General features: G+C 45.9%; 46 protein-coding genes and 3 pseudogenes (2 of these 49 running past the window's edge). 30 read left to right on the top strand and 19 right to left on the bottom strand.

Annotation, left to right across the window (positions count from 1 at the left end):
- Positions 1–1,828 carry the 5' portion of a peptide-N-glycosidase F-related protein gene (locus PRUB_RS13295; protein WP_010386406.1) on the bottom strand. It extends 5 nt beyond the left edge of the window, so the window shows 1,828 of its 1,833 coding nt (coding positions 1–1,828); its start codon is at positions 1,826–1,828; its stop codon lies beyond the left edge, outside the window.
- A gap of 549 nt (positions 1,829–2,377) precedes the next feature.
- On the opposite strand from PRUB_RS13295, the gene PRUB_RS13290 reads away from it, so the two are divergent.
- Positions 2,378–4,873 (top strand): GH92 family glycosyl hydrolase, encoded by a 2,496-nt coding sequence (locus tag PRUB_RS13290; protein WP_010386407.1) that lies wholly within the window; start codon positions 2,378–2,380, stop codon positions 4,871–4,873.
- A gap of 161 nt (positions 4,874–5,034) precedes the next feature.
- Here PRUB_RS13290 and PRUB_RS13285 read toward each other — a convergent pair whose 3' ends face one another.
- Entirely contained in the window at positions 5,035–6,105 is a 1,071-nt protein-coding gene (locus PRUB_RS13285) for an esterase-like activity of phytase family protein (protein ID WP_010386408.1), read from the bottom strand.
- Positions 6,106–6,429: 324 nt separating this feature from the next.
- Here PRUB_RS13285 and PRUB_RS13280 point away from each other — a divergent pair, with 324 nt between their 5' ends.
- The 3 genes from PRUB_RS13280 to PRUB_RS13270 all read left to right on the top strand — a co-directional run bounded on the left by PRUB_RS13280 (position 6,430) and on the right by PRUB_RS13270 (position 9,537).
- The gene (locus PRUB_RS13280; RefSeq protein WP_010386409.1) at positions 6,430–7,224 is read left to right on the top strand and encodes an MBL fold metallo-hydrolase; all 795 of its coding nucleotides are present in this window, start codon (positions 6,430–6,432) and stop codon (positions 7,222–7,224) included.
- A gap of 93 nt (positions 7,225–7,317) precedes the next feature.
- Entirely contained in the window at positions 7,318–8,346 is a 1,029-nt protein-coding gene (locus tag PRUB_RS13275) for an AraC family transcriptional regulator (RefSeq protein ID WP_010386411.1), read from the top strand.
- A gap of 81 nt (positions 8,347–8,427) precedes the next feature.
- Positions 8,428–9,537 (top strand): nuclear transport factor 2 family protein, encoded by a 1,110-nt coding sequence (locus PRUB_RS13270; protein WP_010386413.1) that lies wholly within the window; start codon positions 8,428–8,430, stop codon positions 9,535–9,537.
- 113 nt (positions 9,538–9,650) lie between these two features.
- Here the strand turns inward: PRUB_RS13270 and PRUB_RS13265 are convergent, their stop codons facing one another.
- Entirely contained in the window at positions 9,651–10,397 is a 747-nt protein-coding gene (locus tag PRUB_RS13265; RefSeq protein ID WP_010386415.1) for a hypothetical protein, read from the bottom strand.
- 438 nt (positions 10,398–10,835) lie between these two features.
- Between PRUB_RS13265 and PRUB_RS13260 the strand changes: the two genes are divergently transcribed.
- Positions 10,836–11,183: a hypothetical protein gene (locus PRUB_RS13260; protein WP_010386417.1), complete on the top strand. Its 348-nt coding sequence runs from the start codon at positions 10,836–10,838 to the stop codon at positions 11,181–11,183.
- 69 nt (positions 11,184–11,252) lie between these two features.
- Here the strand turns inward: PRUB_RS13260 and PRUB_RS13255 are convergent, their stop codons facing one another.
- Together PRUB_RS13255 and PRUB_RS13250 are read right to left on the bottom strand one after the other, a co-directional pair.
- Positions 11,253–12,551 carry a peroxidase, FMP-type gene (locus PRUB_RS13255; protein WP_010386419.1) on the bottom strand — a complete coding sequence of 433 codons (1,299 nt, stop codon included), beginning with the start codon at positions 12,549–12,551 and terminating at the stop codon, positions 11,253–11,255.
- Between the two features lie 275 nt (positions 12,552–12,826).
- Positions 12,827–13,741, bottom strand: a complete 915-nt coding sequence (locus tag PRUB_RS13250; protein WP_010386421.1) for a LysR family transcriptional regulator — start codon at positions 13,739–13,741, stop codon at positions 12,827–12,829.
- A 126-nt stretch (positions 13,742–13,867) separates the two neighbouring features.
- On the opposite strand from PRUB_RS13250, the gene PRUB_RS13245 reads away from it, so the two are divergent.
- On the top strand, positions 13,868–14,713 hold the full coding sequence (locus tag PRUB_RS13245) for a type 1 glutamine amidotransferase domain-containing protein (RefSeq protein ID WP_010386423.1): 846 nt from the start codon (positions 13,868–13,870) through the stop codon (positions 14,711–14,713).
- An 85-nt stretch (positions 14,714–14,798) separates the two neighbouring features.
- Positions 14,799–15,677, top strand: a complete 879-nt coding sequence (locus PRUB_RS13240) for an SDR family oxidoreductase (protein WP_010386425.1) — start codon at positions 14,799–14,801, stop codon at positions 15,675–15,677.
- 140 nt (positions 15,678–15,817) lie between these two features.
- Here the strand turns inward: PRUB_RS13240 and PRUB_RS13235 are convergent, their stop codons facing one another.
- On the bottom strand, positions 15,818–17,077 hold the full coding sequence (locus PRUB_RS13235; RefSeq protein ID WP_010386427.1) for a phosphatidylserine decarboxylase: 1,260 nt from the start codon (positions 17,075–17,077) through the stop codon (positions 15,818–15,820).
- A 264-nt stretch (positions 17,078–17,341) separates the two neighbouring features.
- Here PRUB_RS13235 and PRUB_RS13230 point away from each other — a divergent pair, with 264 nt between their 5' ends.
- Together PRUB_RS13230 and PRUB_RS13225 are read left to right on the top strand one after the other, a co-directional pair.
- A complete protein-coding gene (locus PRUB_RS13230) occupies positions 17,342–17,521 on the top strand; it encodes a DUF6435 family protein (protein ID WP_010386429.1) in 180 nt (59 codons plus the stop codon).
- A gap of 83 nt (positions 17,522–17,604) precedes the next feature.
- Positions 17,605–18,042 (top strand): energy transducer TonB, encoded by a 438-nt coding sequence (locus tag PRUB_RS13225; protein ID WP_010386431.1) that lies wholly within the window; start codon positions 17,605–17,607, stop codon positions 18,040–18,042.
- 36 nt (positions 18,043–18,078) lie between these two features.
- On the opposite strand, the gene PRUB_RS13220 is transcribed toward PRUB_RS13225, so the two are convergent.
- Positions 18,079–19,428: a dicarboxylate/amino acid:cation symporter gene (locus tag PRUB_RS13220; protein ID WP_010386432.1), complete on the bottom strand. Its 1,350-nt coding sequence runs from the start codon at positions 19,426–19,428 to the stop codon at positions 18,079–18,081.
- Positions 19,429–19,727: 299 nt separating this feature from the next.
- Here PRUB_RS13220 and PRUB_RS13215 point away from each other — a divergent pair, with 299 nt between their 5' ends.
- The 5 genes from PRUB_RS13215 to PRUB_RS13195 all read left to right on the top strand — a co-directional run bounded on the left by PRUB_RS13215 (position 19,728) and on the right by PRUB_RS13195 (position 23,560).
- Entirely contained in the window at positions 19,728–20,480 is a 753-nt protein-coding gene (locus PRUB_RS13215) for an ABC transporter permease (protein WP_010386433.1), read from the top strand.
- Positions 20,480–21,178, top strand: a complete 699-nt coding sequence (locus PRUB_RS13210; RefSeq protein WP_010386434.1) for an ABC transporter ATP-binding protein — start codon at positions 20,480–20,482, stop codon at positions 21,176–21,178. The genes PRUB_RS13215 and PRUB_RS13210 overlap by 1 nt, the downstream gene beginning before the upstream one ends.
- Positions 21,150–22,187: an MlaD family protein gene (locus PRUB_RS13205; protein WP_010386435.1), complete on the top strand. Its 1,038-nt coding sequence runs from the start codon at positions 21,150–21,152 to the stop codon at positions 22,185–22,187. The genes PRUB_RS13210 and PRUB_RS13205 overlap by 29 nt, the downstream gene beginning before the upstream one ends.
- On the top strand, positions 22,180–22,986 hold the full coding sequence (locus tag PRUB_RS13200; protein ID WP_010386436.1) for an outer membrane protein assembly factor BamD: 807 nt from the start codon (positions 22,180–22,182) through the stop codon (positions 22,984–22,986). Before PRUB_RS13205 ends, PRUB_RS13200 begins: the two co-directional genes overlap by 8 nt.
- Before the next feature lie 172 nt (positions 22,987–23,158).
- Entirely contained in the window at positions 23,159–23,560 is a 402-nt protein-coding gene (locus PRUB_RS13195; RefSeq protein ID WP_010386437.1) for an ACT domain-containing protein, read from the top strand.
- 22 nt (positions 23,561–23,582) lie between these two features.
- Here PRUB_RS13195 and PRUB_RS13190 read toward each other — a convergent pair whose 3' ends face one another.
- Positions 23,583–24,341 (bottom strand): hypothetical protein, encoded by a 759-nt coding sequence (locus PRUB_RS13190; protein ID WP_010386438.1) that lies wholly within the window; start codon positions 24,339–24,341, stop codon positions 23,583–23,585.
- A 209-nt stretch (positions 24,342–24,550) separates the two neighbouring features.
- On the opposite strand from PRUB_RS13190, the gene PRUB_RS13185 reads away from it, so the two are divergent.
- Positions 24,551–25,081 carry a hypothetical protein gene (locus PRUB_RS13185; protein ID WP_010386439.1) on the top strand — a complete coding sequence of 177 codons (531 nt, stop codon included), beginning with the start codon at positions 24,551–24,553 and terminating at the stop codon, positions 25,079–25,081.
- A 6-nt stretch (positions 25,082–25,087) separates the two neighbouring features.
- On the opposite strand, the gene PRUB_RS13180 is transcribed toward PRUB_RS13185, so the two are convergent.
- On the bottom strand, positions 25,088–27,682 hold the full coding sequence (locus PRUB_RS13180; protein WP_081694332.1) for a protein kinase domain-containing protein: 2,595 nt from the start codon (positions 27,680–27,682) through the stop codon (positions 25,088–25,090).
- 301 nt (positions 27,683–27,983) lie between these two features.
- Here PRUB_RS13180 and PRUB_RS13175 point away from each other — a divergent pair, with 301 nt between their 5' ends.
- Positions 27,984–28,985: an FHA domain-containing protein gene (locus PRUB_RS13175; protein ID WP_010386442.1), complete on the top strand. Its 1,002-nt coding sequence runs from the start codon at positions 27,984–27,986 to the stop codon at positions 28,983–28,985.
- 147 nt (positions 28,986–29,132) lie between these two features.
- Here the strand turns inward: PRUB_RS13175 and PRUB_RS13170 are convergent, their stop codons facing one another.
- Complete coding sequence (locus PRUB_RS13170; protein ID WP_010386444.1) at positions 29,133–30,077, bottom strand: energy transducer TonB; 945 nt, start codon at positions 30,075–30,077, stop codon at positions 29,133–29,135.
- A gap of 346 nt (positions 30,078–30,423) precedes the next feature.
- On the opposite strand from PRUB_RS13170, the gene PRUB_RS13165 reads away from it, so the two are divergent.
- The 3 genes from PRUB_RS13165 to PRUB_RS13155 all read left to right on the top strand — a co-directional run bounded on the left by PRUB_RS13165 (position 30,424) and on the right by PRUB_RS13155 (position 33,448).
- Positions 30,424–31,131: a hypothetical protein gene (locus tag PRUB_RS13165; protein ID WP_010386445.1), complete on the top strand. Its 708-nt coding sequence runs from the start codon at positions 30,424–30,426 to the stop codon at positions 31,129–31,131.
- A gap of 258 nt (positions 31,132–31,389) precedes the next feature.
- A complete protein-coding gene (locus PRUB_RS13160) occupies positions 31,390–32,742 on the top strand; it encodes a M24 family metallopeptidase (RefSeq protein WP_010386446.1) in 1,353 nt (450 codons plus the stop codon).
- 238 nt (positions 32,743–32,980) lie between these two features.
- Positions 32,981–33,448: a hypothetical protein gene (locus PRUB_RS13155; RefSeq protein ID WP_010386447.1), complete on the top strand. Its 468-nt coding sequence runs from the start codon at positions 32,981–32,983 to the stop codon at positions 33,446–33,448.
- 38 nt (positions 33,449–33,486) lie between these two features.
- Here the strand turns inward: PRUB_RS13155 and PRUB_RS13150 are convergent, their stop codons facing one another.
- Together PRUB_RS13150 and PRUB_RS13145 are read right to left on the bottom strand one after the other, a co-directional pair.
- Positions 33,487–34,005 (bottom strand): flagellar protein FlhE, encoded by a 519-nt coding sequence (locus PRUB_RS13150; protein ID WP_010386448.1) that lies wholly within the window; start codon positions 34,003–34,005, stop codon positions 33,487–33,489.
- Positions 34,006–34,230: 225 nt separating this feature from the next.
- Positions 34,231–36,750, bottom strand: a complete 2,520-nt coding sequence (locus PRUB_RS13145) for a TonB-dependent receptor plug domain-containing protein (protein ID WP_010386449.1) — start codon at positions 36,748–36,750, stop codon at positions 34,231–34,233.
- A gap of 339 nt (positions 36,751–37,089) precedes the next feature.
- Here PRUB_RS13145 and PRUB_RS13140 point away from each other — a divergent pair, with 339 nt between their 5' ends.
- From PRUB_RS13140 to PRUB_RS13110, 7 genes are all read left to right on the top strand, one after another.
- Positions 37,090–37,536, top strand: a complete 447-nt coding sequence (locus PRUB_RS13140; RefSeq protein WP_010386450.1) for an ATP-dependent zinc protease family protein — start codon at positions 37,090–37,092, stop codon at positions 37,534–37,536.
- A 1-nt stretch (position 37,537) separates the two neighbouring features.
- Entirely contained in the window at positions 37,538–38,443 is a 906-nt protein-coding gene (gene rimK / locus PRUB_RS13135; RefSeq protein WP_010386451.1) for a 30S ribosomal protein S6--L-glutamate ligase, read from the top strand.
- Positions 38,430–39,485: a succinylglutamate desuccinylase/aspartoacylase family protein gene (locus PRUB_RS13130; protein WP_010386452.1), complete on the top strand. Its 1,056-nt coding sequence runs from the start codon at positions 38,430–38,432 to the stop codon at positions 39,483–39,485. Before rimK ends, PRUB_RS13130 begins: the two co-directional genes overlap by 14 nt.
- A gap of 355 nt (positions 39,486–39,840) precedes the next feature.
- A complete protein-coding gene (locus PRUB_RS13125) occupies positions 39,841–40,590 on the top strand; it encodes a PEP-CTERM/exosortase system-associated acyltransferase (RefSeq protein WP_010386453.1) in 750 nt (249 codons plus the stop codon).
- A gap of 9 nt (positions 40,591–40,599) precedes the next feature.
- A complete protein-coding gene (locus tag PRUB_RS13120) occupies positions 40,600–42,594 on the top strand; it encodes a ThiF family adenylyltransferase (RefSeq protein ID WP_010386455.1) in 1,995 nt (664 codons plus the stop codon).
- Positions 42,595–42,845: 251 nt separating this feature from the next.
- The gene (locus tag PRUB_RS13115) at positions 42,846–45,656 is read left to right on the top strand and encodes a bifunctional aconitate hydratase 2/2-methylisocitrate dehydratase (protein ID WP_010386457.1); all 2,811 of its coding nucleotides are present in this window, start codon (positions 42,846–42,848) and stop codon (positions 45,654–45,656) included.
- A gap of 348 nt (positions 45,657–46,004) precedes the next feature.
- Positions 46,005–47,849, top strand: coding sequence for an ATP-binding protein (locus PRUB_RS13110; RefSeq protein WP_010386458.1), 1,845 nt, complete (start codon positions 46,005–46,007; stop codon positions 47,847–47,849).
- A 759-nt stretch (positions 47,850–48,608) separates the two neighbouring features.
- On the opposite strand, the gene PRUB_RS13105 is transcribed toward PRUB_RS13110, so the two are convergent.
- The gene (locus PRUB_RS13105) at positions 48,609–49,325 is read right to left on the bottom strand and encodes a hypothetical protein (protein ID WP_155946386.1); all 717 of its coding nucleotides are present in this window, start codon (positions 49,323–49,325) and stop codon (positions 48,609–48,611) included.
- 333 nt (positions 49,326–49,658) lie between these two features.
- A complete protein-coding gene (locus tag PRUB_RS13100; RefSeq protein WP_155946386.1) occupies positions 49,659–50,375 on the bottom strand; it encodes a hypothetical protein in 717 nt (238 codons plus the stop codon).
- Positions 50,376–51,615: 1,240 nt separating this feature from the next.
- On the opposite strand from PRUB_RS13100, the gene PRUB_RS13095 reads away from it, so the two are divergent.
- Positions 51,616–51,948 carry a hypothetical protein gene (locus tag PRUB_RS13095; RefSeq protein ID WP_010387430.1) on the top strand — a complete coding sequence of 111 codons (333 nt, stop codon included), beginning with the start codon at positions 51,616–51,618 and terminating at the stop codon, positions 51,946–51,948.
- Between the two features lie 127 nt (positions 51,949–52,075).
- Here the strand turns inward: PRUB_RS13095 and PRUB_RS13090 are convergent, their stop codons facing one another.
- Positions 52,076–52,990: an IS5 family transposase gene (locus PRUB_RS13090; RefSeq protein WP_010387429.1), complete on the bottom strand. Its 915-nt coding sequence runs from the start codon at positions 52,988–52,990 to the stop codon at positions 52,076–52,078.
- Between the two features lie 152 nt (positions 52,991–53,142).
- Positions 53,143–53,331, bottom strand: a pseudogene (locus PRUB_RS13085) (IS110 family transposase); the annotation flags it as partial.
- Between the two features lie 471 nt (positions 53,332–53,802).
- Here PRUB_RS13085 and PRUB_RS13080 point away from each other — a divergent pair.
- A complete protein-coding gene (locus PRUB_RS13080; RefSeq protein ID WP_010387494.1) occupies positions 53,803–54,126 on the top strand; it encodes a hypothetical protein in 324 nt (107 codons plus the stop codon).
- A 547-nt stretch (positions 54,127–54,673) separates the two neighbouring features.
- Here the strand turns inward: PRUB_RS13080 and PRUB_RS13075 are convergent.
- Positions 54,674–54,862: pseudogene (locus tag PRUB_RS13075) on the bottom strand (IS110 family transposase); the annotation flags it as partial.
- Positions 54,863–55,249: 387 nt separating this feature from the next.
- On the opposite strand from PRUB_RS13075, the gene PRUB_RS13070 reads away from it, so the two are divergent.
- Positions 55,250–55,777: a hypothetical protein gene (locus tag PRUB_RS13070; RefSeq protein WP_040644971.1), complete on the top strand. Its 528-nt coding sequence runs from the start codon at positions 55,250–55,252 to the stop codon at positions 55,775–55,777.
- A 210-nt stretch (positions 55,778–55,987) separates the two neighbouring features.
- On the opposite strand, the gene PRUB_RS26690 is transcribed toward PRUB_RS13070, so the two are convergent.
- Positions 55,988–56,335: a transposase gene (locus PRUB_RS26690; protein WP_339327534.1), complete on the bottom strand. Its 348-nt coding sequence runs from the start codon at positions 56,333–56,335 to the stop codon at positions 55,988–55,990.
- Between the two features lie 289 nt (positions 56,336–56,624).
- Here PRUB_RS26690 and PRUB_RS13060 point away from each other — a divergent pair, with 289 nt between their 5' ends.
- Positions 56,625–56,948, top strand: a complete 324-nt coding sequence (locus PRUB_RS13060; protein WP_010387494.1) for a hypothetical protein — start codon at positions 56,625–56,627, stop codon at positions 56,946–56,948.
- Positions 56,949–57,495: 547 nt separating this feature from the next.
- Here PRUB_RS13060 and PRUB_RS13055 read toward each other — a convergent pair.
- Positions 57,496–57,671 (bottom strand): annotated as a pseudogene (locus tag PRUB_RS13055) (IS110 family transposase) (its annotated part continues 13 nt past the right edge of the window); the annotation flags it as partial.

The following is a 57,671-nucleotide window of genomic DNA, read 5'->3' as shown; positions in this document are numbered from 1 at the left end:
TGTTTAAAGGACTACCGTCACAGTAGCTCACCGGCTGCCAGGCGTCATATTGGCCCGATTTGTCGGGTTGAAATCCATAGCTCCAGTGCCTGGCTTGATAAATGACGCCATTGTACGCCACCGGCGCATCACCCAGGCGGTAGGCTTTGTCGCTTTGCCATGCTTTTGCTGCGCATCCGCCAAATTTGTATCCAAGTGTGAAAGGGATTGAGAGCTTGCGGCCAAAGTCTGGTTGTAATTCATGGGTGACCGTTTTTCCGTCTAAGTCATAGGACAGGTTTAGTGCGCCCTGGCCTTTACGATTATTGAAAAAAGGAAAAGCCAGGCCATCTCTGGCAGAGTCATACACGACTAACTCGTAACATCCCGCCGGTTGTTCAAGCACCAACTCATGCCACTGCTGTGCATTGAAGGTATGCCAGGACTGTATGATATTTTGATGCCTGTCACGTAACTCTACTTTGGTTTCGTCCGGGATTTTACCGGTCAGAATATTGAGCCTGGGTGTGTTGAATAATGATAACGGCATATGCATTAAGGCGTTAGCATTATTATTCGCCATGTTTTCATCTCCTGATACCTCAGCACTGACCTTAATACGCGCAGTTTGTGTATCGAATTGGCCAAGATAGCGGGTAGGGATGCGCACTATTTTCGTGTCGCCGGGCTTGAGGTTACCCTGCCAGTCGAAAAAGTGCCGCTGTTGCCCAGTAATGCCGTAGTGAAACCGTACTGCATGGATGTCGGCGCTACCCATGTTCTTGATTTCAGCTTCAATCGCGCCGCACTGTAAGCCAAACCGCTGAGGAGTCTGCGCATTGGGCGATACAATACGGGTTAGCGCAATATCTGTGGTCGCTGGCTTCTTTGCATAGGTAACCAGCACAGCATTAACAATGTAGCGTGGCGCTGTATTGCCATACTGAGAGGGTTGCCAGCTATAGCGTTGCCAGTCCAGATCAATCGTGTTGTTTGTTTGCGCGGTATCTACGTCATAACTGAATGGGACAACAGATTCACCAGGACACCAGTTGGAACGGGCGAAAATATAGGTGCCTCCCTGAGGAAAGGTCGCACTCATATCGCAATCTTTTCGCCATAGTTGCTGTTTTACAATTGTGTCGTTGTTGTGCTTAATGGTAAAGAAGCGGTCGCACCATTCTCCGCATAGCTCCGGCTCACCTTGCGGGTTATCGAATGACAAAGCATGGCCGTGGGAAGATACGATCATTTTTATTTCGGCGTGTTGCTCATTGGCCTGAAACTGAAAGGCGCGTTGCGTTAGCAAGGTATCAAAGTACTCTGAGGTTTTGTATGGCCAGCCTTCAGAGCCCGATTCATACAGCGGTATAGCCCTCAGAACCTCTTGTTTGTTAAATTGGGTGTCAGAGTGTAGTTTTGCTGAAATCCCGAATGCTGACTGTTTGGCTCCCCAGCCACCATAGTGAACATTAAAGTGTCCCTTTCCTTGTAGCACAGGGATTAAATGCGACACATCAAAGGTATAGGTACGCCGCCAGGTGCGGTCAAAACCATGCATAGTGCGTTGCATATAACCCGCATAAGGTGTGATCAATCTGCCCAGCTCATAACTGGTACCGTCTTTTTGCCATTCAAATCGCACTGTGTAGTCCCAGTCGCTGCAGCCCTGACTCGCGCAGCCGAGTTCTATTTCAAGTAAGTGTCGGCCAGTATTCTCCTGACTCGCCAGTTCGACGGCAAATGTATGATCACCATGTTTGGTAAATGAGGTGAATGGCGTGAGCAGCTGCTCTTTGGCAAGTGCAGTAGTGCAAAACAGCAAAAGACAGATAAACCCGATTTTCATCTTTAATCCTTGAGTGTTTGTTTACAAATATTTTACCACTGTGCCATATAAGGATACATAGGCATATCAACTTCTCGGTTTTGAGCTTGAAAATTATTAAAGTGGATCGGACTCCCGACACCAGGGCTTATAAGGGAAGAATAAAGGTTGCTCTGTGTGTTCTCTGAGAGCAAAGAGTGTCGGGCTTATCAGGTACACTGCCATATACTCCTCTGGCTTTTTTCCAGCCCCGGTAGTTCAAAAGCATGCAAGCTCTGAACGAACCCCTGTCGTACTTGATGACAAATTGAGTTGGTTCTGATTGTATTACAGTCAGCTACTTGGTGCGTATTTTGGGTTATCTCAGTTTTGGTAGCACTGCGGCGTGTGATTGGTTGATGCAAAGTGAAACTATCGACCACGAGCGTCTCAATAATGCAGATTATCGCTCATAACCTTTAAATCGGCGCATTAAAATTGTGTAAATACTGTAAAAAATGGCAGTGTGATAGCCAGTTCAGTATTACTATATTAAAAAATTGGAACGATCCATTTAGGTGGGAATCAGTAATGAAACAAAATAAAGTGGTCAGGCACCTGGCTTTCGTATCAGTATCATCCGCTATTTTGGCTGCGTGTGGGCAGGCACCCAGTCAAAGTACAGGCAAACAAGAATCAGCAAATTCTAACTATGTTACAGACGTTGTATCCTATGTGGATCCCTTGATTGGGACAAAGGGGCCGTTTAACCACAGGCAGGCCGGTAATGTGACGCCGGGTGCATTGGTGCCATTTGGGATGTTTAATTTTGGTCCAGAGCATGCGTACACTGAAGATCTGCTGGCCGAATCTGAAGGGATCTCAAAAAAAATCCTGCAGGAAAAGAAACGTGTTCCTGTATCCCCAGGGGGCTACAATTATCAGGCTAGCCGTGTAAAAGGGTTTTCCTTTACGCGCCTGTCCGGAACCGGCTGTTTAGGCGCCTCAGGTGATATTCCTGTGATGCCATTTACCAAAGACATAACGTTTTCTCCTGCAACTGATCCAATTAATGCCTACTACAGCGCAGGTTTTAGCCATGATAATGAAACTGCCACACCCGGTTATTATCAGGTTGGCTTAGACAATGGTGTGAACGTTGAACTTGCCGCAACAACTCGCACGGGAATTGCAAACTTTACCTTTGACCAGGCAGACAACGCCAAGCTACTTTTCAGGACCTCATACTCACAACTCGGCAGTGGCGATGCTTATGTCAAAGTGGATGCTCAAAAAGGCGAAGTCTCAGGATATGTAACCTCAGGGAATTTTTGTGGTTATCTCGGCGAGCACAACCAAAGAGACTATTACACGCTGCACTTCGTCGCTAAGCTGGATAAAGACATTGCTGGTTCGGGTGGCTGGAAAGATGATGAGGTATTTGCAGGGCAGGATTCTGCCAAAGGTGGAATGGGCTACGGCGATAACGGCTGGCCGGATATAGGTAAAGGCTCAGGTGTTTGGGTTGACCTTGATATGGAGGCAGGTGAAACCGTGCAAATGCGTGTTGGCATTTCTTATGTGAGTCTTGATAACGCCAGAGAGAACCTTGAAAAAGAACAGGCAGAGCAGAGTTTTGCCCAAGTTAGGGCGCAGGCTCAGGCAGCCTGGGAAAACGCGCTTTCTAAAGTGAAAGTGGAGTCTGACGATTCCAGTAAACTCAGAGTCTTTTATACCGCGCTGTTCCATAGCTTGTATCATCCCAACATCTATTCAGATGTGAATGGTCAATATGTTGGGTTTGATCAGCAGGTTCATACTGTTAAAGGAACTCAGACACATCAGTATGCCAACTTCTCCGGGTGGGACGTATACCGCTCTCAGCTGCAGCTCGTCACTTTGTTAGACAAAAAGCGTGGTAGCGATATCGCTCAGTCATTGTTTAATCAGGCGAGCCAGTATAACGGCGTATGGGACCGCTGGACCCACAACGCGGGTGCAACCGGTGTCATGAGTGGTGATCCGTCAACAATCGCGATTGCAAACTTTGTGGCATTTGGTGCTGATGATTTTGACGTGACAGGCGCGTATGACTCATTGTACAAAGCTGCGACAGAGCCTACAGCGTTCGACTTGTCTGAGGTGGGCTGTCCGGTATTTTGTCGTGGCCAAAAACCTTCGTTAGATCAATGGCAGCAACTTGGATATATTTCAGACCAATCTAACAGCTGGGAAGGTGCATCGGAAACACTGGAACAGGCATCAAGCTATTTCTCCTTGTCTCAGCTGGCAGACCGTCTGGGTAAGCATGATGACGCCTCGCGTTTTGTGAATGAGGCAGGGTACTGGCGCAACATCTACAACCCGTCTGCCACAGAGTCGCTGGGCTATATCCAGGGGCGTAACAAAGATGGCAGCTGGAAAGGCGAGTTTGACCCGTTTTCTGGTCATCTCTTTGTCGAAGGCAGCCCGGCTCAGTATTTATGGATGATCCCGCATGATGGTGCAGGACTGGCAAAAACCTTGGGCGGTGACAAAGCCATGATCCAAAGGCTGGATAGCCATTTTCGCAAGCCAGATGGCACCTGGGTGTTGTATCGTGATTCAGCGGAGTTTTCAGATGTCTCAAACCAGCCATCCATCTTATCACCCTGGATGTACCTTCATACCTCAGAGGCATACAAAACACAGCAAACGGTACGCGAGACCATGAAGCAGTTATGGCTGGATGCGCCAGATGGCATTCCCGGTCAGGACGACTTGGGTCAGATGTCATCCTGGTATGTGTTTAGTAGTCTGGGACTTTATCCTAAATATCCGGGCCGTGCCGATCTGGTTTTGTCCAGTCCTCAGTTTAAACGCGCTCGCATTGGTAATCTGACGCTAAACGCACCGCAAGCATCAGACACGCATATTTATATTGATGCGCTTAAAGTCAATGGTAAAACCAGCCTGAAGAGCTGGATTGATGAGGCCTACATTGGTGAGCCTGTTACTTTGGATTTTTCTTTGAGTGAAACGCCAAATAAAGCGTTTGGCGGGGCTGCTGAGCACAGGCCGCCGAGCTATGCGCCTTCTGTTCAATAACCGCAGTGAGTTTTTGACCAGAGGCAAGCGCGCCGCTGGCTGACAAAGAACATTCCCTATCAAAGCCCCGTGCCGTTTGCCGGGGCTTTTTTACCCATCAAGCCGTGTCATAGTCAGATTTTCAAAGGGCAAGGGTTAGTGCATTTATTTTGCTGACGCCTTTATTTGCCTGTTTTAACCTCGAACAACAGGATCTGACTCAGCTGCTTGCCATGTACGTTGAAATTATCATCAGACACCATTAGCAGGCTCATATTGCCATTGGCAAGCCGGGGACCAAAAGTCATGCCCTCCAGGTTATCAATGTGCTTTGAGCCCAGCTGTTGTTTAATGCTGGCCATGTCTAATAGCAAGGTTTTACGAGCAGGGCGAACGGATTGTTGGTTGAGTGAGGCCATCTGGCTTGTGTCGGTCACATCTTTTAAATCAATGAGGTAGATGCTTACGTCGTTCCCGCCGTCGGCAATACCAGCCGTGTATGAGCGCTCCATCGTCAGCAGCTGATGCTCATTTACCTGCAATATCTCGACCAGGCCGGTAGTGCGAAACGCATCAGGTTTTGCTTCCGGGCGATTCACCATAGGTTCCAGGTAGTAGGCGAACTGTTTTTGCATACTCTTTGAGGCAAAATCAAAATAGGAGATGCGGACCAGGCTACCGTGCTCAATATTGGATTCTTCCCCATCTTGCTTGAGTGCACCTTCCGCAGACACCCAAATACCTTTGCCTGAGTGTGCGACAGTGAGTCCTTCGAAGACGGCATTATGTCTTGGCCCGCTTGTTTTGCTGATCTCGAACATTTTTGGCAGTGTAAAGTTAACCAAACCTTGTTTAGTCTGCATGAAGATAGCTGGTGCATGCTTATATTTAATGCTGCCTTCACTGGTCCAAATGATGTCCTTGCCATTCGGTGCTATTCGAAGGCTTTCGGGGTCCACAACACCTGAACGGGTTTGTTTGTTTACCAAAGGCAGGGATTTTTCGAACTGAACCTGTTCAATTTTTTGACCTTTAATCGCAATATTTGCCTGGAAATAGCGCGGCTTTTTAGAATCATCGGCGATTAATAAATAGCGTCCATTAGTGTATTCAATGCTAGATAACCCACCGACTTTGTCTCCGTCGACGCGTAGATCAGCCGAAACAATAAATTCATCTAAAAACTCGAGCTGCATAGCGGCTGAGTTCGCGAAAAAAGGGGCCAGTAAGGTTAAGAATAGACAACTGCGCATAAGGATCTTTACTTCAAATATTCAGGACAGAACAATATACGCAGGTAATATGAAGTTTGCATCACATTGGGCTTAAAAAGTGCAGAAGATAAAAACACTATTTAAAATTAAATGTAGATGGGTTGTTTTATTTGTTGAGTTAGTGTTTCGGTCCTTATCCCTACACAGTTATTGGCTCATTCACTGATAGTTCGCTACATGAGTGTTAACCCCCGGTCATTGTTTAAACTAGTGCTTGCTATATCACACCCTGTTCTATTAATGTCTTAAACGTATCAGGGTAGACCGCTCAATTATAAAAACAAAAATAACTAAGGAGTTGTGATGAGCATATTCAAAACGTTATTAGCCATGGCGTTACTTTTACTGAGCTGCGCTGCGGTCAGTGCCAGTATTCAGGTGCAGAGCGTGTCGTCGCACTGTCATATTCTAACCGGGAAAGACTACGGCACTAATATTGGCCTGCTTGAAACGTCCGGTGGATTACTTTTAATTGACCCTATGCCGGGTGAGCAATATTTGGCAGCGCTGGAAAAAGCCATTCAGGCAATCAACCGAAAACCCGTTACACATATTTTTAATACCCATGCCCACACAGATCATACCGGTGGCAATGCCTATTTTATTAGCCGGGGTGCGCACCTTGTGACGGGAGAAATGAGGCCGTTTGGTCTGTTTCAACATGTCGTGAAGTCTCATACCACCACAGATAACATCTATTATCACAAGCCGAGCAATGTCATATTTGTCGGCGATGTGTTCGATACCAGCTGGCATCCTACCTTTTATGCAGGCGGTGTTGCAGGCTTTAAAAATGCGATAGACACAGTTTTAAGAATAGGTGATGAGCAGAGCCTGGTGGTTCCGGGGCACGGGGTTGCTACGGATAAAGCCTCGTTGCGAAGGTTCAGAAAAAATACCCTCGAATGGGTGGATACCATCCGTGCCCTGAGCGCACAAGGGTTAAGCGTAAAGCAGATAATGGCAAGCAAAACGGTTATTGACCTTGTTGAGCGGTTTAATCTCTCGGGTAAATCGCCATTTTTGCCACAAAAAGCCTATCGGCGATTTATAGAGAGAACCATTCAGGTCATTGAACGTGAGCGCGGCTCTGTCTAGCGCACGCATTGTTGTGACTCAAAGAAGAGCATCCTTGGCGTTGTCTGGTTGATATGCGATAGTGGCAGGGTCTGCGGCCTAGTAATCATAACAATGGAATTCTCACGCTACTTTTTGTTCTTCTTTGCTTCGCTGGGAGCATTTAACGGAGTTTTACTTGCCGCATGGATTTATCACAAGCGACGCGAGATAACGGGTGCGCCCTGGTTATCCCTGCTATTGCTGATGCTGAGTATTCGTATTGGCAAATCGATTGCTTTTTATTTTAGCCCCGGGCTCAGTAAAGACATCTTACAAGTGGGGCTCAGTGCATGCTGCCTGATTGGTCCGAGCTTGTTTTCTTTTTGTGTGCGTCACCCTAACCCGAACAAAAACAGCCCAGTATTGCGATGGCATTTTGCAGTCTGGGTGCTTGCGGTTGTCTTCACTGGTGCTGTCTATCCCTATCATAGCAATCTGGAACTCTGGCAAACCTGGATATACAGAGGTTCAGGTTATGCCTGGCTTGGGTATTTGATAGCGGCAAGCTGGTTATACCGACATAAATTGGTTGCCTTATGGTCAAGACAAAGCACGCCAAACTGGCGTGATCTGCCCGTTGTTGTGTTAGGTGGCGGCTGGCTGATCTGGCTTGCTTACTATACAGCGGCGTACACGTCTTACATCATGGGGGCATTGTCATTTTCCATGGTGTTGTATCTGAGTATCGTGGTCTATTCAGGGGGAGGCCGAACAAAAGAGAAGTACGCGGCGCAGACGATATCACCGCAGCAGAGCCATGAACTATCAACCAAATTAACTCAACTGTTCGATGAAGAGTTGCTGTTTACCGACTCTGGTATGTCATTACCCAGATTGGCCAAGCGCTTGGGAGTCAGTCACACCAAGTTGTCACAGTTTTTAAACCAGCATTATGGTTGTAACTTTAATCAATTTATTAATCGTTACAGGGTACAGCATGCTCAGTCACTTTTGCTGCAAGAGCAAAGCCTGACGATGGAACACCTTGCGGAATTATGTGGCTTCAATGCCAGTTCGACATTTTACACCGCATTTAAGAAATACGCAGGTCAAACCCCGAGTCAGTTTCGTGCGCAACAGACTCGCAAATTATCATGCTGAATACCTAAATTATAATTCAGGAGCTTGTTTTATAAGGTTATGTTTTAAGGTGAGGTGAAATTCGTTAACCGGAGAAACACCATGAAAACCTGTCTTAAATACGTCCTGATTTTGCTATGTTTGATAAGCTCTGGACATAGTCTGGCGTCCGATAAAGCGGGTGTCTTACATGCTTTAAACGACTACTTACAGGGGACACGCGAGAGTGACCCTGCGCGCATCAAAAACGCATTTCATCCGCAAGCACAGTTGTTGCTGTCCCATGATACTAAACCATTCTGGACGGTGACAGCCGGGCAGTATGCAAACTGGTTTAATCGTCAAAGTGAAAAACAACGTCGGGGCAAAGTACTTTCGCTGACAATCGATGGTGACATTGCCATGGCGCGGCTAAAAATCACCATAGCGTCTCCTTACAAGGCATATGTCGATCATGTCCTGCTTAAACAGATAGCGGGGAAATGGCAGATTGTCAGTAAAACTGCGACGGATCAGAGTACTCAATATAAAAATAAAAAAATCCTCTTTATTGCATCGAGTGCCAGCTTTCACGGCGACACAGACCTGCCGGCCGGAACCAGTTTTTCTGAGCTTGTGTATGCCTATGACACGTTTATCAAAGCCGGATATATGGTGGATTTTATGAGTACCCAAGGGGGAGCATTGAGCCTTGCGTACGTGAATACGTCTGTACCGATCCACAAACAGTATTTGTACGACCCCGAATTCATGTATGCAATTGGTCACAGCCTGGCACCGGAGCAGGTCGATGCGTCACAATATCATGCTGTGCATTATGTTGGGGGAAGTAATGCCATGTACGAAGTTGCCGAGCACCCTCAGATCCAGGCGATTGCCATGGCGGTGTACGAGCAAAATAATGGCATTATTTCTGCGGTCTGCCATGGCACCGCTGGTATTGTGAATTTAAAACTGAAGTCGGGTGTGTATTTGGTGGCCAATAAACGTGTTAGTGGCTATCCGGAATCTTTTGAACGACAGGGCGCACCATATCTTAAGGCGTTCCCATTCTTTATCGGTGAGCGAGTAAAAGCCAGAGGGGGCGAGTTTTTATATGGCGAACGGAACAAGCCATTTGTTGAAATTGACGGCAGATTGATCACCGGGCAAAACTATTTGTCTTCAGTGGCCGTGGCGAAGGCCATGATAGAGGTGTTAGATAAGCAGTAGGATGGTTACGCGGTGATGAGGCAATGAACTGATCCTGACAGGTTGGAAAGGGGAAAATACTTGCCGCTTTTAAAGTAGAGGCAATTAATTGCCTCTACGCAAAGGTGAGCAAATTAGTTATTTTGCTCTTGCCACTTTAATAACAGTGAAAGTGTTATACCGCCGACCTGACCGGCTTCATTCAGGCCATAATGGGTCATGGCTGCGTGTCTGAATGCGTTTGAGACTGATGTCAGATACTCTTTTACGCCGTCCTGACAAGCTTCACGGTAATCTCCTTCTGTTGAACACTGGTTGTAATACTGCTCGATATTGGGAATATAGTGAGCAGCGAAGTGATCAGAGAGGTCGCCAATATAGGCGTCGATCAGAGGCTTGGAAGTTTGCTCCACAGCGTCAAGTGTGGCAGTGTCATCCCAGCAGCGCGACCATACCTGAGGATGTGCAGCTTCTTTCTCTTCTAACGTAGCAATGATGTCGGTAACACGGTGCTGAAGTCTGAGCATTGAACGGGCATCGTCAAAAGCAGCGCAGTTTTGTGGTGAATTCACGGCCTTCTGTACACTGGATTCAAGGAATTGATTAAAGCTGATGCGCGCTGGCTCAAAATCTTGCGCCAGGTTGCGCCAAAGTGATAAAACCACACCCAATCGGTAGCCATAGAAATCGTAGTCTACTGCAACCCCTTTTTTGACCAGCCACTGAACATTGTCCAGTGTTTCCTGGTAGTGCCCGGAGTCATACAGGTAAAACGTGTCGTCCAGTTTGGTCTGAAGTTCAGGGTCTAAATTACTGGCGTGAGAAGAAAAACAGAAAGTACCAGAAACCAGAAGGGCGGTGGAAATTAAAAGTTGTTTCATTTTACTCTACTCCTTAGGAAAAAATGAATTGTCTGTGGCTCCGTATTCAAAGCCACGGGTTAGTTTTTAATACTGCCTGATTGAGCAGTGGCAATTCATAAGCAGTATGCATGCCAAAATAATAATTTATTACTTGTTTATTTTTTTATGCTCATTAAATGTTCGTATTTTAAGTTGATTGGTCGTATTCAGAAACGCGCAGGGCGTTTTTTTACCTGGTTAACATGGATAATAGGAGTTGGCTGTAGACCTGAAATGGTGCTTCTATCTGAACAGCTCCTCAAAGGCTGCAAAAATGTTTGCTCTGGCAAACGATGATACGTGTTGGTCTGAGAGACAGGTTTGGTGAGATTGACGCTGTCATTGAGCCAATTAGCACAAACATGAACCAGAGAAATAGTCCCGGTTTACTAATTGACGACCCAAACAAGGAAAAGTATGAAAATTAAAGCGCTTATAGCCTGGCAATGGCAAGGATATGAGAGGTTTCACCAATCGACGACTAATTTATGGTTACATATCGTCGCGGTACCACTGTTTATTTTCGGTTTCGCACTGTGCTTTGTTGCGTTGTTTTTCCTTAATGTAACATGGCTTGGTAATGCAGTTTTGCTGATTGCGGGCTCACTGATAGCACAAGGGATAGGCCATAAAAGTGAGGCCTTGCCACCGGAGCCTTTTACCGGTGCGCTCAATGCACTGTTGCGGATCATTCTGGAGCAAGTTTACACATTTCCAAAATTTGTCCTGACGGGGGGCTGGTATGCAGCGCTGAAAGGTAAATAGGGTTAAGTGATGTAGCGCGATTGCTGCCGCGTTTTAAGGCTTGCAGAAATCGCGCTAAACCAGGTGATGTTATTTGGCTTTGTGGTTCATGCGATGCACCTGTGCTTTGGGCTTGGTGACAGGTTCCTCTTCTTCTTCCGGCAACTCGATGGCGTCATAACGATCTTTTTCTGGAATATCTTCCAGACGCCTCAATGTATTGACCTGAATATGCGGCCACTGTGTGGTTTCGCCACTGGCACCAAACATAAATTCAAAATCCACGATTTGCTCATACTGTAATTGTTCGATAACTTTGTCCTTACCTGCTTCGTCCTGTATGACGATCTGTTCGAGCCACATACGGTGGCGCATCCGAACAACGCGACAGTAGCGCTCAATCATGACATTGTTTACGGTAGCGCCTTGCACTCCAGTATCGTGCTGGCTGTCTAACTCGATCAGATCATAGCTTTTGAAGTTTAAGTCCTCATTGAACTCTGAAAGTAACAGGTTTGGCTGAACGGTGTAGGGGAACTTAGCGCCATACTGATCGTAGTTGAAAATATTCAGGAAATAGGCGCGTGCGCTATTGACCCCCTGGTGTGCCTTGGGTTGACCAGGGTAATCTCTTTGCTCATCCCGTGGCAGGTTTGTCCAGAATGGCTTTTTCAGACTACCCGGGATCAGGTCGCGCTCGGGATCTATACCCATGGTGGGAGAGATAGACAGATATGGTTGTTCCCACAGTTTTGCAATTTCCGGTTTTTCAGGAGCATCTGGTGTCTCATTCTTGTCAAAATGCGTAACGTTGCCAGTTAGGTGAATTGTGGTGCCATGGGGGATCACGCCAGAGCGAGAGATAGAATGGGGTGGAACAAACTGCGGGCCTTGCTCGCCTGGGCTAATGACCGGCACACCACCATCGTCTCTGACGGATTCCTTAGTTGAAGGGCGGGAGAACATAGTACGCGGGTTTTGGTATTTACCATCTTCTTGCCATGGCATGGTGTTATCGCCCAGCCACAGGTACATACCATTCTCAAAGTGCTGCAGGTCGCCATTGTTATCTATGATGGCTGTTTCATATTTTACCGGGCCATTAAACTGCTCGTTTGAACCTGCACGGTTACGAACTGGCGCGTTCACTTTTGTAAAGGTTAACTGTTCGCGGTATTGCTGTGATTTAAAATGAAAAACTCCAAATACGGTTTCTGAAGAAGTGCCGGGAGAGGGCATGGGAGTGGTATGCAGCCCCTTTGGTCCACCTTTCCAGTTTACCCAGGTACCGTGCAGTTTATCGAGCACGCCAAATTGCGGGACTGTGGGTTCATTGTCTTTTAATTCCGGATAAGGGCGAACGGATGATTGTGGTGTCTTGCTGGTCATTGCATAGTCCTTATTTTTACGTCGACTTTGAGCAACTTGCTCTTCACTGGGCCGGTTGTCAGTAGCATGTCGGCGGATTATTTCAAAGGGAACACGTATACTCCCCGGCATATAAAGCGAGGGGGCGTGTTTGGTAACGGTATGCAAAAAGAATGGACCAAATATACCCACTAAACCATTACAAGCTATTACAGGTGTTGACGGCTTAAGCCTGATAATTCTCCATAAAAAATATCAGGCTAAGTCCATTTGGACTGAACAGAGAGCCATGTTGTTCAGGGGGCAGACTGACGGGCAACTGTGATAATTTCCTGGCGGAACCAGCGGCTTGCGTGATCGTCTTTATTGCGGATATCCCAGTACATTTTCATTGAAAAAGGGGGTACCGACAGAGGTGGCTCAAACTCAGCAATATTGAATTTGGAACGAATGGCGGCCACAAACTTGCGTGGTGCTGTAAAAATCGCATCACTGGTTTCAACAATATAAGGCGCGCTGGAGAAGTTAGCGACTTTGTATTGGACTTTTCGGGTGTGTCCCAACTTGTCCAGCGCGTCATCCACAGTACCCCGAATGTCTTTCCCTGTGCCTGCCAGAATATGCGGGTAGCGGCAATAACTTGCTAAATCGAGTGCTGAATCCAGACAGGGGTGATCATGCCTGACGACCGACACGTAGTCGTCTTTGTATAATGTGGTGACCATCAGAGCAGGGTGACTGGACTCTATCACGCTGATTGAGAAGTCTACTTCACCACTTTCTATCTGACTGGCAAAACCGCGTTTATCGAGCTTGGCAAAGACCACCTGAATATTCGGCGCGACTTTGCTCAGGTGAGGGATCAGAACTGGCGCCAGTGACTGCTCGACCAGGTCGCTGGTGGCGATAAAAAATGTGCGACTTGAGTGCGCTGGCTCAAACTGCTCCTGGGTGAGGATATGACGTTCAAAGTCATTCAGCCAGCGATTGAGCTGAGATTGCAGGTATTCCGCACGGGGCGTCAGGATCAATTTATTGCCCTGACGGATCACCAGTGAATCATTAAAACTATGGCGTAATTTTTTCAGGGTGTGGCTGACAGCGGACTGCGTCAGACCTGCACGCTCTCCAGCCCGAGTCAGGTTTTTAGTTTCAAAAATCAGCTGCAACAGACGCAGCTGATTCAGCTCGATATCTGAAATGTTACTCATGCTCATCTCTTTCAGTATTATTCACATTCATGACTATATTAGAGCAATTAATTTCATTAATGAAGTGGGGCGGCATATTCTAGACCCAAGTTAAGAACACAGGTCATCAAACTTCAGGAGATGAACATGAAATTAAAAACACTCGCAGCACTAACAGCATTAATTGCAAGCCCACTGACTCTGGCCGATGAGATCCTCGTGGTTATGTCGGATACCGCGCAAATGACACTTAAAAACGGTTACGACTACAAAACAGGCGTTTATCTGAACGAGCTGATGGAACCGGTTAAGTTATTCCTGGACGCAGGTCACACGCTGACCTTTGCCTCACCAAAAGGTATGGCACCCAGACTGGACCCGGTATCTGATACACCCGACCACTTCCTGAACGTCAGCAAGGCGAACTATGAGGCGCACAAAGCGTTATTTAATCAGCTCAAAATTGATGATAAGACCGACAGTCCGGTTGTCAGCTTTGCTCGCATAGAGCAAATCGGTATCGACAAATTTGACGCGGTATTTGTGCCGGGCGGTCATGCACCTTTGGGCGATTTGGTAGCAAACCCGCAACTGGGCGAATTTTTACGTCACTTCAATGCCCAGAAAAAACCCACCGGCTTAGTGTGCCATGGTCCGGTAGCTTTGCTTTCGGCACTGCCAAATGCTGCACAGTTTGAGGTAGCCATGAAGTCGGGCAAGAGCGCCAAACCTGCAGATGGCTGGGTGTATGAGGGGTATCGCATGACCACATTCAGTAACTCAGAAGAAGCCGTGGCAACACAATATTACCTTGGCGGTGACGAACTCCACTATTGGCCACAGGATGCACTGACCAAAGCCGGTGGTGACTATTCTCGCGGTGAAAAAGACTGGCACCCACATGTTGTGGTTGACCGTGAATTGATCACCGGTCAGAACAACAAATCGTCCACAGGTGTGGCACTAGCATTACTTAAGCAACTTGATCAATAACCGCTACGGCAAAGAAAGATAAGTGCACTGCAAGTGTTCTTGTGGTGCCCGACAAATAAGATTTTAGAAAATTCTGGAGAATATTATGACTCAATCAGTTTTAGTGACCGGCTCAAACAGCGGATTTGGCTACCTCATTGCGAACACACTGGCGGATAATGGTTTTACTGTAGTGGGCACCATGCGCGACCCGCAGGGGCGTAATGCCTCGGTTGCCAATGAGCTCAGAACGAAAGGGATCCATGTGATTGATATCGACGTGACCAACGATGAAAGTGTGGAGCTTGGGGTAAAAGCAGCAATTGAGCAGGCTGGGCATATTGATGTTCTGATCAACAATGCGGGCGTGGGTACCCTTGGTTGGCAAGAAAGCTTTGATATCGAAGATTTCAAACGTGTGTTTGATATCAATGTGTTTGGCGTGCAGCGTATGACACGTGCTTTGCTACCGCATATGAAACAACGTGGGCAGGGAACCTTAGTACAGATTTCCAGTATTTTAGGCCAGTTCGTATTGCCGTTCCTGGGCTCTTACAATGCAACGAAGCATGCGGTCGAAGGTCTGGCAGAAAACTATCGTGTAGAGTTGTCTCAGTTCGGTATTCAGTCTTTAATCGTGCAGCCGGGTGGGTTTGGCACTGATTTTGGCGCAAACTTGCTAAGATCAAGTGATAAAGCAGTCACCGAGAGCTACGGTGAGCATGCTGATGCGCCTGAGCAGATGTGGGCAGGCACAGAGCAAGGTCACGATGCGGACAATGCACCTAGCCCGCAAATGGTCGCAGACGCGGTACTGGCGCTGTTGCAAACAGAGGTGTCAAAGCGCCCGTTCAGAACCACAGTGGATGGCTCGGGCTTAAACCCGGTTATTGAAGCGGTCAACGAAGCGCGAGAAAAAGCCATGCAACATATCTATGCTGCCTACGGTATGGACGCTATGTTCACAGTAAAACAAAGCTCATAACTTTACTGTGGAATGAGGTGCGTAGGTCTTTTTCCCTACACGGAGTTGGGGGAATGGCCAGACATTATCCCCGATAATTTATGCGCCTGGATGCTTTTAAGCATTAGGCGCATAGCGACCAAATATCAACCTGTTCACTGTTACCATTCAAGGGGGGGAGCAACTCGGCCAAGACACCCTCTGACTTGCATTTGTGTTGGGTTATTTGGCCCTCTTACTGGTTGCTCACCGACTTTAAATTGATATTCTCTGCCGGGTTCAAACGCCAGTACAATTGAGGACCCACCATAGCCAAAGTGACCCATATACTGACCTCGCTCCACCTCAGCGCCATTTTCTATGGCATTTATAATGCTCCCGACGCCCCAAAAACCAATGGCAATCATAGCCACCAGCCCAAGGTCGGGGGTTTTTATCACCCAAACATAGCGCTGATGCTTACCCAGTTTTTGATACCAGCCAGCCTTATCGCTATTTTTAGGCGGTAGCGGGTCGTAGGGGTGGCGAGGATTAAAGTTATCAAAGTCATAGTTATACGCGCCTTCATACAACCCCTGGTCAATCACAGTACCTGAAACGGGGGCGTGAAAGTGGTGGTAATCCGTAAACCAAAGCAAGATATCCAGCAACGGGCCACCGATGAAACAGCGTCCATACCCAGGGATAGCATCTATCAAATTAAATCGATCGCCGGACTTGCCCGGCAGGACATAGTGGTTATTGGCATGACTTTCGTTCACGTCATAGCCGCCTTTGTCGAGGAAAAAGACACCGCCATCACAGGGTGAAACTATCACCCCTTGCTCGCCGGCTCTATGGCAAAGAGGGCGATGTCCTGGCTTAAGGTTACGCAGGAAAAACTGATTGAAAGACCCAAAACCACCTTGAGGATTATGAGGGTCCGGGCGTTCGTAGTGATTAATATTAAAAGGGTGCTGATCGGTTCCAGTGTAGTTCATCCACGCACTCAATGTGGCGGTGGACGATGTGCTGTTTATCCAGTCGCCATGGAAGTTCAGAAATTGTCTGAACCAGACTCTGAAGTAGCCGTCATTAGCCAGTTTCAGGCCAGATTCTGTATTCACCAGATAGTCCCAGTACTCGATGTATTGGCCGGGGTTGTCTGGTGTGGGTGTGTAAGTTAACCACTGAGCAAAAAATCTTTGCAGGGTATAGCCAGGCTCACGATACAAATACGGTTGCCAGAAAGCCGCTATCTCTTTACGTCGGGCTATGTGGGTTTCTGAGCACACTTCGGCGAGAGCTTCGAGGTACCAAAGCAGGTTGAGCTGATTTTCAAGAAAAACGCCATCCAGACCCGCAATATGAAGTTCTGCCAGAGAACTGATGTCATCCCAGTTAATGGGCTCGGGTAGGGGGATCGTCGAAATGTCAGTCATGGTATCTGTCCTGTGGGTTCAAGGCATTTGCGCTTGGTTGTCAGTCGAGTGTGTGAGATAGAGCACAGTGATTTATATAGGTGAGGGATACAGAGTGGGCAATTACAGCGGATTACACAGGGTCAAGAATGCAAAAAGCGGGTGATATCGGCTGCTACAATTGAGTGGTAAAAATTGCAGTGAAATCCGTTCGATGACCGGATGATCCAAAGTGACCAGTATCTCGTTTAACCATTCAAAATTGGTTATCAGGAATGTTCGTCTATGTTTCAATTCTTAAAACGTGATCCAGTCAAAAAGTTACGTAAGGCCTATGATGCAAAGTTGGAGCAAGCGATGCACGCTCAGCGTAATGGTGATATTCGCGGCTATGCGATGCTCACATCGGAGGCTGAGTCACTTTGGCAACAAATTGAGCAATTAGAAAAAAATAACGCCAGCTGATCCCCCAACCCGGCCTGATGGCGATGTGGGTCTGAATATGGTACAAATGCCGCTGTAAGAAAAAATGTAAAAAGGAATCTACTATGCGGTATATCTTACTGGCTGGCTTGTCCATTGTTAGCGTATTTAATGCTCAGGGCAAAACCTTGTACGGCGATGTCAGGTTGACAGAAGTTCAGCCACCTAACGGTCAAGTATTCTGGAAACCTGATGCCGAGCATAAGTCTCGCTATCCCGTTTCCCTGGCACGCAAGGGTATAGCCGGTTGCGCCATTTTTAAGGTTAATTTGGATGCACAAGGAAACACGGAGTCGGTTGTGCTATTGCGCAGTATTCCGACTGCGTCTTTATCCAGGCCGGGCAAGAAAATACTAAAAAGGTGGCCATGGTCACTGGCGTCGGATACTGCGCCTCAGGCTGAAGAGAAAATTGTGCGGCTCGATTTTTGTCTGGGAGGACAATCCGTTGATGAGGCACAGGCCAGATGTAAAGTACAGGCTTCGCTTAGTTGCGAAGCCTGATAACACGCGCTCAATATTTGGGCGGTATGCCCGTTACTAGCTTGTGATTACGTCATCTATCTTTGTACTTATTTGTCCCCGCTCAGTCAGAGCCAGCTCGTCTTTTAACCAGTGGTTCATCACGACACAGGCAGTCAGGTCGCCACTTACATTGATAACGGTGCGACACATATCTAAAATTCGGTCAACCCCGAGTATCAACGCTATGCCCGCGGCAGGGATACCAAAGCTGGCCAACACGGACGCCAGGATCACAATACCGACGCCAGGGGTACTGGGTGAGCCGATTGATGCACCGACTGTGGTTAGGATCAGCAGTACGACCTGGTTTACAGACAAGTCAACGCCAAATACCTGGGTAAGGAAAATCGCAGCCACGACCTGATACAGCGCGGTGCCGTCCATGTTAATGGTAGCACCAAGCGGTACGATAAATTGCACAATTGGTTTTTTTACCCCAAGTTGTTCCTGGGCAGTACGCATAGACAGCGGCATGACCGCCGCGGAGCTGGACGTTGAAAATGCCAGTAATTGCGCGCCGCGGATCGCCTTTAAAAAAGCCAGAGGGTGGATTTTAGCTACAAATGAGGCGACCAGGGTATAGATAGTCAACAAGCCCGCGAGTCCCAGCAGAACCGTCGCAACATAGGCTGAAACCCCAATCAATGCATCCACACCAATACGTATGGTGATATCACACAGCAGGCCAAACACGGCAAAAGGTGCCAATAGCATGGCCCAGTTAACGATTTGCAGTGAAACAGATTGGATCCCATCCATAAAATCTATCATCAGGGCTTTGCGCCGCTCTGCCAGGGTGGTCAGCGCCATGCCAATAAAGCTGGCGTAAATGACGATGGCAAACATGTCTTTATCAAGCGTGGATTGCGTTGGATTAGCGGGAATAATGGCTGCGACTTTATCCGGTATGGAGCTTTGTGCTGCCTGCGTTGCGACAACCTGAGCGGGTTGATCCACAATGGCGCTGAACAAACCACTGTCCACATAGTTACCTGGCTCTATGAGATAGACCATCGTAAGGCCAAGCATAACCGCAATAAAGGTAGTTGTGACAAAGTAAGGCAAAATACGCACCCCGACTTTCTTTAAAAAGTCCGTGTCTTTATTACCTGCAATACCCAGAATAATGGAAGATAAAACCAGCGGTATCACCACCATTTGGATCAGAGCAAGGAATACCCGCCCGGGCAGGGCAACCCATTGTGCGATGTCCATGGCGGCAGAGTAACTGACCAGGGCAGCGCCCTGAGGGGAAAGCAATAAGCCAACTGAGATGCCAAGCGCCAGTGCAATTAAAATTTGCAGCCAGAGGCGCTTCTTCTGTAATAAGCCAGCAGGCGCGTTTGTCGTTTGACTGTTTGTCATCATGATTTCCTTGTTAAGCAGCACGCGATTTGGAGTAATTAGCCTAGCACTGTGATTAGAATTAACATTGACCGGTATCAAATGTGCGCGGTTCTTCGTTCTTGTGACGAGGGTTACACTCACTTTGCATCATACTGAGATAAGTTTTCCTCCTGATCTAACAAGCAAATCCACACTTCGTGAAGTAATCACTTTTTGTTCACGGTATTACACCAAATTACTGCTACGCTTAAAGTTAACTGAATCAATTAGGGCCAGAGCATGCTGTGTCTGTTGTACCAATACAATAGGGAGCAGTAATGATTAAGTATGGATTTTTACCTTTTTCAGCCTATGTGATATCTGACTTTTTGGTCTTTCACCGTCACCGTTCAATTAGTCTGGAAATTTTATTACGTCAGATCCGTTTTACCGGTGTTGAGGCACTCGGTCTGGTGATGCTGATTGCCTTGCTGATAGGTGCATTGATCATTGTTCAGGGCTACCCTTTGTTGTCTTCCATTGGCCAGGTCAAGTGGACCTATGCCATTTTGATTTCAACCATTGTCAGGGATCTCGGCCCGTTTATTGTTTGCTTTGTGGTACTGGCCCGATCGGGTACTGCAATTACCACAGAGCTGGGCAATATGGTGGTTCGTAAGGAAATAGATGCACTGATAGCCATGGGCGTATCACCCATCTCCTATCTCGTTGCGCCCAGGGTTTTGGGTATGGTTGCATCGCTTATATTGCTTATGAGTTACTTTGTTGCGTGCGGTATTTTTGGCGGTTATCTGGTCAGCAATGCGTTTGCTTCGATCCCTCTGAGTACGTTTTTCGCTAAGCTCATGGCACAGTTGCACTGGCTCGATATGGTGATCATGTTGGCTAAGGTCGCATTTTCCGGATTGATGATCAGCTTGATTGCCAGCTATCACGGCCTGACCGTGAAAAGTGCAATTACTGAGGTACCGCAGCGCAATATAAAAGCAGTTGGCCGGGGTTTGATAGCCTTATGCGTGATCCATGTGATGTTTACTTTGTTGTATTTTGCTCTGATGGGTGACTGGTGATGAAAATAGCACTAAAAGACATAAGCCACAGCGTGGCAGATCAACCTATTCTTGCCAATATCAACGTGACTGTCGGGCCGGGAGAATGCTTGTTGATCACTGGACGCTCAGGCAGTGGTAAATCGGTTTTGTTTAACATTATTTGCGATATCACCCGTCCTCAACAGGGTCATGTACTGATCGATGACGTAGAGATAGCGACAATGACGGCGTTGCAATATGCGCGTTTTCGCCGTGATCTGGGGGTGATCTTCCAGGTATCTGCACTGATATCTAACCTGACACTTGAAGAAAACCTGTTGCTGCCATTAAATCGCCATCATAGTCGGCTGAGTATGGAGGAAAAGCGCCAAAAAGTCTGGGAGATTTGCCAGCAGTTCGGATTAACTCAGTATTTGGACAAGCGCACCGACCGTTTGTCTTCCGGACTGGCGTCGCTTGCCGGGCTGGCCCGTGCGTTGATCATGGAGCCAAAAGCGTTAATTTGGGATGCGCCGATGGCACAGGTTGACCGCGCTTGGTGCCAACATGAGCTAGAGCTACTTAAGCAACTAAAAGAAAAAGGAACGACACTGGTGCTTTGCTCAAATCGCCAGGAGTTAATCACCAGCCTGGCAGATCACCAAGTGCATTTGGGACTCGTGGACGAATTAACCCTGGGGAGTGAGCATGCAGCACAAGCCCAAAAATGCCAATAGAATAGTCATCGCCTTCAGCCTCACCGGGGTATTACTCCTGGCCGCATTTTGCATCATGATCCTGGTGAATAATCACACCTTTGCCGACAAAGTTTATTATAAAACGGTGCTGGATAACGCGCGCGGCTTGAGTGCGTTGCCTGCCGTCTATTTCAAAGGCATGGAAATAGGCCGGATTGACAGTTATCAACTCAATTTGCAGAGCAATGAGATTGACGTTGAGTTTTGGGTATTTCAAGAATACAGCACTAAAGTCGTAAAATATGCGTTGCTAACGGGTGAGCAACATCCTATTTTTGATGAGGTGACGACGCTAGATTTGCTGTTACCTGAAGCAGACAAAGTAGGTCCTTTTGTGGCCTTGCCAGCAGGAGCACTGGTACCTCACATCAATAGTGCGCTTGGTCAGCAATACCTCGCCGCAGGCTATGTATCGCGCTCAAAAGACGATGTGGAATCGATCCTGACCAGTATTCAGGATCTTTTGCAGAATTTGCAAAAGGAAGACAACCCTGAAGCCGGCTCCTTGTTCAGAGCACTCGACAGAGTGGCAAAGATCAGTGATCACATCATGATAGTCAGTGAAGAATTGCGCGAAAGTGAGTTGTTACCTGAAGCTGAGAAAACCCTTAAGCAGAGTCAGGTCTGGCTGGCTCAGATGCCGCAATTACTCAGCCAGCTTAATCAGACCCTGGTGAAAACAGATGGTATGCTGACCCAGGCACAATCGACCTTAACAACCTATGGTCAGCCCATCGAACTGGTGAAAGAAATCACCGATAGCCAGCTTCCGCTGGTTCTGCACAACCTTAATGCGAACCTCACTGTGATGCAGCAAATGCTCAAAGATGTACACGGTGAGCGTGAGCAGTTTATCCTGACTGTGCACAGTGTGCAGCAAGTTTTGACACAAATGGAAAAAACCCTGGAGGCGCTTAATAATCATCCTGTTTTCAGAGAGGGGATCAGTGCGCCCGTGAACAACGAAGGGATAGAAATGCATGATTAAGGCACCTTGTCTGATATTGTTTTGCATCCTGAGTGGATTGACTGGTTGCTCCTCGGCGCCGGAGCGTGATTATCAGGTTAACACCTATCAAAGACAGGCTTCTGTCTGGCTGGCTCAGGGGGATCGTAAACGTCAGCAGGGGGCTTATCAGCAGGCTTTACAGTATTACGATAATGCCTATCGATATGCCAGCAAAAGGCATGACGTGGCGCAAATGGGACTGGCCCGGCTCAAGCAAGCGGCGGTGTATATTAAGCAAGGGCAAGGTGAACTGGCCGAAAGCAAAATCGCTCAGGCTGCTGAGTTTGTCAGGTTTGAGCATACTGAGTTGGCACCGGCCATTGATTTTATGCGCAGCAAACTGGCATTTTCCCGAGGCGAGCAGGCACAAGCACAGGCACTTTTGAGCAAACTACAGGCTCAGTACAGCGAGCAACCTGAAAAGCAGGTTTACTATCGCTGGGTGGGTTGGCAGTATACACCGCAGCGGCTGGACTGGCTTCAGGCCGAACAGGACATGCAGTTACTGGCAAAATTGAAAGCCGACAGGACACTGAACAATATAGAGATTTTGTCTTTTGTGATTTATCACAATGTCTTGTGGCGAGTTACATTCGAACACCATGATGTGCCTCAGGCGATAGAAACTGCGATTGCACACTTTGCCTCTTTGGAGTTGACCAACAGACTGGTTGATTGCTTTGAAATTGCGGTGCAGCATTATCTTGCCATCGGAGATAACGCCCGGGCTCAATATTATCAGACGCGCCTTGCTGAATTGGCCGGCTCCGGTCATTAGGCCCGTTTCCTTGTCTTTCTCTTAGTTCAAATTCACGGCCATTTTTGCTGTTATAAATCATAGAATACCTGAGAACTTGTCTCAATCTGGCGGCTTTATCGAATTTGGCGCAGCACTTTGAGTTTGCTAGAGTGTAATTGTGTATAAATAACCTAAAAAAGGAACGACTAGAATGGCAGGTATTATTGAGTTGGCTGCATTGCTTAAAACCATGGAGCCCGTTTTGCATGAACCTGAATATGTTTTTTGCACCGTATCGGGCCGCCTTGAGGAGTATGTACCACTGAACCCCATTGCCACCTTTCAGGAGCCCGAAGGGTTAACATTGATAGTAGAAAAAGCAGCCGCGCAGCAGTATGGTCTTGAATTTGAGGGGCCATTTCATCAAATAACCCTGAGCGTTCACTCCAGTCTGGATGCCGTTGGACTCACTGCCGCCGTTGCACGATGCCTGACCGAACAAGGGATCAGTGCCAATGTGGTTGCTGCATTTTATCACGACCATATTTTTGTACAGACTAGCCATGCGAAGGCCGCTCTGAACGCGCTGACTACGCTGGCGGCGTCAAGCTGATTGATATAGTGGTGGAACAGATCTAATCATTTATCAAATTTACAAAACGGCTATATCTGAAATAATCTCGCTCTTGTGCGTGATTGAGCGTGTTTTCAGGGTATTTGATAACGCCGCTCATTCTGGCATGGCAGCCACCGCCACTCAGTGTGGCGGCTTCTTTGTCGCTCAGGCAGACTGAGCGGCCTTTACTTTTTACCTGGGTTTGCATTTCTCCGATAGCATCGCTATTGGTTGCCAGTTCTCCAGCATAGCTATGATTCAATAGCGGACCCGTACTGTTAGTCACCTGCGTTAATAAGTAGGTTTGTCCGTAAATTCGTGCGGCCTGACCAAACTGATATTTTAAACCTAACAGCAGCGCGTCAAAATCATGGGATGAAATGGTTATCAGGTTTTGATAACGTGTGCTTCCGCTGATCGCTTGTGTTTCCAGTTGAGCATAGTAAGAGGCTGCATCCAGGTTGAGTCCATCCAGATCATACTGTTGCAAAAAATCGACTACGTTTTGGCAAAATCCCTGACAACCGTTAATGTCCTGGCTGAGATAGCGCCAGCCGTTATCATCAGGTGAAAGACTGAGCAATAGCCGGGTGTTAGGGTAGTTTGCGCGTGTTGCATCCAGATGCGCCTGAAAGGCCTCTGCACCACCTGCTGCGACAAGCCTGGCCCCATCCAGACCGGCAGGTCTTACTTGTACGCCACTGATATAAATCACTTTTTCGCAATCATTGTAGCGGTTTTCGACCTCTGCAGGACATGAATTATGTTCAAAAGTCATAACGACAACTTAACAGTTTACCTATCTGGGACAATACTATGAAGAGAATTGCTTACACAGACCATTACACCAGTATTACACTCTATTACATGCGCTGGTAAGTGAACTTTTATTGTGATAAAAAGAACAATAATTGGCGGATTTCATTGGTGTTTTTTTAAAACACGGAGTAAGCTGAGCTGCGACATAACCGATAAGGAATGACGAAAATGCAAAATGAAGTTATGAGTGTAGAACTCAACAGCAAGAGTTTTTTGTTTCGACTTAGCCCGACGGGTACGAGTGAACAATGGGGTTTAAAGTATTACGACCCCGACACTGGAGAATATAAGTTAGCGTCACAAGATGCTCAACTCAATGTTGAGTTTGAGCTGGGTGATCTACCTGGCATTTCAGATAATGCTCGCCGTGCGCTTATCTCAAAACAACAGGCTGTTTTTATTGTTGAGATGGAAGAGTGTACTTCAGGAGACTGGCGCTTTTGGCAAAACGGTATTTCGCTGTCCAGTGAGCAAGATGCACAGGATTATAATCTGACGGCAGAAGTACAAAGCTCAGGAAAAACCCTGGTGCTGACGATTGATAATGTGCTTCGTAATACCGCTCTGCCGGGTGACATGTTTGACACCATTGATTTTCGGTTTGTTGCTGTGAGATTAAATAACTCAGCGGGCCAACTTAACGAAATTTTCTATTCTCAGGACCCGAGAGTGGGCGTGCGAAGAAATAAGCCAGGCTAAACAGAGTCAAAGGCCCTCAGGTTGAGGGCTTTGACTGCATAGCGGGCTTTCTTGTGTCAATAATGCGAGAAAGCCCGGATTATCACACAAAGGCTTAAACCAGGGTAAATTAAACCACACTGTGCCATAACCCACTTCTAATGCCGCTTTGACATGCACGATGGCAGACGTTTGCTCATCGGCTAATGTATATACCAGCGCTGCGGTGAAAGCATATTCACTATTGTCAGGAGAAAGCTTAATTGCACGATTTAAGGTGCTGATTGCTTGTTCAAACTGACCCAGCTGGGCATGCGCTTGCGCTTTGTCGAGCAATTCGTACATCGAGTGCTGATCTGCATTTAAATGGATCACACGTTGATAATGTTGCGCTGCTTCTTGCATATTCCCATTGAGTTTTTCGATGTCGGCAAGGTTAAGTAAAAACAAGGTATTATTTTCGACATCAGGCAGAGACCTGACGACTTCCAGCGCTGCCGGAAACTGCTGATCGAGCATCAGAGTTAACGCCAGCATATTCAGGTCCATGGGTTGCGGGTCTTTTTGCACTACGATCCGATATCGACTGATGGCTTTATCCAGTTGTCCCTGAACCATAAAGATGTCTGCAAGCAGTTGGTTCGCCAGGTAGTCATCGGGTGTGATTTGAATAATGTTATTCAACATGGAGACCGCACGTTCAAACTGACTATTTAAATACAGATCATTAGCAAGGTTAAACATCACATCTGTGCTACTACGCAAAGCAAGTGCCTGCTCGAGGTGCTCAATAGACTGATCGAGCGCGCCTTGTTTTTTCGCTTTGAGCGCTAAAATGATTTGTGCGTCATAGTCACTGAGTGACCTGGCTGTGGCTTTTTCATAGTGTAAGTCAAAAGCTTGCATATCATTTTGTTCCAGTGCCAGAAACATCATTTCTCTTTGAAAAAGGACACTTTGTTTATAGCTTATGGGCGCGTTATTGAGCCTCATGCTCAACCGAGTCAGTATCGCGTTGTCTTTACTTTGATGGTAAATATTCAATCCAACATCGACCAGTAAGGCATATGCGGCAGAAAGTGCAGGGGCTTCAGTTAAAAGTACCTCAAGTCTGTTGAGGCTTTCGATGTTGTAGGCCCCATTGGTGTGAACATCTTCATATATGGCAAGATAATCCAGATATTCTTTTTGATTTATCTTCCAGCGCTGTACTTTTTTTGGTGTAACTTCTCCAAATAGTTTGGCGGCATGCTGCTGGGCAGTATAAAAGTTGTTCAGGTGCGTGTTGGCTGGCATAGGCCAGGATATTTGTTGCTGTACCGTCCATTTTTCGCCATATAACCTGCTGAATGTGACTTCGCAGCTGGTATCAGAGCAGTCCAATTCGCTGGTAATAATATCAGTGGCTCCCGTTGCGCGGGCCACTTCTTTAAGGCTGGGATAGGCCTCATGATTGTAGACTACCAGTTCCAGCCCTTCATTTTGCAGAATGTATTGCCTAATGGCCTGGTTGATTGTCGCACTGACCACGCTTTTTTGTGGCGGCTTAAGTACAGCAATGTAACGGGTGGTATCTGTGCGTCCCGAGCTATTCAATGTCAGGAAAAAGGTAAAAAGCGTAAATACTAAGGCGCTAAACACAGTCAAAAATACAATTCGGCGATTTGTATACCAGCTTGTTTCGGGCGTCCTTTTTTGCGTTTCAGGTGCCGCGTGCAATGGCACAGTTTCTTGTTCTAGAATCGCATTTTGTGTGAGTGCTATCAGGATTTGCTCCAGACGCTTGGCCACTTGCCTGGCATCCGCCGGACGCTCCTTTGGGGTGGCCGAAAGTAGCTGGTTCAACAGGCAGCAGAGCGACTCCGGCAGGGCTGGTAAGATCTCTTTGGCATCGTCATGTTCACCATTTAAAATACGTCCACGTATCTTGGTTTTGCCAAATGGGTGACGCCCACTGATAAGTTCATAAGCCAGCACGCCAAAAGAGAACAAGTCTGACTGAGGAGTCAGGGTATCGCCTCGTAATTGTTCCGCAGAGGCTGCCAAAATACTGCCGTGGCTTTGATGCACTTTGGTCGTGTGTTCATCATCATGTGTCTGACTGAGACGTGCAATGCCAAAATCAGTGATTTTGACTTGCTGATTTGCATCGAGCAGGATATTGGACGGCTTCAGGTCGCAGTGGATCACACCACACTGATGGGCTGCAGCAATCCCATTGGCGATTTGTATCAGCAGTGAGAGCTTCTGCTCGAGGTTTAGTATGTGGGTTTTCTGGTGAAAAAGCAGGGTGTTACCATCAACGTACTCCATAATCAGGCAGACCTGCGAGGGCGTTGTTATTATATCGTAAAGCTGAACGATGTGAGTATGATTTAATCTTGCGAGGATCTGTGCCTCAGCAATTGCAACGGAGATATCTTCGTCTGTGCCGTGTATCTTAAGCCGCTTGATAGCAACCAGACGGTTGAGCCGGGTATCTTCTGCAAGTAATACTTCACCCATCCCTCCTTCCCCTAACACTTTTGTAACATGATAATGTTCGGGTAAATCAGCTTGCCGGACACTGAGAGTGTGATCCGCTGGCTGCGCTGTGTGAGAAGATTGGTGCGATTTATCCATGTTATCTATTATCTTGTGCCTCAAGGATGGCAACGCGTTAAACGTATTTATTATGTCGGGAAAATAGCCGTGAAAAGCGCCATATGTACCGAATTGTCATAGTAACGTTTAAGCAAATCAAATGCCAGCTTATCCGCTGAGAGGCCAGAAGTAACTGTTTTGAATATAACAATATTCAGGTGTAATGTGGTGAAATCTGTGTTTTCAGCAAACGGTGTTATGCTTATGAAGGGACAGTAAACTGGGTTTTGGCTCAACACGATATGTGACAGCCTCCCAGAGCCGTTATCGAGGAGCGACTATGGCCACGTTAAAGCATAAACAGCAATCTAAGTATTTATATTTAAAGTCATTTCATCGATTTGGGCGACTCAAACACTCCGTGGATAGCTGCTTTGATGAATTGGCTATTTCGCGGATCCATGCCGTAATTGAATGGCAACAGGGCTATTGGTTTTTACGTGATTTGAGTCGTAATGGCACCTGGTTAAATGATGTCAGGGTGCCTTACAACCAGGATGTTGCGTTAAACATAAATGACGAAATTCGGTTTTCCGACTCAAGTTGTCATAGCTTCAGTGTCACAGACCTGGCGCCACCGGAAGATTTGTTGGTGCCCTATAGTCATGATGAACTTGTTGATGGCCAGGAGCCGGTGATCCAGTTGGAAAACTATCATTTGTTGCCCAGTGAGTCAGATCCAGAGTTGATTGTGTATTTTAATAATACAGAGCAGACCTGGTGTTATGAGGAAGTTGGTTCTGAGCATCCGGTTAGCATCACCGATGGTGAGCAACTGCGCTTTGCGCAACAGGTCTGGAGCTTGATCCAGACACGAGCAAGTCAGCAGGAGTGTACTGCGGAAGTGGCTGAAACTGATCCTGGCGATTTAGAATACTTATTCACATTGAGCCAGGATGAAGAGTACGCTGAATTACAGGTTAAGCAAGCGCAAGAAAAAGTCGATTTTGAAACCCGGACACACCATTATCTGACCGCATTATTGGCGCGTTACAAGGTAAAAGACATGCAACATCAAGTCGATGATGCGTCGCAAGGCTGGGTATCGGTGAAGCAATTATCACGTGACTTAGGCCTGACAGAGAGCCATATCAATATTCAAATCCATCGTGCGCGCAAACAGTTTGTTGACCGCATGAAAGATAAATCTATGGCCGAATCTCTTATTGAACGCAAGCGGGGAAGAGTCCGTTTTGGCGGCAGGCATTTCAGTATTGTGAAAGGTCAGCAGCTTGAAGCGTCAACCTTGTATCAACAGCACGATGAGCTCATGGTGAGTTAGCGGCGGATCGTTGTTTTGTTACTGGCAAAATAAAGGGATAAGCCCACTTTGAGTACGGGCTTATCCTGGCATGGCTTGAGCATCGTGCTCAAATAAGGAAATTGAGTCTGTTATAAGACCAGATATGGTTTGCACGCAGGCAAATGGCTAATAATTCAGACCCCACCGAAATTCAATGTTAAGTGCCTGGCCTTCGATCACTTTGCCGTTCATGTCCAGTTTGACCAGATAACGCCATTGCGTTAACGCATCAATGCCAGCCTGATCAAAAACGCCTTCTGGGCTTGATTCCACGACGGTAATGTTAACGGGTTTACCCTGGTTGTCGATATCAAATTGTAGCGATAGCTGACCTTGAATCCCCTGATAAAGCGCTTCCTTTGGATAGTCGTATGGAACCCGGTACTTAATAACGGGCTTGTCAGGCAAAGAGAAGGTAGGCTCTGTTGCTTGTTCTATTTTCACTGAGGTCAGAGCAACAAAACTGGCATAGGAATCTGATTTTTCAGGACTCTTGTTCATTTTCTCTCTGAGTGCACTCATCGCTGCTTTATCATCCTGTTGCAACGCGATGTATAGCAGTACTGGATCCAGGTATCTGTCAGCTGTTATACCCATATAAGCATAGTAGGCGCTGATCTTACCTTTAACTTCGTCAAAATATCCCAGCCTGAATAACCTGAGTAGTTCAAGGCGTAATAGCGTGGCGTGTTTTTCTGGGTCCAAATGTTGTCCGGACAGCGCGGCTTGTGCGTAATACACCACCATATGATCCATTTGGTTTTGATCGTGCACTAAAGCAAGTTGGTGGTTGATTGCAGCAACCTCAGCCTCAGAGCTCGGGGCCAGCCCCTCTAAAAGCGCTATTGCAGGGAGTATTTTACCTGAACGGCTCAGTGCATTAGCCCGCTCAAGCTTGACCTGAATTGATTTGCTGATTGGGCTGTTTTCGCGTTGTTGATGACACTGATAGGTAAGGGGGTTGCAATGTCCAATTGCGCCTGCAGTGGCCCGATGAGATTGACCTGAAGACTGGCAGCCGCTTAGTGCAATAAACGCTGCAAGTTGCAGGCAAAGTAATTTGATTTTCATGTCAATGACCCCCGTGGTTTAGATCAAATTGTATCATATGGTAGTAACTGGCTGGCAAATTTCGATTTAGTGCACAAAGTTGCCAAGTGCACGATTTGAGGGCAGGCCGGGCATGTCGTCGTACCTGCAAGTTGGTACGCTTTTATACGCTCATCTACCTATTCTTACAATTGGAATACATTAAGACACTATTGCCAGAAGTGAACTATAGGTTATTATTGCGCACAAGTGGATATTCTCGCTTGCTTAACGGGGAGAATGGGAGTGGCGGCAGAAACCTGTTTACAGAGGGCGCCGAGAGTACTGTTGCTGATTGACAGCAAAGTAGATTAAACAAAAGAGCAATATGAAAACGATAACACATTTCTTTTTACTGGGTTTGATGATTTTAGTCGCTGGGTGTGCCAGTAAACCGCTGACGCATGATTATCAGGGGAATATCAATATCCGCACATTGCAGGTAGAACTGGCACCGATCAGAGATCCACAGCAAAACCTGTCTGGTGATTATGCAGAGTTAACCAAAGCCATTAAGGGCGTGCAGGAAATCCTGGATATGTTTGACCCGGCTCAGAGAAATGAGTTGATGGCGCAGCTGCATACTTTTGAAACGACTCTGGTTGATGGCATTCGCCAGCGAGCTGCACTGCCACTGAATCCTGTAACAGAGTCTGAAGTGAGCATGCAATACGGTGACGATAACGAACTGGTTAGTGTTGAGTATGATTATCCACTGGTTGAGGGTGCCTATCTTAACTTGTTTGTGACCATTTATTATACTGAGCGCTCTGACTTGGCGGTTGGCGCACAAGAGTTAAACGCCAACTTTATTGAGCTAAGACCAGAAATTATTCTGCAAATTGACGGCTACAACGAAAAGGGAGAGCTTTTCTGGCGTCAGACAAGTCGTTATGAGTCGCAAGAAATGTATAAGTTTGGCGACCAATATATTCTTGGCGTGCCAACAAAGCGTCTTAAGGAAGCACAAATTTTCCTGGTGCCAATGGCCAAAGGCGTTACAGATAATTTGCAAATTTTAAGTGAGACTAAATAACTAAGTCATACTGAGCACGCATGGCTGATCGCTTGAGAAGAGCTCAGCCTGTCCTCTGCTATTGAATTGCGCTATGTGCCTGCCCAACATGGTAACTGAGATAGTGCACCTACAACACCTGTGGACATTCATCCCGAATAGTTTACTGACCCCCAAAACCTGCAATATGATTAAAAACCGCTGACTAAAAATACTTACATGGTTGTGTGGTCTGACCGGCGACAGTTTAATAGAAAATTAACAAATAGCAGGACAATTATGCAGAGAATTATTGGATTATTTTTGACCTTATGCGGGATGAGCATGCCTTCCCTGGCAGAAGAATATACGCAGGGCAGGCAGATAGCTGAGTTGCCCGATGTATTGTCATTCCGGGAGCGTGTTCAGCCCATTAATGACATGGTGACAGATCGACTGGATAATTTACTCCCTAAGCTGATGCAAGAAGCTGACCTGGATATGTGGCTGGTAATTAATCGTGAGTATGGTGAGGACAAGCTGTTTTATACGCTTGTGCCACAACCTACTTTTGCAGCACGGCGTACGACTTTGTTGGTTTTCTCAAAGCAAGCTGATGGCAGCGTTGAGCGTTTTAGTGTCAGTCGTTATCCCATTGGGGACCTGTATCCGACGGTATGGAAAGGTGGAACAAAAGCGCAACAATGGCAGCGACTGGCTGAAGTCATTGCTGAGCGTGATCCAAAACGCATCGGTATTAACGTAAGCGAAGACTGGGCACTGGCTGATGGTCTGAGCGTGGGGCTACATCAGCAACTATTGAAGGTATTACCCGGTAAATACCAAGAGCGATTGGTAAGCGCTGAAGACTTAGTGATCCGTTGGCTGGAAACGCGCAGCCAAAAAGAGCTTAACGTATATCCTCAGGCCGTAACATTGGCACGGCGTGTCATTGCTGAAGCATTCTCTAATAAAGTGGTCACACCCGGTGTAACCACCACCAAAGATGTTGAGTGGTATTTACGCGAGCGTTTCGAAGAGCTCCAGCTCAGACCCTGGTTTCAACCGTATGTGAACATTCAGCGCCAGGGTGACAAAACCACCGAACAAGACGTGTTTATTGGCGAATATAATCGTACCATTTTACCAGGAGATATTATTCACACCGATGTGGGGATTTGTTATCTCAACCAGTGTACAGATACACAAGAAATGGGCTATGTACTTAAATTGCATGAAACGGATGTGCCGAAGGGCCTCAAACAGGCAATGGCGATGGGTAATCGCTGGCAGGATATTTTAACCGGCAACTTTAAAACCGGTTTAACGGGCAATGAGATCCTGGCCAATACCATTAAACAAAGTGAGGCGGCAGGGATCGTGAGCAGCACCTATACCCATCCGTTAGGATTTGTGGGTCATGCGCCGGGACCAACCATAGGTATGTGGGATAATCAGGGACCAACGCCTGTACAGGGGGATTGGAAACTCCATCCAAACACTGTCTATGCCATTGAAGGTAACATTAAAACCCAGTTGCCAGAATGGGATGATCAATGGATCCAAATCAAGCTGGAGCAAGATGCGGTATTTGATGGTAAGCAGGTTTGGTATCTGGCCGGTCGACAAACGCAATGGCATCTTATTCGATAGCGTTTAACCAGCCAGACAAAGCCCGCTTTCGCGGGCTTTTTTTATCAGAGTTAAAACGAGTATATCCACATTATAATAGGGCAATCAGTGGTAAGTTTGGTGCGGCAATTTGCCGCCATAATGCGGCATCTCTTTGCAACGATAGGCAATGTATCTTGGTAATTCTCTAAATTTAAAGGGTATTTAGAAGTGGCGTAGGTTTTGCTTTAGTAACAAAACATTCACAAGGAGACGAATTATGATTTTAAATACCTCTATCCAGAGCGCAGTGAGCCCAGTCTCGCAGTATGCTGCCGTTAAGACTACCAACACGGTAGCTGATGTAAGTAACCAACCTTCACAATCCAGCTCCACGGCCGTGAAGCATACATGGGATTCTTTTCGGGATGATGTTGAATCCGACCCTGTATTTGCAAGAGAAATGGCAGAGGCAATCACTTTTATTCCTAACAAAATGACTGTAAACCTCGACGAGGCGCCACCACTGACTGATCCCGTTGCACACAAAAAGTGGGCTGATCAATCTGTCGAGTTTGACCGCATTGCTGAGCAGGTGACTGAGCAACGTATCGCATTGTTCAATCGTATGAAAGGTGAGGGCGCCTCTGATGCTGATATTTATAACGAAATGATTGCGTTTAATAAAACTCTGCCAATGGACTATCAGGCAAAAGCAGGCATGTTAAGTGTTAACGAGTATGCATGATGTTTGTAGGCCTTCTTTTGAAGGCCTACAGCTTATTGCTAATTATAGTTGACGATAACTTGACTGCGCTGTCCGTAAGCAGCGGGTGATAGTACGCTGCCATTGCCACGGACACCAAATGCGAAGATAAATTTCTTGTTGGCAGCCTGGTCATTGAAGTTAGTGAGTCGGCCTGATTTGCTGGCACTTACGTTGACACAATTATTGGTTGCATTAAGGCACAGGTAAACCAACATACCTGGCGGTACATATGAGTAACTCCACGAATAATGAACTGACGTAATCTTTGAGCCAAAAGGCACAGAGCCTACAACGGGCAGGTCCAGCGTGTAATAAAGGCCCGTATTTCTTAATGTTGGTCCATAACCACTACTGGCCCAGGCACCGCCATTGATCGTAATCGGGCCCTCAACGTTATTCGGTGAAATCTCTTCAGTAGATACTGAGATGGCAGGATAAAGCAGGTCATCAGGTTGAGTGGTGGCTGCCGAAGCACTCGTCCATAAGACAGACGCAGATACCAAGCATAATGAATATATGTGTTTTTTTGAAAACATGTACTAACTCCTTTTGTTGTAAAGATGTTAGTATTTTGTTTTTTTCTTGATTGTGTCAATGAAGTAATCTTCAAGTCAAACAGCAACTTTTTGAGTGAACCCTAACGCAGGTATATACTTTAAAATCTCAGGATAAACAGTGTTGGGCAGGAAAATATAAGGGTCTAAACTACAAAGTTTACCCCCACAGCTGAGTGTGCAGCCGCAGGGGAGTTTGATACGAAATTAGAAGTTAAATGAAACCTTACCGTACACAAAGCGGCCATCGGTGCTGTAAGCCGAGAACGCTGAGTATGGGAAGATTTGGTTAAAGTTACTGTACCCTATGTTGCTGACGGTATCCTGCGGATATTGATCAAACAGGTTATTGGCACCAAGGGCAACGCGCCATTGCTCATTAACTTTGTACGCTACTTCCAGATCTGTGATCCATTTGGCATCCAGTACTTCATCTTTTTCAACTGTGCTGGAAGGATCGGTGACCTCGCCGTAGCGGGTTGCCTTAACCATGACCTGCCACTGCTCACGCTGCCAGTTAGCAACCAGGTTCCATTTATTATCTGGTGTCCCGGATTCAAAGCGCTCAATTTCACGGCGAGCAAAATACTGATAGCTTTCGCCCAGCGCAGCCAGCTCTGCCGGGTTCGCTTTCACATTGGTCACCTCAGTGTCATTAAGGTTCAACGCTGCACTCAGGTTAAGATCGCCATAATCAGCCAAGTCAAAGCGATAGGTTGCTACAATGTCTACGCCCTGAGTACGAGAATCGATAGCATTGGTAAAGTAGCGCACACGCTGTACGTTAAACTCACCCGCCTGTTGCAGGATCTGCTCAACTGCGTCGCCACTGAGGTTTTCTGACATTACAATGCGGTCATCAATATCAATGCGATATGCATCCAGCGTCAGGCTGAACGCATCCTGGGTGTAGATGAATCCGGCAGTCAGGTTAACCGACTCTTCTGCTTCCAGAGGTTGTGCGCCAAGTGCAACAGCCGCCGGGGTACCCACTGGATACAAGCCCACTTCGTTAGGGACACCGTCTTCAAAAACCGTTGCAATTGATTTGTAGGAAGTCTGCGCCAGAGAAGGTGCACGGAACCCTGTGCTCAGTGCACCACGCAGTGACAGTTGGTCATTAACTACATAACGTGTTGCAAGTTTACCAGTCAGTGTAGAGCCAAAGTCGCTGTAATCTTCATAACGCGCTGCCAGAACCAGGTTCCAGTCTGTTGTCAGGTAAGTATCCAATTCGGCAAACAAGGCGATGTTATGACGTGACTCATCAACCGCACTTTCTGGTGAAAATCCAGCCAGAACCTGAGCGCCACCAGCGGCAACAGGTTGTCCGCTAGCATCCAAAACGGTCTGGTAAGAGGCTAACTCACCGGCCTGGATCTCATAAGTTTCGCGGCGATACTCACTGCCCAGTGTCACAAACACACTATCGTAAAGGCCTAAGTCCAGCTCGGTTTTTGCTTCAGCGTTAACCAACAGCTGACTGTAGACCAAAGCACCGTTGTCAAACTCTGTTGGGCTGCTCGCACCCATTGACGTGTTCAGGCTGTTTGATACGCCAAAGCCGAAGTCGTTCAGACCATAGTTTGTACTGATGTCGTACTGCCAGTCACCTGCATCACCCTTAGCACCGACTGCAAAGCTATAGTCGCGTACTTCAGTGTCAATTTGCGGTAAGAAGCCATCAGGATATACGTCAGTCAGGTTGCGGCTATCTTGTGGGCGACGGAAGAAACCACCGGAATTACCATCTCGGCTTGAGAAGCTACCAAAGGAGTACAGGTCCAGCTCGGAGTTAAGTGTGTACCCAGCATTGTAGAATAGTGCGAAATCTTCGATGTCGGCTTTACCAAATCTGTGGTTATAACGCTCTGCCGAAAATTCTCGTGGATCCAGCTTACCGTTTTCATCCCGAGCATACTGTTCGCGCTCATCGATACCTGAGCGGTTGGTCGGCTGCTTGTTACGCAGCTCAGCAGCAACATTGATAAAGCCATTGTCGCCCAATGAAAAACCCATATTACCGCTGATGGTTGTTGTGCCACCATCGTTCAGCTCGCGGTCTGCGCCTTTGTCAAATGCCAGGTTGCCTTCGGCATCTTCGTAGGTACGCAACAGCTGAGGTGAACCGGCCATTTGAGTATCGTATTCACCGTAAGTGACGGACAGGTTACCGCCTTCGTCGGCATCGTTTAGCACAATGTTGATCACGCCAGCAATGGCATCTGAGCCGTATTGTGCAGCGGCACCGTCACGCAAAACTTCGATGCGCTTGATTGCAGCTGTTGGAATAGTATTGAGGTCTACCGCTGTAGAACCACGCCCTACGGTACCGTTTAGATTGAGCAGCGCACTGGCGTGGCGACGCTTACCATTGATAAGCACCAAAGTGTGGTCTGGCGCTAACCCGCGTAACACAGCAGGACGAGCATGATCTGTCCCGTCTGCTAGTTGTGAATTGGGGAAATTAAAACTGGGTACCAGCGTTGTCAAAACCTGGCTCAGTTCAAGCTGACCTGAGCTGGTGATTTCATCCATGCTGATCACATCGACCGGTACTGTGCTTTCAGCAACACTGCGCAAGCTGCGGCGAGTACCTGTGACTTCAATCACTTCTGTGGTGTTACTGGCTGTGGGTGCCTGGCTTTCTTCTGCATTAATTTGAAACGAAGCGGCGGCGCCCAGCACCAAGCTGATGCTGGCTGCCAGAGTACTCGGTCTTAACATAGAGATTCCTGTTTATATGTTGATTTCTATACGGGCTATGTAGTCTTGCCCATGAAAAGGACGGCAATACTAAAGGTGGAAAATTCGATGCGAAATTCGAATTCGTTATAAATTATAACCGCTCAAGTTTTTATGCTTTTTTAGTTACATTGCGTTAAATGCTGATCATAAGATTACAAAGCATCAATCAGAGGTGGGCAATTGATGCTCAGAGGTGTCAGATCCGAGTTGATGCACTTTTCGTTGTTCAATCAGTTTTTTTGCTGCTTTAGATAAAATTATTTCGTTGGTCTAAGGTTAAGCTCAAGGGTATAAAGCATTTTTACCAAGGAGCAAAACATGTCGACTTTAATGATGGTTGGGTGGCGTGAATGGCTGGCTTTGCCTCAGCTGGGGATAAGCCGCATTAAAGCCAAGGTGGACACCGGAGCCAGAACGTCTTGCTTACATGCGTTCAAAGTTGAAGAGTTCACGCAAGATGGCGCACCCTGGGTGCGGTTTTGGATGCATCCGGAACAAAAAAATACTGAGTATGAAGTCGTTTGTGCAGCCCCTGTGCTGGATGTGCGCACGGTGACTGACTCAGGTGGCCATAAGGAGTCTCGCTTTGTGATCCAGTCAATGCTGCACATAGGGGACCAGGCCTGGCCTATCGAAATTACGCTGACAAACCGGGATAACATGAAATTTCGCATGCTTTTGGGGCGCACAGCAATGGCAGGGCGGATCAGCGTTGATCCAGCAGCCTCTTATTTGACTAAGAAAAGAATTGAAGCAAGGAATTAAAATGAAAATCGCCATTCTATCCCGGAATAAAAATCTCTACTCAACGCGTCGTTTAATTGAAGCGGCTGAGCAACGCGGTCACGAACCTGTGGTGCTGGACGTATTACGTTGTTATATGAACATTAATTCTAACGAGCCTGAAATTCACTTCAAAGGCGATAAAATCGTTGGGGTGGATGCAGTGGTGCCAAGAATTGGTGCGTCTGTAACGTTTTATGGCTGTGCAGTGTTGCGTCAGTTCGAAATGATGGGGATTTATCCGCTTAATGAATCTGTGGCGATAACCCGCTCACGCGACAAATTGCGCTCTTTGCAGCTGTTGTCTCGTAAGGGCGTGGGTATGCCCATCACAGGGTTTGCTAATAAGCCCGATGATGTCAAAGACTTATTGGATATGGTTGGTGGTGCCCCTGTGGTGATTAAGTTGCTGGAAGGGACGCAGGGAATAGGGGTGGTGCTGGCGGAAACCCGTAAAGCAGCAGAAAGCGTGATCGAAGCTTTTATGGGCCTGAAAGCCAATATTATGGTGCAGGAATACATTAAAGAAGCCGGCGGCGCGGATATTCGTTGCTTTGTGATCGGAGATAAAGTGATTGCCGCAATGAAGCGTCAGGCGCAAGAAGGCGAGTTTCGTTCTAATCTGCACCGTGGGGGCAGCGCCAGTCTTATTCGGATCACACCGGAAGAGCGCAAAACCGCGGTTGCAGCAGCTAAAGCGATGGGGCTGAATGTTGCCGGGGTCGATTTGTTGCGTTCAGAGCGTGGTCCTTTGGTGATGGAAGTAAACTCATCGCCGGGCCTTGAGGGCATAGAAAAAGCGACCGGTAAGGATATCGCCGGTATGATCATAGAATTTATGGAAAAAAATGCAGCCAGTAAGAGGACCGCGACGCGTGGCAAAGGCTAAGAAAAACCAGGTATTTACACTGCTAAACACACAAATAGGGGTGGCTGAGCGCAAGACGCTGTCGCTGGAGGTGGCAAAACTGTACACCCACTCTCCGCTTACGATCCCAATCGAGGTGGTGAATGGCGCCGAGGCGGGTCCTGTGGTGATGGTGTGCGCTGCGATCCATGGCGATGAATTGAATGGCGTAGAGGTTGTACGTCAGTTACTGACGAAAGTAGAGCCCAAAGCATTTCGAGGCACGTTAATTGCTGTGCCAGTGGTGAATGTATTTGGTTTTATACATAAGTCTCGTTACTTGCCTGACAGGCGGGATTTGAACAGGTGCTTTCCCGGTTCGGAGCGGGGATCACTGGCAGCCAGGGTGGCCAACGTGTTTTTTAAACGAGTAGCCAGCAAGTGTACGCATATTATTGACTTGCACACTGGTGCAATACATCGCTCAAACTTGCCGCAGATACGGGCAAACCTGGAATGCGAAGCAACGGCAGATATTGCAAAAGCATTTGGTACGCCGGTGGTGATAGATGCAACGTTGCGCAATGGTTCTTTGCGCAGTGAGGCCAGCAACCTCGGGATCCCGGTGATCACCTACGAAGGGGGAGAGGCGCTGCGTTTTGACCCGCTGGCAATTGCTGCCGGGTTGCAAGGCGTCGAGAATGTATTAAGGCGGCTTAAGGTGCTTAAAGGTCGGCGCTCGAAAAAGCTACCTGAACCTGTGATAGCAGATTCCACCAGCTGGGTCAGAGCGCATACGGATGGAATAGTGCGCGCAATGGTTGGCCTGGGAGAGCGAGTTAATAAAGAGCAGGTGCTGGGTTACATCAGCAACCCTTTGGGGGGCAATGAAGTGGCCATCCAGGCTCCGCGCAGCGGTATCATTATCGGGCAGCAGTCTTTGCCTTTGGTGAACGAAGGCGATGCGGTGTTTCACATTGCCTATTTTGCTCATGCCAACACCATAGTCGAGCAACAGCTCGGTGAGTTTATCGACGAGCTGGATTTAGAAGAGCAGCCGGTCGATACGGAACTAAACAACTGATCATACAGCTGGCCCGGCGTGTCTGGCCAGCTGTCTCTGCGCCTGCCAGGATAGCGAAACTGTTTCAGGTTTGGCTTTTCGAGCGTATTCTAAACACCCCCGGTTATATAAGCGCTTTGCACACAAAGTCTAAGTGATTCGTTTTGGGAATTTGCCAGTCATTCAGCGGAAATACCGTTCTGTCCTGCTTGTAAATTTAGCTGGCACTAATCTGTGTTGATAGCGAGGCGTCCATTCTCTTTGAACCTATGTGCCCCTGTTTTCCACACAACATCGTTGTTTCTACCAAGTCCGAAAAAAAGGCCGCCCCTATACTGCACAGCCATCGGGAATACTCAGGTTAGGAAGGAAAAATATGGAACCTATGTCTGTTGGCGCTGAGTTTATGCGAACGTTTGATATGCAGCTTGCGCAGTCGCAAAAACAAAAGGACGCTGTTTTTACTATCCGTCATCAAGTTTATTGTGATGAGCTGAATTGGGAAGCCAGGCAGCAAACGCAACTGGAGCGGGACGAATATGACGATCATTCCATTCATTGTTTGTTGCAGCACAAGGCCAGCAAGGAATATATAGGATGTATTCGATTGATCATTCCTTCGCCTCACTCGTCGTTAACCTTACCCAGCCAGGACCAGTATGGTGGATATCTAAAAACAAGCCTGTTGTTGCCTTTGTTGCAGTCGGGCACGTTAAGTGAATGTTCCCGGCTGGCATTGCTGCCTGATGTAAGGCGCAAAAGCATCAGGGATTATCGCCAGGATGAGCCAGGTACTGTGTCGCAGCCTGCGTCTCAACATACTCAGCTGATGTCGGTCAGCTTGTATTTTTGTTGTATCGCCCTTGCCAAACTGCATGGTTGTCGGGGCACCTTATTATTAGCCAGTCCGAAGTTAAGCAGACACCTCAAAATGCTTGGTCTGACCCTGACCAGGCTCAGTGAAGATATTGAGCACCGAGGGCGCAGGGCGGTATACCACTTTGATACGCATGAATTTAAGGCGCAGCAGCTTCGCAGTGATGTACTCAGTGAGCTATACCAGGCCGTGGAGCGTCGGCTGTCTCAGCAGTTAAACAATACTGAACTTGCCTGTGAATTATCCTAAGGAATGATGATGAATACGCATTTTGATTATGATCTGGCTTTCTCCAGAAACATTGGGTGGGTGACCTCCACGGAGCAACAGATTTTAAAACGTAAAAAGGTAGCTATTGCCGGGTTAGGCGGGGTCGGCGGTTCTCATTTATTGGCTTTGGTCAGGCTGGGTATTACACGTTTTCACCTTGCTGATTTTGACGAGTTTGGGTGTGAAAACACCAATCGTCAGGTGGGTGCGACGACGGCAAGTTATGGTAAAAAGAAGCTCGATACCATGATCCGTATGGCCAAAGAAATCAATCCGGATATTGAGATCACAGGATTCAGTGAGGGGGTGACCGAGCAGAACCTGACTGCGTTTTTAGCGGATGTTGATTGCTATATTGATGCACTGGATTTCTTTGTTTTGGGCATAAGGCGGCGGGTGTTTGCACAGTGCTATGACCAGGGGATCCCGGCCACGACGGCTGCGCCCATTGGCATGGGGACTGCGTACATTAACTTCCTGCCCGGTAAAATGTCATTTGAGCAGTACTTTGACCTTGCGGGATATACAGAGAGTGAACAGTACATTCGATTTTATCTGGGCCTGACACCTGCCAATTTGCAAAAACAGGCACTGGTTGACCCGTCCACGGTGGACCTGGCGAATAAAAAAGGGCCCTCGACTGTGGTTGGGTGCCAGCTGGCAACGGGCGTGGCAGTCGCTCAGGTTGCCAAAATACTGCTTAATCGTGGACCGGTTATCTGCGCGCCGCGTAGCCTGCATTTTGATGCCTTCAGTAATAAAATGAAGAAAGTATGGCGGCCGGGTGGCAATCGTAACCCGTTACAACAGTTGTTGTTCAAACTGGTCAGGAAAAAATTACAGACGCCCAAAAGTGACGCCGGGCTTTCTGAGTCTGTGCCCGCAAGCAATGCGATGACGACGGCGGAGAAAGTGATTGAACTGGCCAAGTGGGCGCCCAGCGGCGACAACACGCAGCCATGGCGTTTTGAACTGCTCAGTGACACAACGTTTATCATTTATGCCAGCAATACCTGTGATCACAGTGTGTATGATCTGGATGGACATTCCAGCGAGCTGGCGCACGGCATGCTACTGGAAGCCATCGACATTGCGGCCAGTCGCTATCATTGCCGAGCGGTTGTGAACCAGACCGCGGCGCAAACACCAGAAGGCCTCGCTGACACGATCCATTATCAGGTTGAGTTAGAACGGGACAGTAACGTAAAGCCGGATCCTTTGCTTCCCTATGTTAAAACCCGCACAGTGCAGCGTCGTCCAATGGGGACCCGGGCGTTAACGGATGAGGAAAAAGCGGCGTTGCAGCAGTGCTTACCTGCCGGGTTTAAGCTGCACTTTTATGAGAGCCTGGCGCAAAAATGGCGGTGTGCCTGGTTGAACTTTAAAAATGCGAAAACCAGATTGACCATGAAGGAGGCCTATCACGTCCATAAGGAGATCATTGATTGGGGCCAGCAATTTAGCGACAGCAAAATACCCGAGCAAGCTTTGGGTATAGATAAAGGCACGGGCCAGCTGATGCAGTGGGCGTTTAAAAAATGGAGCCGGGTTGCCTTTTTAAATCGATATCTGTTTGGCACGCTCGCACCCAGATTACAATTAGATCTGCTCCCGGGTATTTGTTCGAGTGCACATTTTACCCTGTGCGCGCCACATCCGGCTAAGCTGAAAAATGACTATCTGGCTGCCGGGCGAGCGATTTATCGGTTCTGGTTAATGACCGATGCGTTGCAGCTTGGCTTACAGCCGGGGTTAACACCAGTTATTTTCTCCCGTTACCTCGACAACGATGTGACCTTTACAGACGATCAATCTGTCCTCAGACGAGCAAAGGCATGTCAGCGTCTCTACAAGTCTTACATTCCCGAGTATAAAAACCTGGTCTTTATGGGTCGTGTGGGCAGAACTGCACCGCCCGTATCCCGCTCCGTAAGGCATCCACTGAAGACATTGGTGCTCAGCGATAATCCTGCAGATAGCTAACGTTTGGTGTAGGGGATGTTGTTAGCAGCATAAACGCGCGCTCGTCGGCACTAGACAATTAGTCGGAATTTCACATTTTCATTTTTGCTAAGTGATGATGTTTGGTATAAAGCAGCCTCACGCTGAATGTGAATCCGACTAGAAAAGTGACGTTAAAACAGGCTTTTTTAGTTAAATGATTACGTGAAACGGCAAAGTAGGGTAGAATAGCGCGGTTCTATCTACACGTATTACTGCCTGACGAGGTTTATATGAGTTTGTATAATGAGTACATGGAAGAAATCCAAACCCGTAAAACGGAACTTGGATTGAGTCCAAAACCAATCGATAGCGCTGATCTGCTATCTGAAATTATTGCCCAAATCAAAGACACAGGGCATGAGCACCGTGAAGATTCTCTGAACTTCTTCATCTACAACACGCTTCCGGGCACAACCAGCGCTGCTGGTGTGAAAGCACAATTCCTAAAAGAAATTATCCTGGGCGAAGAGACTGTAGCTGAAATTTCTGCGGACTTTGCATTTGAACTGCTTTCTCACATGAAAGGCGGTCCTTCAATTGCGGTACTACTTGACCTTGCACTGGGCAACGAAGAAGCGGTTGCTAAGCAAGCTGCTGACGTACTTAAAACGCAGGTTTTCCTTTATGACGCAGACACGTCACGTATAGAAGCAGCGTTTAAAGCGGGCAATGCAATTGCAAAAGACATCTTAGAAAGCTACGCGAAAGCTGAATTCTTTACTAAGCTGCCTGATATTGCAGAGAAAATTGAAGTTGTTACTTATATTGCCGGTGAAGGTGATATCTCAACTGACTTACTTTCTCCAGGTAACCAGGCACACTCACGTGCTGACCGTGAACTACACGGTAAATGTATGATCACCCCTGAAGCACAGCAAGAAATTGTTGAGCTGCAGAAGAAGCACCCAAATGCAAAAGTTATGCTGATTGCTGAAAAAGGCACTATGGGTGTAGGTTCATCTCGTATGTCTGGTGTGAACAACGTTGCACTTTGGGCGGGGACACAAGCAAGCCCGTACGTACCATTCATCAACATTGCACCAGTTGTTGCGGGTACTAACGGTATTGCACCAATCTTCCTGACAACCGTTGATGTAACCGGTGGTATCGGTCTTGACCTTAAAAACTGGGTGAAGAAAACCGACGAAAACGGCAACGTAGTGACTGACGCGAACGGCGATCCGGTACTGGAAGAAGCATATTCTGTAGCGACTGGTACGGTACTTACTATCGATACTAAGGCACAGAAGCTGTACAACGGCGACAAAGAGCTGGTTGATGTATCTTCTTCATTCACTCCACAAAAAGTAGAGTTCATGAAGGCCGGTGGTTCTTACGCTGTGGTATTCGGTAAGAAGCTACAAACGTTTGCAGCAGAAACGCTGGGTATTGAAGCGCCTGTTGTTTACGCGGCTTCAAAAGAAATCTCACACGAAGGTCAGGGTCTGACTGCGGTTGAGAAAATCTTCAACCGTAACGCGGTAGGTGTTGCTTCTGAAACACCACTTCACGCTGGTTCTAACGTTCGTGTTAAAGTGAACATCGTTGGTTCTCAGGACACCACAGGTCCAATGACGTCTCAGGAGCTGGAAGCCATGGCTGCTTCTACGATTTCTCCTTTGGTAGACGGCGCATATCAGTCAGGCTGTCACACAGCGTCTGTTTGGGATAAAAAAGCGCAAGCGAACATTCCTAAGTTAATGGCGTTCATGAACAAGTTTGGTCTGATCACAGCGCGTGACCCGAAAGGGGTTTACCACTCAATGACAGACGTAATCCACAAAGTACTGAACGACATTACTGTGGATGACCGTGCTATTATCATCGGTGGTGACTCGCACACGCGTATGTCTAAAGGTGTGGCATTCGGTGCTGACTCAGGTACTGTTGCGCTGGCACTGGCGACTGGTGAATCAGCAATGCCAATTCCAGAGTCTGTAAAAGTAACCTTCAAAGGTGCCATGGCTAAGCACATGGACTTCCGTGATGTGGTACACGCGACTCAGGCACAAATGCTGAAGCAATTCGGCGGTGAGAACGTGTTCCAGGGCCGTATCATCGAAGTACACATTGGTACTCTGATGGCGGACCAGGCGTTCACTTTCACTGACTGGACTGCAGAGATGAAAGCGAAAGCGTCAATCTGTATCTCTAACGATGAAACGTTGATCAAGTCAATCGAGCTGGCGAAGAGCCGCATCCAGATCATGATCAACAAGGGCATGGAGAACGAAGCGAAGACGTTACAAGGCCTTATCGACTTGGCCGATGAGCGTATCGCGGGCATCAATTCTGGTGAGCAACCTGCACTTGCACCTGATGACAATGCTAAGTACTACGCAGAAGTCGTTGTTAACCTGGACGAAATCGTTGAACCAATGATTGCTGACCCGGATGTAAACAACGAAGACGTTTCTAAGCGTTACACGCACGATGTGATCCGTCCTGTTTCTTTCTACGATGGCAAGCCAGTTGACCTGGGCTTTGTTGGTTCTTGTATGGTTCACAAAGGTGACATGCAGATCATTGCACAGATGCTACGTAACCTTGAGAAGCAAAATGGTTCAATCGAGTTCAAAGCACCGCTGGTTGTTGCGCCACCAACATATAACATCGTTGATGAGCTAAAAGCAGAAGGCGACTGGGAAGTACTGGCTAAGTACGCAGGCTTTGAGTTTGACGATGAAAATCCGAAGACAGCGGCACGTACTAAGTACGAAAACATCCTGTATCTTGAGCGCCCTGGATGTAACCTGTGTATGGGTAACCAGGAAAAAGCAGAACCAGGTGACACTGTAATCGCAACTTCTACGCGTCTGTTCCAGGGCCGTGTTGTAGCGGATTCTAACGAGAAGAAAGGCGAATCACTACTTGGCTCTACGCCACTGGTAGTACTTTCAACGATTCTGGGTCGTTTCCCGACTATGGACGAGTACCAGGCTGCTGTTGAAGGCATCGACCTGACTGCGTTCACCCCACTTGAAGAAGAACTGACAACTAAGTTCGGTTCAGAGCAAGCGGTACCTGTTAAAGTACTTTAATCTTCATAGATTAAAAGACTGAAAAAAGCGCGTTTATACGCGCTTTTTTGTTGGGTGGGGGTTGGAGGAGCCGTTTTTAAGTATTGTTCGCTTGTACAGGTATAAGTGAATGTGGTTGTTTATAAGGCTAAGTTTCTTATTTTGTTCATACTTTTAAGTTTCGCTATGAGCAAGGCTCGGTTTTAACATAGCTGTTTTGGCTTGAGTAACTAGTACAATAGTGGTAGGTTGTTGTTCATATTATGAATAAATTAATTTTCTGTAAGTGGTTCTTTTTTGGAACTGGGTTTAACCGGCATTCACTCTAATAAGCTGTTGTGTGCCCCTCGAAAATTAGAGATCTATTAAATGGAATTAACATTTAAACAAAACCATATTTCTATTACAAAGTTCAACTCTATCGAACTCTCAGACTTCACTGTTCTAACAGGTGTCAATGGCTCAGGAAAAAGCCATTTGTTGAGTGCCATCGAAAAAAGAAAATGCACTCTTAGGAACCTTGAATATGCAAGCATAGTCCACTTCAACTACGAAAACTTTAAGTTGGAGAATGAATCAGCATTTAATGCGGAGCAGATAAAAAAGGAAACCACTGCGGCGTGGATTTTTTATCAGCAGCAGGTCAAGCCACATACACCAAATTGGAAGAAACAAATAGACGAGAATTTATATCCAAAGCTTAAGGAAGAGTGTAAAGATGAAAGTAAAGGTCTATGGGAGTTGGGAAAAAGTACTCTAAAAGGTTATCGAGAGTCTATCAAAGGTCTTTTTAACAACAACAAAATGAAAGGAAACGCTCAGGCTCAAGGAATTCTATCGGTAGTAAAAAAGCTCCCTTATAGTGCAGATGAAATTAAAGAAGACGACTTTAGTTCTTTATATAAACCTTACATGTTCAAAAATGACTTTTTACCTATGCAACTTGGTAAGGTTATTTGGGATTACTATGTGAAATATCAACAGAATAGATTTTACCATTATGAAAATAGCGAAAATGGTAAAAACTACTCTGTTTTGAGCGAAAGCGAATTTGTTGAAGCGCACGGCAGAAAACCATGGGATGTTATCAATGAAATAATGGATGAATTTGACAATCTTGAATATAGGGTAAGTTCACCTGAAGGATCAGATTACTTTTCTCACTACCAACTTAAACTTGAACATACAAGAAACCCAGAATTGAAATTGGACTTCGCTAACCTTTCATCTGGTGAAAGAGTTCTAATGGCGTTGGTTGCATCAATATATAAATCTACATCCGACAACCACTTTCCTGACATTCTCCTGCTTGACGAGGTAGACGCATCGCTTCACCCGTCAATGATGAAGAATATGCTTGGCGTAATTCAAAACATATTCCTGAAAAAGAATATTAAAGTAATATTGGTATCACATTCTCCATCAACTATTGCTCTATCTCCGGAAGAGTCAATATTCATAATGAATAAATCTGGAGAGAATCGAATAGAAAAGCGTTCCAAAAAAGAAGCATTATCGATACTTACAGAAGGTTTTGCCACGCTTAACGATATCGAGCCAGGACTGAGTATAAATTACAATCTATCCAAGACCAATTTACCGATACTTTTCACTGAAGGTATAACAGACAAAATTATTATCGAAACAGCTTGGAGCAGATTATACCCTTCAGATGAGATGCCATTTTTTATTCAAGACTGTTTTGACGCTTCATTTTTAGCAAATTTATTCAGCCGCGGTAATGATGGCCAGGATGGAATATTTACCAACTACAATGATAGACCCTTGATTGCTCTTTTCGACTTCGATAATGAGGGATTTAACTCATGGAATAGATTGAGCCAACTGTCTAGTGAAGTTGAGCAAGACCCTCGAAAAGGGCTGCGTAGATGCAATGAACAATTGAATGCTCATGCAATACTATTACCTGTTCCCTCTCAAGAAAAGTTAGAAAATCAAGTTATAAAAAGTGGCAATGAAACATTTAAAGATAAATCGAATTTATCTATAGAATTGCTATTTTATGGTAATCCTTCTTTATCCCAACACTTTTCAGTAGAACCAATACTAGGTGGCGGCGAACTGGTGGTGTTTAAAGGGAAAAAGAGAGATTTTTCAGCAAAGGTTGGGTCGCTTGATGTTAATTCATTTACTGCATTTTTGCCCCTGTTTGAACAAATTCAAGAGATAGTGAAAGCACATAAAGCAAATTAAGCGAATTAAATGAGACACCCATTCAAAACCAATGATCAGTGAGAACTAAATGGCAAGTGAAGAGAACTAAAGAAGACATATATGGACGCTCCATTGATGTCAAGCAGAGTGGGCCTGCGGGGTAGCGAGTTTTCGTTATCCCGTTCGTTATGTTACCCGTGTTGCCACGCCTGATGCTTGGTCCAGTCCGCTATAAATGTGTTGCTCTGACATATATCCGGGCTTGACTGGTTATCCAGCGCCCCTAATGAGTTCCGAGCCTGCGCACCCTAAAATTAATACACCCACTCGGTCTGTAAAAAGAATTAAAAGAGACACCCATTCAAAACCAGCGCTCAGTGAGCGACTTTTCCTAGTATTTTTAGTGACATCCCCACAATCTGGAGCACTCCTGAGTTAAACCAGCAAAGGTATGACAGACAAGTCTTGTATTGTGTGTCTTGTAAGCATTTATTGATCAAGCTAGCTGCATAGCAAGAGCTTACGAAAATGGTATTTCTCAACCGTTTGAAGTTGAGAAAGTTGCCTACAACGGCAATAATTCAAAGACTCATGCCTAATTAAAAGAGACACCCATTCAAAACCAGCGCTCAGTGAGGGGGAAAAAACATGGATATCCATTGTTATCTGTTCCTTTTCTGGCTTGTCATGTGTTAGAAGTTTTTGAATGGGTGTCTGCGAGTATCAATTCTGTCTAACTTTATAAAATATTGGGCAGATAGAACCGATGAATAACAGAGTTAATCGGTTCAAGCATACTTATTCTGAATATCTTAGCGCATTACTACTAACAATGTTGCCATAAACGGGATGGTATCCATCGCAAACAATATCAAATGTGGGACTTTCATTTAGCCCATACCTAAACTTCAAAGACCAGGTACGAGTTGTATCATCAGTTGAAATAACTCGCGGATTTTCGGTTATAAACTTCCCGCTACCAATAGGTTTGTAATCACATGAAATGGCATTTCTGGATTTAAAAATAATAGTATATTCATGAGCATGATATGGACCATAGTGGTTTCCACTAATTGGCACAACTTTTTTCGACATGCTACTGACTTCTTCAACCTTTAGTTCAGGCAAGCCGGGAACGGTTCCAAGTGAAATTGAACGAGACACTGTGCCATTATTATTGGCACACTTTAATTTTACCAGATCGTACTCATTTGCCAGAGAAAATACCGCAAACGAATTTGTAGAAACTGACATGGACGAATTTGGATACTCGAAGTTGCAGCTATTTGTTCCACTAACACTCCAGCTGGCACTAATCGAATTACCAGGTGTTCTGGGTGGTGTAGTAGTAAAGGCATAAACTGGATGGCTTCGCTGATTCATAGAAACATTAAATGAATTAATACTAGGTTTAGGGCCAGTCAAGCCACCTCCACCAATGCCTACTTTAGCGTTCGCAGTTGAGACCATTAATATAGTTGATGCAATTGCCATTACTAAGACTGATTTTTTCATTTTCGAAATCTCTTTTTTATATGCGTTATTGGTTAAAGCCAGTCTAAAAATTATCATGTGGATTTCATCTTTCCATCCCCCTAACTGGGGGTTGAATAACACAGGAATAACACAGACATCCAATCAATGCCTAATTAAAAGAGACACCCATTCAAAACCAGCGCTCAGTGAGGGGGAAAAAACATGGATATCCATTGTTATCTGTTCCTTTTCTGGCTTGTCATGTGTTAGAAGTTTTTGAATGGGTGTCTGCGAGTATCAATTCTGTCTAACTTTATAAAATATTGGGCAGATAGAACCGATGAATAACAGAGTTAATCGGTTCAAGCATACTTATTCTGAATATCTTAGCGCATTACTACTAACAATGTTGCCATAAACGGGATGGTATCCATCGCAAACAATATCAAATGTGGGACTTTCATTTAGCCCATACCTAAACTTCAAAGACCAGGTACGAGTTGTATCATCAGTTGAAATAACTCGCGGATTTTCGGTTATAAACTTCCCGCTACCAATAGGTTTGTAATCACATGAAATGGCATTTCTGGATTTAAAAATAATAGTATATTCATGAGCATGATATGGACCATAGTGGTTTCCACTAATTGGCACAACTTTTTTCGACATGCTACTGACTTCTTCAACCTTTAGTTCAGGCAAGCCGGGAACGGTTCCAAGTGAAATTGAACGAGACACTGTGCCATTATTATTGGCACACTTTAATTTTACCAGATCGTACTCATTTGCCAGAGAAAATACCGCAAACGAATTTGTAGAAACTGACATGGACGAATTTGGATACTCGAAGTTGCAGCTATTTGTTCCACTAACACTCCAGCTGGCACTAATCGAATTACCAGGTGTTCTGGGTGGTGTAGTAGTAAAGGCATAAACTGGATGGCTTCGCTGATTCATAGAAACATTAAATGAATTAATACTAGGTTTAGGGCCAGTCAAGCCACCTCCACCAATGCCTACTTTAGCGTTCGCAGTTGAGACCATTAATATAGTTGATGCAATTGCCATTACTAAGACTGATTTTTTCATTTTCGAAATCTCTTTTTTATATGCGTTATTGGTTAAAGCCAGTCTAAAAATTATCATGTGGATTTCATCTTTCCATCCCCCTAACTGGGGGTTGAATAACACAGGAATAACACAGACATCCAATCAAAAACTGTCCTGGATTAGGGTTCTGATGTGGGAATTAAAAGAGACATTAATGGAGCGTCCAAAAAGAGAGAATTTTAAAGAGACACCCATTCAAAACCAGCGCACTGTGAGGGGGAACGTATTAAAAAAGACATGTATGGACGCTCCAGCTATGTCAAGCCGAGTAGGCCTGCGGGGTAGCGAGTTTTCGTTATCCCGTTCGTTATGTTACCCGTGTTGCCACGCCTGATGCTTGGTCCAGTCCGCTATAAATGTGTTGCTCTGACATATATCCGGGCTTGACTGGTTGTCCAGCGCCCCTAATGAGTTCCGAGCCTGCACACCCTAAAATTAATACACCCACTCGGTCTGTAACGACCGTGCCTTTGTCGGGTTTTGCGCAGGCAGGGTTGGACCTTTTTTCATCGTACTTTCGCAAACAGATAAGCGGTTGTCAGTGGCTCGCTACACCCACACGGGTTCAATGACCCTTGTCTATGCCGAGCTCACCTGACAACCTAACCCTAGATGCATTGTGTCGCCCCCGATTGTGTATATTGAGGCTGATAAGGCTCATTTTTCTGTAGTAATATCCACATCAACCTGGCCAGCCGGTGGGCAGTGGCCACAATGGCTTGAAATTAAAAGAGACACCCATTCAAAACCAGCGCTCAGTGAGCGATTTTTCCTAGTATTTTTAGTGGCATCCCCACAATCTGGTGCACTCCCAAGTTAAACCTGCAAAGGTATGACAGACAATTTTTGTATTGTGTGTCTTGTAAGCATTTGTTGATCAAGCTAGCTGCATAGCAAGAGCTTACGAAAATGGTATTTCTCAACCGTTTGAAGTTGAGTAAGTTGCCAACAACGGCGATAATTAAAAGGCTCATATTCAGAAGTTAGCTGGTGCATATGAGGGGAAGTTGGTTAGGGTTATAGGAAAATTCAAAGCCTTTAACCCTTCAAAACGACTAAATAGTGCTAAAAGTAAATTTAGTTCAATAAATTATGTCCAAACTTTTGCACCAAATGAAGGGTCAAGCTTTGGTAATCAAGTAAGGCTCTTGTAACAAGTGCCTAAACCAAAGGGTGCCAAACAGCAAGCAAGCGCTATGTGTTTCTCGAGGAAGTCAGAATGATGAAAATCTATTTATTGTCTTTGTGTTTTTTACTTACCGCTTGTGCAACCAATAAAAATGAAAAAGTTGAAGTTACAGGGCAGCGGATTAGCAAAGAAGAAGCAAAAAAACTCAACCTTAAGCCTGTAGGAACAATCCAAGATCTAATTAATTCTCACCTTGCAGGTTTACCTAGACCAGGGGATTTTGAAAATTGCCAAGAACTTCTTCAACAATTAAAAAGAAAAGGGATGACCATTCAATCAGTTAAAGAGAAACAAGTTGTAGCAGTAACTAAAGCGAACAAGTTAATAACATATAATTTTAAAGATGGCAGCTGCCTAGACTAAAAATAGAATTAAAAGGAATAACACGGAAAAAAGGAATAACACGGACACCCAATCAAAAACTGTTCTACATTTGAGAAAATACCGGCCTTGTTGATCAAATCCAGGTAACTTAGACAACACTTTGATTTCAGCTGTTTCCCTGATATTCAGGCATACCTAGCCCAGTCATTTTATTGAGCACTTTCACTTTGATCATCGCTTCAGTGTGCTGCTGATTGAATCCACGACTAACCAGCTTGTCACCCATTAGCTGTTTATAACGGTACATTGCTGTTTCCGCCAGTGAGCGTTGATGGTAGTTCACACACTTTTTCCACTCACTGCTACCTATATGCTTTGTTAAAATGACCGCGCTGTTTCGAGCATGTCCATCCTCCCACAACTGCGCGTTGCACCTTGGTGGGATCACTGCATCGGCCTTTTTGGCTGCGACTTCGGCATAACAGCCTCTAGTATCATAAGCACCATCCGCTTTTACCGAACTGATTTTCCTGCGCAATGGTCTGAGCAAGTCGCCCAGAACCTCTGGATCGCTTACGGAGATTGTAGACAACTCAGCACCCACGATTTGGTGCGTATTTGCATCAATGGCTAGATGTAACTTTCGCCAGGTTCGGCGTTTATTCTCACCATGTTTTCTTGCATGCCACTCACCATTTCCGTACACCTTCAGGCCAGTGCTATCAACCACGATATCAATGCCCGCGGATGCACTGGAGCTTGGTCTGTAACGAACTGCCAGCTCTGCACTTCGCTTGCACAAACAACTATAAGTTGGCGTTTCCAAATCAAGTTTCATCATTGATATCAGAGAAGAAACAAAACCCTGCGCAGCTCGAAGAGACAAGCAAAATACAGCCCGCAAAGTCAGGCAGGTCTCAATCGCCAGCTCAGAGAAATGATTGGCTCGCCCTTTACCGCCGTGATGTTGTGTGTTGGTCCACTGCGCAATTGCATCCTGGGAAAACCAAAGTTGGATGTTGCCTCTGGCGATAAGGGCTTTGTTATAATCGCGCCAGCTGGTGATACGCTTTTCTTTCAAAGTTCAGTCTCGGTGTTTGCTTTTGAGATCTGATCACACAAGGTTAGATTAGTTCAATGATTTAGGAAACAACGCCGAAAATACCCAGACACCCAGTGGCAGGCAAGCTTTGGAATGGGTGTCTGTCAACTAGTGTTTGCTTTTATACACATTCTTCCCCAGTAGTGCGCGCAACCACAGGCCTCCATAACGATTTTACAAGGCGGTATATTCTGAATGGTTTCTTTTAACTTCTGACGGTTCACCCGGCGTGAAAAGCAGGGCTTGCCGTGCTTATCCACGGCGAGTAATTGGAAAACGTTTTTAGCCAGGTCAATGGATAATGTGCTAACTTGATTCATGATGGATGCTCCTGTTAACTGTAAATATCACTCTCAGTTTGGCGCATTGACGCCGATTTAGGAGCGTCCATCTCATCACCCATTCAAAACCAGCGCTCAGTGAGGGAAAAAACACGGATATCCATTGCTATCTGTTCCTTTTCTGGCTCATCATGTGCTAGATGAATAAAACAGACACCCATTCAAAACCAGCGCTCAGTGAGCGATTTTTCTAGTATTTTGGGTAACATCCCCACAATATGGGGCATTCCAAAGTTAAATCTGCCAAGGTATGACAAACAAGTTTTGTAATTGGTGTCTCATAAACGTTCTATATCGTGTAGGATGTACCACGCATGGTTTTGCTATCTGGTTGGTTTTTATGAAATAAATTAGATAAAACAAAGCCGCACATGCCCTTTTTTATTGATTTTAAATATGGGTGTCTCTGGATTCTTAAGAATTAGGCGTTGTAAAAATAGGAGTAATAAAATGAAAGTGTTGAGTTTTATATTTGTTTTATTTTTATGCTTTAATGCTGATGCATCAGGCACAGTTAAAACTAAAATAAAGAGTTTGTGGGTAAATGACCTTGGAGCAGATGTCGTTTACCTCGAACCGGAAACCCCATTTCAATCTGTCTGCAATAGCAATGGTTCTAAGTACTTTATAATTCATTTAGATAGAAAGAATATGGCGGAAGTCTATTCTATGGCATTAGCTGCATATATGTCTGATATGGAAGTAAATGTTGGTGGCAAGAATGAATGCAGCGGTACAAATGAAGTTTTAAGGTACATATATCTAAAGAGATGATTATTAAAGAATAAATTAAAGGGGGCACTCATTCAAAACGTGTGCTCAGTGAGCGATTTTATTCAGTGTAGGAATGGGTGTCAGCCTTTCTTTTCTGTGTTTCTGTGCCTTTCTGCCTGTGATTAGACAAGTGGCAAATACAGTGCTGAAAATAGAGATTCGGATAGCAACTATCGTAGATTGATACTGCAAAATTAAATCAAGACAAAGGAGCACTCAGCATGATCACACTTCTTATCACGATAGCTGCTATGTGTATCTTCAGGGTAGTTTTATCGGTAGTGAGGAGCAGGGCGATATATTTAATTGTCTGTTATGTCGGGGCCGTCACACCTCTAACCTTGTTGGTAACAAAAGTTCTGCCAAATGGAGCGGGAGTCGTGTTGGTATCTGGGTTTTGTCTTTTTTATTTTGCACTTTTGTCTAGTAGCACTACAACGGACACCCAATCAAAAACTGTTCTACATTTGAGAAAATACCCAGACACCCAGTGGCAGGCAAGCTTTGGAATGGGTGTCTGTCAACTAGTGTTTGCTTTTATACACATTCTTCCCCAGTAGTGCGCGCAACCACAGGCCTCCATAACGATTTTACAAGGCGGTATATTCTGAATGGTTTCTTTTAACTTCTGACGGTTCACCCGGCGTGAAAAGCAGGGCTTGCCGTGCTTATCCACGGCGAGTAATTGGAAAACGTTTTTAGCCAGGTCAATGGATAATGTGCTAACTTGATTCATGATGGATGCTCCTGTTAACTGTAAATATCACTCTCAGTTTGGCGCATTGACGCCGATTTAGGAGCGTCCATCTCATCACCCATTCAAAACCAGCGCTCAGTGAGGGAAAAAACACGGATATCCATTGCTATCTGTTCCTTTTCTGGCTCATCATGTGCTAGAAGTTTTCGAGTGGGTGTCTGCGAGTTTCAATTTATGGTGGCACACGGCGGCTTCTGTATTACTTTGTGCACAGCTTAGCAGTGCGTTGTATGACTGAAACTAATTCAATTGTTATTATATGAAATGTTTCTCTACCAAAGTTAAATTGAGGGTTTAGTGTTTAGTTTTTTTAAGCGTCCAATTAGTGTCAAAGTAAATTGCTCTTGTGAGCCGAAAGAGTCACTTTTGCTAAAAGCATCCCAGGTATCTCAAGTGGTTATACTTTTTGTTGGTGTGGCTACAGTGTGCGTCGCTTCTCGGCAAATAACTGCATCTCAACAACTGGGGCAAACGCAATTAGCGAAAGAAATGTATGGGCAATATTTAGAATTAGCCTTTGAGTTCCCTTATTTTGCAGAGCCTCAGTCTGGTTTGGCTTGTCCAGGCAATGGAGCTGATAAAGGTCAAACAGCCGCAAATAGTATCTCAGTTATTGATAGCAAGGGTAAAGACGATTTATGTTGGGCTCAATATACTTGGTTTGTCTCCAGGCTACTTTACGCATCAGAGAATATCTTTTCGCTAGATTTGCCGGAGGAACACAAAACGAGTTGGGTCACAACAATTAATTTACAGATTTCTTATCATTTAGAATATATTTCGAGCGAAAGCTTCGCAGAGACAATACCTAACTATTCTTGTTCACTCCAATCGATTTTACGTGTATCTAATGAATTTATTCCGAATTTTTTGCCAAAAGAATGCCGTAGCTAAACAAATAAGCAGACACCCAACATTGAGTGTTTCTTTAATAGTCGTTAGGCTCTTTTTTGGGTGAGTGAGAGTGATATTTCGAACAAATAATCGAAATATCACTGTAGGCAGCTTTAAATATGAACAGCTTCTGAAAAAACTGTCTCAATTTCTTACTGTGTGGCATGGCCTTGTTGATCAAATCCAGATAGCTTAGGCAATACTGTGATTCTAGCTGTTAACCTGATATTCAGGCATACCTAGCCCAGCCATTCTATTGAGCACTTTCACTTTAATCATCGCTTCAGTGTGCTGCTGATTGAATCCACGACTGACCAGCTTGTCACCCATAAGCTGTTTATATCGGTACATTGCTGTTTCCGCCAGTGAACGTTGATGGTAGTTCACACACTTTTTCCACTCACTGCAGCCTATATGCTTTGTTAAAATGACTGCGCTGTTACGGACATGCCCATCCTCCCACAACTGCGCGTTACACCTGGGTGGGATCACTGCGTCGGCCTTTTTGGCTGCCACTTCAGCATAACAATTAAAGAAACAATTAAAGCAGACACCCATTCAAAACCAGCGCTCAGTGAGCGATTTTTCTAGTATTTTGGGTAACATCCCCACAATATGGGGCATTCCAAAGTTAAATCTGCCAAGGTATGACAAACAAGTTTTGTAATTGGTGTCTCATAAACGTTCTATATCGTGTAGGATGTACCACGCATGGTTTTGCTATCTGGTTGGTTTTTATGAAATAAATTAGATAAAACAAAGCCGCACATGCCCTTTTTTATTGATTTTAAATATGGGTGTCTCTGGATTCTTAAGAATTAGGCGTTGTAAAAATAGGAGTAATAAAATGAAAGTGTTGAGTTTTATATTTGTTTTATTTTTATGCTTTAATGCTGATGCATCAGGCACAGTTAAAACTAAAATAAAGAGTTTGTGGGTAAATGACCTTGGAGCAGATGTCGTTTACCTCGAACCGGAAACCCCATTTCAATCTGTCTGCAATAGCAATGGTTCTAAGTACTTTATAATTCATTTAGATAGAAAGAATATGGCGGAAGTCTATTCTATGGCATTAGCTGCATATATGTCTGATATGGAAGTAAATGTTGGTGGCAAGAATGAATGCAGCGGTACAAATGAAGTTTTAAGGTACATATATCTAAAGAGATGATTATTAAAGAATAAATTAAAGGGGGCACTCATTCAAAACGTGTGCTCAGTGAGCGATTTTATTCAGTGTAGGAATGGGTGTCAGCCTTTCTTTTCTGTGTTTCTGTGCCTTTCTGCCTGTGATTAGACAAGTGGCAAATACAGTGCTGAAAATAGAGATTCGGATAGCAACTATCGTAGATTGATACTGCAAAATTAAATCAAGACAAAGGAGCACTCAGCATGATCACACTTCTTATCACGATAGCTGCTATGTGTATCTTCAGGGTAGTTTTATCGGTAGTGAGGAGCAGGGCGATATATTTAATTGTCTGTTATGTCGGGGCCGTCACACCTCTAACCTTGTTGGTAACAAAAGTTCTGCCAAATGGAGCGGGAGTCGTGTTGGTATCTGGGTTTTGTCTTTTTTATTTTGCACTTTTGTCTAGTAGCACTACAACGGACACCCAATCAAAAACTGTTCTACATTTGAGAAAATACCCAGACACCCAGTGGCAGGCAAGCTTTGGAATGGGTGTCTGTCAACTAGTGTTTGCTTTTATACACATTCTTCCCCAGTAGTGCGCGCAACCACAGGCCTCCATAACGATTTTACAAGGCGGTATATTCTGAATGGTTTCTTTTAACTTCTGACGGTTCACCCGGCGTGAAAAGCAGGGCTTGCCGTGCTTATCCACGGCGAGTAATTGGAAAACGTTTTTAGCCAGGTCAATGGATAATGTGC

The organism is Pseudoalteromonas rubra (genome assembly GCF_000238295.3).
Classification (GTDB): Bacteria; Pseudomonadota; Gammaproteobacteria; order Enterobacterales; family Alteromonadaceae; genus Pseudoalteromonas; species Pseudoalteromonas rubra.
Note: the sequence above shows the minus strand (reverse complement) of the source record. Positions and strands in the feature narration are given on the sequence as shown.

Bases quoted from the DNA above. Each gene is read 5' to 3' on its own strand.
- PRUB_RS13290 (WP_010386407.1), top strand. From the start codon at position 2,378: ATGAAACAAAATAAAGTGGTCAGGCACCTGGCTTTCGTATCAGTATCA.
- PRUB_RS13285 (WP_010386408.1), bottom strand. From the start codon at position 6,105: ATGCGCAGTTGTCTATTCTTAACCTTACTGGCCCCTTTTTTCGCGAAC.
- PRUB_RS13280 (WP_010386409.1), top strand. From the start codon at position 6,430: ATGAGCATATTCAAAACGTTATTAGCCATGGCGTTACTTTTACTGAGC.
- PRUB_RS13275 (WP_010386411.1), top strand. From the start codon at position 7,318: ATGGAATTCTCACGCTACTTTTTGTTCTTCTTTGCTTCGCTGGGAGCA.
- PRUB_RS13270 (WP_010386413.1), top strand. From the start codon at position 8,428: ATGAAAACCTGTCTTAAATACGTCCTGATTTTGCTATGTTTGATAAGC.
- PRUB_RS13265 (WP_010386415.1), bottom strand. From the start codon at position 10,397: ATGAAACAACTTTTAATTTCCACCGCCCTTCTGGTTTCTGGTACTTTC.
- PRUB_RS13260 (WP_010386417.1), top strand. From the start codon at position 10,836: ATGAAAATTAAAGCGCTTATAGCCTGGCAATGGCAAGGATATGAGAGG.
- PRUB_RS13255 (WP_010386419.1), bottom strand. From the start codon at position 12,551: ATGACCAGCAAGACACCACAATCATCCGTTCGCCCTTATCCGGAATTA.
- PRUB_RS13250 (WP_010386421.1), bottom strand. From the start codon at position 13,741: ATGAGTAACATTTCAGATATCGAGCTGAATCAGCTGCGTCTGTTGCAG.
- PRUB_RS13245 (WP_010386423.1), top strand. From the start codon at position 13,868: ATGAAATTAAAAACACTCGCAGCACTAACAGCATTAATTGCAAGCCCA.
- PRUB_RS13240 (WP_010386425.1), top strand. From the start codon at position 14,799: ATGACTCAATCAGTTTTAGTGACCGGCTCAAACAGCGGATTTGGCTAC.
- PRUB_RS13235 (WP_010386427.1), bottom strand. From the start codon at position 17,077: ATGACTGACATTTCGACGATCCCCCTACCCGAGCCCATTAACTGGGAT.
- PRUB_RS13230 (WP_010386429.1), top strand. From the start codon at position 17,342: ATGTTTCAATTCTTAAAACGTGATCCAGTCAAAAAGTTACGTAAGGCC.
- PRUB_RS13225 (WP_010386431.1), top strand. From the start codon at position 17,605: ATGCGGTATATCTTACTGGCTGGCTTGTCCATTGTTAGCGTATTTAAT.
- PRUB_RS13220 (WP_010386432.1), bottom strand. From the start codon at position 19,428: ATGACAAACAGTCAAACGACAAACGCGCCTGCTGGCTTATTACAGAAG.
- PRUB_RS13215 (WP_010386433.1), top strand. From the start codon at position 19,728: ATGATTAAGTATGGATTTTTACCTTTTTCAGCCTATGTGATATCTGAC.
- PRUB_RS13210 (WP_010386434.1), top strand. From the start codon at position 20,480: ATGAAAATAGCACTAAAAGACATAAGCCACAGCGTGGCAGATCAACCT.
- PRUB_RS13205 (WP_010386435.1), top strand. From the start codon at position 21,150: ATGCAGCACAAGCCCAAAAATGCCAATAGAATAGTCATCGCCTTCAGC.
- PRUB_RS13200 (WP_010386436.1), top strand. From the start codon at position 22,180: ATGATTAAGGCACCTTGTCTGATATTGTTTTGCATCCTGAGTGGATTG.
- PRUB_RS13195 (WP_010386437.1), top strand. From the start codon at position 23,159: ATGGCAGGTATTATTGAGTTGGCTGCATTGCTTAAAACCATGGAGCCC.
- PRUB_RS13190 (WP_010386438.1), bottom strand. From the start codon at position 24,341: ATGACTTTTGAACATAATTCATGTCCTGCAGAGGTCGAAAACCGCTAC.
- PRUB_RS13185 (WP_010386439.1), top strand. From the start codon at position 24,551: ATGCAAAATGAAGTTATGAGTGTAGAACTCAACAGCAAGAGTTTTTTG.
- PRUB_RS13180 (WP_081694332.1), bottom strand. From the start codon at position 27,682: ATGGATAAATCGCACCAATCTTCTCACACAGCGCAGCCAGCGGATCAC.
- PRUB_RS13175 (WP_010386442.1), top strand. From the start codon at position 27,984: ATGGCCACGTTAAAGCATAAACAGCAATCTAAGTATTTATATTTAAAG.
- PRUB_RS13170 (WP_010386444.1), bottom strand. From the start codon at position 30,077: ATGAAAATCAAATTACTTTGCCTGCAACTTGCAGCGTTTATTGCACTA.
- PRUB_RS13165 (WP_010386445.1), top strand. From the start codon at position 30,424: ATGAAAACGATAACACATTTCTTTTTACTGGGTTTGATGATTTTAGTC.
- PRUB_RS13160 (WP_010386446.1), top strand. From the start codon at position 31,390: ATGCAGAGAATTATTGGATTATTTTTGACCTTATGCGGGATGAGCATG.
- PRUB_RS13155 (WP_010386447.1), top strand. From the start codon at position 32,981: ATGATTTTAAATACCTCTATCCAGAGCGCAGTGAGCCCAGTCTCGCAG.
- PRUB_RS13150 (WP_010386448.1), bottom strand. From the start codon at position 34,005: ATGTTTTCAAAAAAACACATATATTCATTATGCTTGGTATCTGCGTCT.
- PRUB_RS13145 (WP_010386449.1), bottom strand. From the start codon at position 36,750: ATGTTAAGACCGAGTACTCTGGCAGCCAGCATCAGCTTGGTGCTGGGC.
- PRUB_RS13140 (WP_010386450.1), top strand. From the start codon at position 37,090: ATGTCGACTTTAATGATGGTTGGGTGGCGTGAATGGCTGGCTTTGCCT.
- rimK (WP_010386451.1), top strand. From the start codon at position 37,538: ATGAAAATCGCCATTCTATCCCGGAATAAAAATCTCTACTCAACGCGT.
- PRUB_RS13125 (WP_010386453.1), top strand. From the start codon at position 39,841: ATGGAACCTATGTCTGTTGGCGCTGAGTTTATGCGAACGTTTGATATG.
- PRUB_RS13120 (WP_010386455.1), top strand. From the start codon at position 40,600: ATGAATACGCATTTTGATTATGATCTGGCTTTCTCCAGAAACATTGGG.
- PRUB_RS13115 (WP_010386457.1), top strand. From the start codon at position 42,846: ATGAGTTTGTATAATGAGTACATGGAAGAAATCCAAACCCGTAAAACG.
- PRUB_RS13110 (WP_010386458.1), top strand. From the start codon at position 46,005: ATGGAATTAACATTTAAACAAAACCATATTTCTATTACAAAGTTCAAC.
- PRUB_RS13105 (WP_155946386.1), bottom strand. From the start codon at position 49,325: ATGAAAAAATCAGTCTTAGTAATGGCAATTGCATCAACTATATTAATG.
- PRUB_RS13100 (WP_155946386.1), bottom strand. From the start codon at position 50,375: ATGAAAAAATCAGTCTTAGTAATGGCAATTGCATCAACTATATTAATG.
- PRUB_RS13095 (WP_010387430.1), top strand. From the start codon at position 51,616: ATGATGAAAATCTATTTATTGTCTTTGTGTTTTTTACTTACCGCTTGT.
- PRUB_RS13080 (WP_010387494.1), top strand. From the start codon at position 53,803: ATGAAAGTGTTGAGTTTTATATTTGTTTTATTTTTATGCTTTAATGCT.
- PRUB_RS26690 (WP_339327534.1), bottom strand. From the start codon at position 56,335: ATGGGTGTCTGCTTTAATTGTTTCTTTAATTGTTATGCTGAAGTGGCA.
- PRUB_RS13060 (WP_010387494.1), top strand. From the start codon at position 56,625: ATGAAAGTGTTGAGTTTTATATTTGTTTTATTTTTATGCTTTAATGCT.